Source organism: Selenomonas sp. FOBRC9, assembly GCF_000287655.1.
In the GTDB taxonomy this organism is placed as follows: domain Bacteria; phylum Bacillota; class Negativicutes; order Selenomonadales; family Selenomonadaceae; genus Centipeda; species Centipeda artemidis.
In genome coordinates, this window is record NZ_ALJR01000028.1 from 1 (window position 1) to 57,671 (window position 57,671).

Consider the following 57,671-nt stretch of genomic DNA (forward strand, 5'->3'; position numbering starts at 1 on the left):
TGGGGATATTCCCGTATACTACGCTCATCCTTATACGCCAAGTGAACGCGGAACTAATGAACGCCAAAACGGCATGGTACGACGCTTTATCCCAAAGGGGACCGATATTGCTTGCCTCACGCCGGACACAATTCAACAGGTAGAGGACTGGATGAATAACCTCCCCAGGAAAATCCTCGGATACGATACACCCAAAGAGCGTTTCGATTCATATGTTGCTCAATTCGCTGCCTCGTAACTTTTTCCCTACTTGTCCCACTTGCTATTGCAATTTAGGATTATCTTTTGTAATAATAAAGGGGGAAAATAAATCTATACAGTACTACTGACAAGGGAGGAGATGATGTGACGACAGAGTACAAGGCTGCCGCAATAGATACTGTTGCCGCTGTGGCAAGCGCCGGGGTAGGCATAGGAGTCGGTGCAATGTTCACTGTAGTAGCAGCCCCGGAAATTCTTGCCGTTGGAGCAGGCATCGTATTGGGAAGTATTATTGGAAAGAATATTGATAAACTTGCGGATCTTGCAAAAGACAATTATTGTGGAAAACCAAATGAAGGTAACTAAATAATATGAAGAAAGATATTAGCCTTCTTGTAGGAGTTGGCGGCGTATTGGCCGGTCGCGCATTATCAAGACAGGGAAATACGGAGTTAGAGATCGTTGTATGGTCTTTATCGGCATTGGTCGCAATCTTTTTCGGCATCTACATCTATAGAAAACATCATAATTGGATATTTCTTTTGGGATGTATACTGCTGGTTGTAGGTCTGCTGTTTCTCTATGTCCTACAGGACAGCATAGGAACCTCTCAAATTAAACTTTTGGGATTTGTTAGTGGGTTGCTCTTTTTTTCCTTCCTCGGATTGGCTTGTCTGATTACCGGTAGTCACCAAATATCGCCGCACATCATCTCTTATAAACAATGGAAATACTGGATGTTGGCTTTAGCCGGGTTTTGGCTCGTAGGCTGCGGAGGCGCAGCGGCACTGATATTTCTATGAGAAAATACTCAATTGACTTTATGGACAAGGTTTATATGGAAAGCCTTCCAATGGTTCTCTGGAATGATCTTTCGTTATAATATTTTGCAGCAAACCAAATGAAGAGTGGTAAGCAATATGAAGAAAAATATCAGTATTCTTGTGGCTGTCATTGGCGTATTTGCCGGTCGAGCTTTATCAAGATGGGGCGATGAGGGTATAGAGCTTGTATTTGTATCTTTTGCTGCCTTGGGTGTACTTTTTTTCGGCGGGTATGTCTATAAGAAAACCCATAATCGATTATTCCCTTTAGGATGCATACTGTTGATTGCTTGCCTGCCCCTTCTTGGGGTTCTGAAAGATAGTATAAACTCCTCAAATCTTATGTTCTGGGGAATATCTAGTGGAATATTGTTCCTTGGTTGTTTGGCTCTTGGATGCATGATCACCGGCGGATACCAAATGGCACCACAAAATTTATCCCGTAACCAATGGAAACACTATCTAGTAGGTCTGGCTGCGGTTTGGATTGTATGTTGCGGCGGTCTAGCTGTGCTGGCATTTTTATGAGGATTATAGATAGAGAATGAGATAAAATTCATCCGAGATACTTATGTAGAAAGAAGATTAAGGGGCGAGCACTTCTTTTGGCAACAAATAGAACCCTTTTGGTTATCGGCGGTATATTTATCGCCCGAGCCTTAGCAAGATGGGGAGGGGCAGATATAGGAACCATAGTGTTGTCTTTATCTGCCTTAGGCATTCTTTATTTTGGTATCTGCATCTACAAGAAAACGCGTAATTGGCTCTTCCTTCTGGGGTGCATTTTACTCGTTACTTGCTTCCCTTTCCTTGGGGTACTGGAGAGTAACGCAACGTCTTCTCACGTTATATTTTGGGAGATCTCCGGTATATTACTCTTTGTTTTCTGTTTAGCCTTCGGCTGTATGATCACCGGCGGTCATCAAATAGCGCCACACATTATATCCCGCAGGCAATGGAAATACTGGCTGATAGGATTATCCGGATCTTGGTTAGTATACTGTGGCGGTCTATCAGCTCTGACATTTCTATGAGAATATAGGTGTAAGGGAGAGAATTGTAATAACCGCCACAACAAATTTATGTGAAAAGCTGTATAGAGGATTTCGAGCACAATTTTCGTTACCAAATGAAGAGTGGCAAACAATATGAAGAAAGATATTAGCATTCTTGTAGGAGTTGGCGGTGTATTAGCCGGTCGCGCATTATCAAGGCAAGGAAATACGGAGTTAGAGATCGTTGTATCGTCTTTATCGGCATTGGTCGCAATCTTTTTCGGCATCTACATCTATAAAAAAATCATAATTGGATATTTCTTTTAGGGTGTATACTGCTGGTTGTAGGTCTGCTGTTTCTCTATGTCCTACAGGACAGCATAGGAACCTCTCAAATTAAACTTTGGGGATTTGTTAGTGGCGTGCTCTTTTTTGCCTTCTTCGGATTGGCTTGTCTGATTACCGGTAGTCACCAAATATCGCCGCACATTATATCCCGTAGGCAATGGAAATATTGGATGCTGACTTTAGCCGGGTTCTGGCTCTTATCGTGCGGTGGTCTGGCTGCGCTGACATTTCTATGAGAAAATACTTATGATAAAGGCTGAGATAAAATTTTATCAAAGGGACATACAGAAATAATTTTAAGGAAATTCTGTGGGGATTCTTTCGGTAAAACAAACGGCGGGAGATCAACAATATGAAGAAAGAAAATAGGATACTTTTGCTTGTCGGCGGGCTGATTGCCGGTCGAGCCTTAGCGAGATGGGGCAATACGGATCTGCAGGTCATAGTATTGTCTTTGTCTTCCTTGGTTGTACTGGCTTTTGCTGCCTATATCTATAAGAAGACACATAATCTATTATTCCCCCTGGGATGTGTACTGTTGCTTTCCGGGGTGCCACTTCTCAATGTGCTGCAGGATAGTGTAAACTCCTCGAACCTTATGTTTTTGGGAGTGTTTAGCGGGTTGTCCTTCCTTGGTTGTTTGGCTCTTGGATGCATGATCACCGGCGTTCACCAGATGGCACCACAAAATTTATCCCGTAAACAATGGAAATACTGGATGATGACTTTAGCCGGGTTCTGGCTCTTATCGTGCGGTGGTCTAGCTGCACTGACATTTTTATAAGGCATTATAATGGGGGAGAACAGCAATTAGCTTTATGGACAAGGCCTATATAGAAAGCCTTCCAATGGTTCTCTGGAATGATCTTTTTATAATATTTTGCAGCAAACCAAATGAAGAGTGGTAAGCAATATGAAGAAAAATATCAGTATTCTTGTGGCTGTCATTGGTGTACTTGCCGGTCGAGCCTTGGCGAGGCAGGGAAATATGGATATGGAAGTCATTGTATTAATTTTAGCGGCATTGCCCGTACTTTCTTTTGGCGTCTACGTCTATAAAAAACGCATACATGGTTCTTTCTTATAGGAGGCATCTTGCTGTTTGGCTGCCTACCCTTCATCAATAAATTGGGGGACATTGGAAAAGTTTCTCATGTCATGTTTTTTGGGGCTTTTAGTGTTGTATTTTTTGTTTTTTGTATGGCTATTGGTTGTCTGTTCACCGGCTGCCGTCAGATCTCACCACACGCTATATCTCGGAAAAAATGGAAATATTGTCTCATAGGATTAGTCATAACCTGGGGGCTATGCTGCGGAGGTGTAGCAGCTATGTTGTTCCTACTGGAACCGCCGCATAGATATAGTGTAGAGTAAACTTTATTGATAGGGTTACTCAGATCGATCTTAAGGAGGTTTTGGAACAACTCTTTCGATAATCTAAACGGAGGAGAATAGGGAATTGTGAAAAGAAATATCAGTATTTTTCTCGCTGTCATCGGCGTATTTATTGGTCGATCCGTATCGAGACGGGGAGATGCAGAGCTGCAGCTCATAGTAATTTCTTTAGCATTATTATGTGTACTTTTTTTCGGTCTTTATGTTTATAAGAAGTACCATAATTACCTTCTGCCATTAGGTTGCTTACTATTAATTTTATGGTTTCCTGCCTTTGAGGTAGTGCATAACACTGTAAAAACGCCGAACGCGGAGTTTTGGGCTGTTTTTAGCACACTGCTCTTTGTGTTTTTTGGGGCTTTCGGATGTATGTTCACCGGCGCACATCAGATCGCACCGCAAAATATATCTCATAAAGAATGGAAATATTGGATGCTGACTTTAGCCGGGTTCTGGCTCGTATGCTGTGGTGGTCTAGCCGCGCTGACATTTCTATGCCAAAATACTTATAAATAAAGGTCGAGATAAATTTCGTCAAAGGGGGCATACAGAAGTTTTCCTGTTTTGCTTTTGCCTGCATGATCACCGGCGGCATCAAATCGCGCCTTAAAAAACATCTCGCTTGAGTGAACGAAAAAATGAAGTAAAGGGCATCCGTCAGAAAATCACATCTGCCGGATGTCCTGTCTTTATCATATAAGAAAATAACTGTAATGGAACCGTGAAAACATTATTTCGTTACGGCGTTGTCATTTTTTACTATGATGGTTTTTTGTTCTTCAGATGCCGTCGCTTCAAGATAGATATCGACGCACGCCTTTGGCGAGACACGCACCTCTGTGCCTGCGAGGTCGATGATCGCCGTATGGTCGAACGACTCAAAGCCCTTGACAGTGAACGTTTGACCCAGCGCGAGACCAATGTGTTCGACGTATTCGAGGAGCGCCGTATTGTCCGGGATGCGCCGCATGGTATAGGTGACGCCCGGGGTGCTCTCTGAGAGCGGTACAAGCCCTGCAAGTTCCTCGGCTCGGTTGGCGAAGATCGCACCGCCGTGCGGACATGCTGCGGGGCGGTGGAGGAAGTCGTTGAGCTTTTCAAAGAGCTCGTCGCTCGTGACGCTCTGGAGGGCACTTGCCTGTGCGTGGACGTCCTTCCAGTTGAAGTTCAGCGTTTCGGTGAGAAAGTATTCCCACAAGCGGTGTTTTGAGATGATACGCTTGGCCGCGGCTTCCCCCGCGTCCGTGAGCGCAATGATATTCTTGCCGGGCGCGAGAATGCCCTCCGTCTGCATCTTTTTGATGAGCTCGGTGACGAGCGAGGGTGAGACAGAGAGCCATTGACTCAGCTCCTTGTTCGTTGCCTTCCCTTGACGGCGGTTCATCTTAAAAATCGCAATGATGAACTCTTCCCACTGCGGCTGTATTTCCATACCCATGTTGATTCCCCTAAATATAATATCTGCTGCACAGCATCCGGTAAGTCTCCGCGCCGCGCTCGGTCAGGAGGTAATAGTCGCCCGCACGTTCCAGCTCCCCTTTTGAAAGCAGTGCGTTTGTGACCGCTCGGACACGCGCCGCTCCCCATTTGAGGTGATTTCCGATCTGGGCGGCGTGGTTCTCGGGGCTGTGCAGATCCTCCGCCGTATGCTTGCCAATATGGAGGATGAACAGTTCTTGGCGGAGCAATTTCCTATTCCGTGCGCGGCGGATGTATGTCGTGACAAATCCCTTCGGATTGACGAGCAGAGCGAGCATATAGACGAGCGTATTGACAACCGCACACAGACCCGCAATAGAGGCGTTCGTATGTACGGCGATTTCATAGCCTATGATACTGTTTATCATACTAAAAATCACAGAAATAATCAAAGTCTGTGTTAAATTTTTTGTGAAAAGGAGCGCCGTCGCCGCAGGCGCGATGAAAAATGAGATGACGAGGATCGAGCCGACCGCGTCGAATGCGGCAACCGTTGTGAGCGACGTAAGGGACATGAAAGCGTAAAAGAGAATGCCCGTCGGGACGCCGATGAGTTTTGCATATTCCGTGTCAAAGGTGGAGACTTTCATTTCTTTGTAGAATACGGCAATAAAGGCGATGATGCCGACGAGCAGCCCGCCCATTTTGAACGCAGCTTTTGGAACCTCCATGCCGCCGATCTGTGCGGTGTTCAGCCCCGAGTAAATGACTTCGCCCATGAGCACCATGTCGGTGTCGAGGTGGGCATTGCCCGCAAACTTGCTGATGAGAATGACGGCAATGGCGAAGAGGAGCGGGAAGACGACGCCGATGGCATCGTCGTATTTGATGAGATGCGTCTTGCCGAGCATCTCCACGAGCGAGACCGTCACAACGCCCATAATGGCGGCGCCGAATAAGAGCCACGGGGAACCGAGGTCATAGGTTGCAAAGAACGCGAGCACGATGCCGAGGAGAACCGTGTGACTGATTGCGTCCGACATCATCGACAGGCGGCGCAGGATGAGGAACACGCCGAGCGCGGAACATGCGGCGGCGGTGAGGAGCAGTACGAGCAATGCGTCATCCATGATGTTCCCTCCGCCGGAGCAGACTGCCAAGAATGCCTTTGGGACCGAGTAGTATGGAGAAAAATGCGATGAGACAGGCGGCGAGAATAATGCATGGCCCCGTGGACATTCCCTGCTGTGCCGTACTGATATAGGTTCCGATAAAGGCGGAGGCTGCGCCGATACCGCTGCTGATGAGGAGGACATGTAAGAAGTTGTTGGACCATTGATTTGCGGCGACACAAGGAATGATGAGGAAAGAGCTGATGAGAATCGCACCGACCGCCTTGATGCCGATGCCGATGACCGAGATTGTCATGACGAGCAGGAGGACGTTCAGCAGGCGGCAGGGAAGTCCTGCGACACGCGCATATTCCGCATCAAAGACAAAGAGCTTTAATTCCTTATAGAATGCGAGGAGGATGAGGAGGCAGAGGAGCGATACGCCGGTAATGAGCATGACATCGACCTCGAGCATGTATGCCGCCTGTCCAAAGATATAGGTGCCGAGCCCTGCCTGTGATGCGCCCGCATAGTCCGGATTGCCCTGAATAAAGCTCTTGAGCGCCATGCCGAGACCAAAAAAACCGGAGAGAAAGATCGCAAGGTTCGCATCAAGACCGAGACGCTTGTCCTCATGCGCGAGCTGGATCAGCGCATAGCTCGCCGCACCCGCTGCGATCGCTCCGCAGAGGAGGACGACGGGACTGCGTGTGGCAAAGACCATATAGGCGAGAATGATGCCGGGAAATGTTGAGTGTCCGATGGCATCGCCGATGAGACTTTGACCCTTGTAGACACTGAACGCGCCAACGGAACCGGCGGTAACAGCGAGAACAACGCTGCCGAGTGCGATGATTTGAAAGGTGTAATTGAATAGAATGTCCATCGTTTACTCCTTCATCCGATAGGCGCGGGCGAGGGCGTCATCCTTATCGAGATGCGCCATATAGTCACATGCCTTGACTGTGCGGTTGAGGACGATGAGGAAGTCAAAATAGCTGTCGAGCGTGCCGAGGTCGTGATGTACCGCGACGACGGTTTTGTGCGCGCGCTGCAGATCCAAAAATTTGTCCATGATGATGCGTTCCGTCGTCTCGTCGACGCCCGCAAGCGGCTCGTCCATGATGTAGAGATCTGCATCCTGCGCGAGGGCGCGCGCGATAAAGACGCGCTGTTTTTGACCGCCGGAGAGCTCCGAGATCTGGCGGTCGGAATAATCAGCCATCTTCATCTTTTCAAGGGCATCGAAGGCAAGCTCTTTGTCCAGTTTTCCGGGGCGCCGTATCAGACCGATATGCGCGTAACGTCCCATCAGCACGACGTCAAAGACCGTTGTCGGGAAGTCCCAGTGTACCGAGCCTCGTTGGGGAACATAGGCGATACGCTTGCGTACCTCATCAAGTGGGTGCCCCCATAGACGCACCTCGCCTGAAACCGGAGCGAGGAGCCCTAGAATGCCGTTGAGCAGCGTGGACTTGCCTGCGCCGTTGGGCCCCACGATTGCACAGCGTACCTCTCCCGGAATATCAAGATCGATGTCCCAAAGTACGGGCGTCTCACGATACGCCATCGTAAGATCTTCCACATGGACGACACTTTTATTTTTATCCATCGCGTTCCTCCTTGAACAAAAAGAGGCGGGATCTTTCCCGCCTCCGGCAAAAATTCTTACTTCAGATGGCTGACGATCAGATCGACATTGCTCTTATACATATCGATGTAAGTGTCGCCCTTCTGTCCGGCGGGTGCGAGTGAATCGGAGAAAAGTTCGTTGCCTTCGCCGCCCACGATCTCAACGTCAAAACCCTTCGTTTTGCAGACCTCCTGCAGTTTCTTCATGCGCTCCGGATTCGTCGTGCTCTCTGCGAACACCGCCTTGACCTTGTGCTCGACGATGAAGTTCGCCGTCTTTTCAACGTCCGCGTTCGCAACCTCGGAATCGGTGCTGACGCCCTGCGGGGCAACGACGTTCATGTGGTAACGATGCGAGAAATAATTGAACGCGTCATGCGGCGTGACGAGATTGCGCTGTCCCTCCGGGATGGTCGCGATTTTTTCCTTGATCTCATTGTCGAGCGCATCGAGCTGACCAAGATACTTCTTGAGATTTGCCTCGATGTCCGCCTTATGATCGGGGAGGAGCTTTTCAAGCTGTGCGGCGGCTTCTTCCGTCGCCTTTTTATAGAGTGCGACGTCGAACCAGAAATGGGGGTCGACAATGCGCTTGCCGTCCTCCTCCATGTAGTTGATTTCGCTGTCCGTGAAATTCTTTGTCACGGCGGCGCCCTTCTTTTCGAGCACTTCCGCCATCTTGCCCTCGAAGTGCAGACCGTGATAGAGGAGAAGATCCGCTTTCTTGATCTTCTCGAGGTCGGCAGGCTGGGCCACATAGAGATGCGGATCCTCACCCGCAGGGATGATGAGCTCGATGTTCACATAGTCGCCTGCGAGCTGCTTCGTCATATCCTCAAGGAACGAGGTCGTGACCGTGACCGTTTTCTTCGCATCCGCCGGCTTATCTCCGGCGCTTTTATCCGCAGAAGTTCCGCCGCATCCGCTCACAAGGGACGCGAGGAGAAAACAACATGCGAGAAGTACATAAACAAAACTTTTTTTGTGCTGCATGGGCTGCACCGTCCTTTCTTTTTTCAGATTATAGCGATATTTTTTTGATTTGTAAATAAGAAATTCATACTTATGAAAAATATTTTTTACAATAGAAAAATATGGGAGAGGAGCAAGCCGACATACATAAAATTGGGGCAGGACGTAAAAAGAATCATGTCCTGCCCCAATTTGAGTATGCAGTGTCATTTAGATGATGAAACGGGAGACAGTGTCTCTGCGATCCGTGCCATATCCTTCGGCAGGGGAGATGCGACGGTGAGCAACTCCCCCGTGCGCGGCAGGCGCAGGGAGAGCCGTGCGGCGTGGAGAGCGTGACGCGCGATCTCGTCCGTGTTGCCGCCGTAGAGGTCGTCGCCGAGCAGGGGGTGTCCGAGATGCGCGAGATGCACGCGAATCTGATGCGTGCGCCCGGTCTCAAGGGTCAGCCGCAGGAGACTGTATCTCCCCGTCGTTCGCTCCGTCGTGTAATGTGTCCGCGCGGGCTTCCCGGCGGGGGCGACGCGGCGCAGGATGATGCTCGGCAGGGCACGCGCAATGGGCGCGTCGATGATGCCTGACGCAGGCGTTAATCGCCCCTCGATGAGCGCGAGGTATGCGCGCCGCACGGCGTCCCGATGCTTCGTAAAGTAATACTGCACTTCGGGACGTTTTGCGATGAGGAGCAGTCCCGTCGTGTTGCGGTCGAGCCGGTGACACGGGTGAAAATCAAGCGTGTCGCCGCGCGACGCATAGAGTCCGTGCACGGCGTTCGCGATCGTGCCGCGTGTTTCCTGCGTCGTCGGATGAACGAGCATTCCGGCGGGCTTATCGAGGATGAGCAGATCATCGTCCTCATACGCGATCGTAAGCGGGAGCTCTTCGGGGGTGACTGTAGAGATGATAGGAAGCGCATAGGAAAGCACATCCCCGTCCCGGACGGCGGTGCGCGCCGCGATGGCGGGGACGCCGTTGTGCGAGAATGTGCCGCTGTGCTTGATGCGCTTCCAGAGACCGCCGGAGACGCCGCATTTTTTCGTGAGATATGCTTTTGCAGGCATCTCTTCACCGGGCGGCAGGGAGATGTGAATCTCTGTCATTCGCCTGAGATTTGCCGCGATCGGCGCAGTGCGAAGATGATGCGGAAGGAGACGGAGAGGATGATGGCGATGACCGTTGCGAGCGACATGCCGCGCAGGATGACGGTGCCGATTGTCAGGCTTGCCGTTGAGACGCCGACGCCCATGACGATGGAGGTGAGGAGGAGGTTCATCGGATTGTTGTAGTCCACCTTTGCCTCGACGAGGATGCGGATGCCCGAGGCGGCAATGACGCCGAAGAGCAGCATCGAGACGCCGCCCATGACGGGCGTCGGGATGCTCTGGATGAGCGCGGCGAGTTTGCCGAGACACGAGAGCAGGATGGCAAAGACAGCGGCGCCGCCGATGACCCATGTGGAGTAGACTTTCGTGATGGCGAGGACGCCGATGTTCTCCCCGTACGTTGTGTTCGGCGTCGAGCCGAAGAACCCGGAGAACACGGTCGAGATGCCGTTGCCGAGGAGCGAACGGTCAAGCCCGGGGTCTTTTGTGAGATTGCGCCCGACGATATTGCCCGTGACGATGAGGTGACCGATGTGCTCCACGACGACGACGATGGAGGCGGGCAGGATGATGAGGATGGCGCGCAGATCAAATTCCGGTGTGTAGAGCGTCGGGATGGCGAACCACGGCGCGCTTTCCACATTCGAAAGATCGACGATCCCCGCGGCGAAGGCGATGACATAGCCAAGCACGACGCCGATCAGGATGGGGATGATGGAGAGAAAGCCGCGGAACGCGATGGATGCAAAGATGGTAATCGCAAGCGTTGCGATGGAGACAAAGATGACCGTGGGATTGGTCTTGTCTCCCGTGAGTCCCGCCATGCCCGCCGCCGTCGGCATCAGCTCGAGTCCGATGACCGCGACGATCGCGCCCATCGATGCGGGCGGGAAGATGACGTCGATCCAGCTCGTCCCCGCAGTATGAACGAGGAGACTCACGAGACAGAACACGGCGCCGACGACGATGAATCCGCCGAGCGCAGCCTCGTAGCTGTACTCCGAGAGCACGAGAAAGACCGGCGAGAGGAATGCAAAGCTTGAACCGAGGTATGCGGGGATTTTCCCTTTGCAGAGAATCAGATAGAAGAGCGTGCCGATGCCGTTGAAGAGCAGCACCGTCGCGGGGTTGACGTGAAAGAGAATCGGGACGAGCACCGTCGAGCCGAACATCGCGAAGAGATGCTGCAGGGACAGCGGAATCGTTTGGAGGAGCGGCGGGCGCTCCGTCGTATCGATGGCTTTTTGTGACATGAGGAATCCTCCGTTTCCGATGAAGAATAGGACGAGTATCATATATGTTTCCAACCAAATAATTTAGCACAGAACCCGTCGCTTGTCGAATTTATTTTATAATATTATGGAAGGGGGGGATCCCCCCGATTTTCAGGCAAGCGGGCATGTATCCAAGCTCCTTTTCCTTGACGCGCGGGGGCGGCGCTTGTATAATAAATGCTGCAAACATTGAGAACTGAGGAGGAATTTCCTTGACAAAAGTTTTGGTCAGCGGCGCATGCGGCCGCATGGGACGCGCAGTACTGAGAGCGGTTATTGATGACACCGATCTTGAGCTCGTCGGTGCGGTTGACATCAGCGGCGGCGCGGATACAGGAGAACTGGCGGGCACGGGGAAAAACGGCGTGCTCGTGGAGACCAATCTGGCGGCGGCGCTGAAGCGTCTGAAACCTGAAGTCATGATCGACTTTACACGTCCGGACGTCGTCTATGGGAACGTCCTCACAGCGCTCTCGCATAAGGTCTCGCCTGTGGTCGGAACAACGGGGCTGTCAGATGCCCAAAAGGCGGAGATTAAGGCGGCGGCAGAGGCGAATGATACGCCTGCGTTTATCGCACCGAATTTTGCGATCGGCGCCGTTCTGATGATGCTGATGAGCCGTATGGCGGCAAAATATATGCCCGATGTGGAGATCATAGAGCTCCACCATGACAACAAACTCGACGCGCCGTCGGGGACGGCGGTGCAGACGGCTGCCATGATCGCCGAGGTGCGCGCCCCCCATGTGCAGGGGCATCCGGATGAGGAAGAGAAGATTGCGGGAGCTCGCGGTGCGGCGTACGAGGGGATGCGGATTCACAGTGTTCGCCTGCCGGGCTATGTGGCGCATCAAGAGGTCATCTTTGGCGGTCTCGGGCAGACACTTTCGATCCGCCACGATTCTCTGAATCGCGAATCGTTCATGCCGGGGGTTGTGCTCGCGGCAAAGAAGGTGCGCGGACTCAAGTCGCTTACCGTTGGACTTGATAAATTGCTGTAAGGGGATATGGTCATGAAGAAATATCGCGTGGCAATTCTCGGCGCAACAGGCGCCGTCGGTCAGGAGTTTCTGAATCTCATCGAAGAGCGCAAATTTCCATTTTCGGAGCTGCGTCTCCTCGCATCCAGCCGCTCGGCGGGCAAGAAAATCGCGTTCATGGGCGAGGAGTATACAGTACAGGAGGCAGCGGCAGAGTCCTTTGCAGGGATTGACATCGCCCTCTTTGCAGGCGGGGCGGCGAGCGCAGAGTTCGCACCGCATGCGGTAAAGGCGGGCGCAGTCGTCATCGACAACTCGAGCACATTCCGGATGGATCCGGAGGTGCCGCTTGTCGTGCCCGAGGTCAACCCGCAGGCAATCGCACGCCACAAGGGCATCATCGCAAATCCGAACTGCTCGACCATCATTATGGTAATGGGGCTGAAGCCTCTTTACGACCTCGCCAAGATCCGCCGCATCGTCGTTTCCACCTATCAGGCAGTCTCGGGCGCGGGCAAAGAGGGGATGGCGGAGCTCGAGGAACAGGTCGCCGCGCTCGCTGAGGGGAAGGAAGCCGTTGCAAATATCCTGCCCGTCGGCAAGCTGCCAAAGCACTATCCAATCGCATTTAATCTCATCCCGCAGATCGATGTTTTTAAGGATAATCTCTATACCAAAGAAGAGATGAAGATGATCGACGAGACGAAGAAGATCATGGAGGATGATACGCTGCGCATCACGGCAACAACGGTGCGTGTCCCGGTCTATCGCAGTCATGCCGAATCCGTCAATGTTGAATTCAAAGAGCCCATCTCAATCGATGCGGCGCGCAGTGCGCTTGCGGCATTCCCGGGCGTTGTCCTGCATGATGATCCGAGCGCGCAGGAGTACCCCATGCCGCTTTACACCTCCGGCAGGAACGATGTTGAGGTCGGGCGGCTGCGCGTCGACGAGTCTGCGGACAACGCGCTGAATTTCTGGATCTGCGGTGATCAGATCCGCAAGGGGGCGGCGCTGAATGCGCTCCAAATCGCAGAGTATATGATTGCACATGATCAAATCTAAATAACGATATTTTCGCAGCCGTCGCGTTGGAACAAAAATGCGGCGGTTTTTTTATGCAAAGGCGCGGGACGTTAAATTGCGCTCCGCGCCTTTTATCATGCGCTTTTTGATGATTTTTTATAAATTGTATACGCGAAAAAAGAATATCTGTTTTCTTGAAAAACTCCTTTATTTTTGCTATAACTGTAAGGAAAGTGGTGAATTGTGGTGGAAAGTGCCATAATGTGGTAAAAGAATTCTGAAAGGTGGTGCGGCTCGGATGTTCATGGGGGAATACGCCCACAGCATTGATGCGAAGGGCCGCGTCATTCTGCCTGCCGACTTTCGGCAGGAACTCGGGGTTTCATTCATCATCACAAAGGGACTCGACGGCAGTCTCTTCCTGTTTCCGCAGGCGGCGTGGGACGAGTTCGCGGCAAAGCTGCGCACGTTGTCGATCGCCGATCCGAACGCACGTGCATTCGCGCGCTTCTTTATTGCCGGCGCACGCACGCTTGAATGCGATAAGCAGGGGCGGTTCCTCGTTCCCGCGAATCTGCGCACCTATGCGAACATCGGACTGAAGCAGGACGTGATCCTCACGGGTGCCGATGCGCGCATCGAGGTGTGGGACAAGGAGAAGTGGCTCAGCTACGCGGGCGAGGTGGATCCGAACATCACGGAGATCTCAAAGCAGCTCTCGAGCTACGGCATTTCGATTTAGGGGAACGGCATCGTGGAGTTTCATCATGTGAGCGTTCTCCCCGCCGAGACGGTCGCGGCGCTCGCCGTCGTGCCGGAAGGCACCTATGTGGACTGCACGCTCGGCGGTGCGGGACATGCGGGGCGCATCGCGGCACAGCTCTCGCCCGCAGGGCGCCTCATCGGTATCGATCAGGACGAAACGGCGATCGCGGCGGCGCAGGTGCGGCTCGCATCCGCTGCGTGCCGGGTGTCGCTCGTGCACGATAATTTTCGCAATCTGACGGCGATCCTCACGGCGGAGGGCGTTTCGGCAGTCGACGGCATTCTCTTCGATCTCGGCGTCTCCTCGCCGCAGATCGATACGGCGGCGCGCGGCTTCTCCTACATGCAGGATGCGCCGCTCGACATGCGCATGGATCGGCGGGCGGTGCGCTCGGCACACACGGTTGTCAACGAGTACAGCGCGGCGCGTCTCACGGAGATCTTTTACACCTACGGTGAGGAGCGCTGGGCAAAGCGCATCGCCGCGTTCATTGAGGCAGCGCGCAAAGAACGTCCCATCGAGACGACAGGCGAACTTGTCGAGATCATCGACCGTGCCGTGCCGAAGAAGGTGCGCGCAAAGGGCGGGCATCCCGCCAAGCGCGTCTTTCAGGCGATCCGCATCGAGGTCAACGAGGAACTGACGATTCTATCGGATGCGGTGACGGCTGCTGTGCACGCGCTGAAACCGGGCGGGCGGCTCGCGGTGATCACGTTCCACTCGCTCGAGGATCGCATTGTCAAGCGCACGATGCAGCAGCTCGCACGCGGTTGTATCTGCCCTCCGCATACGCCTGTCTGTATCTGCGGACATACGCCGGAACTGCGGCTCATCGGCAAGGCGCAGACGGCAAGCCTCGCGGAGTGCGCGGTGAATGCGCGGGCGAAGAGTGCAAAGCTGCGCGTCGCGGAAAAGTTATAGCAATTATTTTTGAATTAAAGTTTGACCGGAAAGAAGGTGACGCAGATGCCGGCACACAAATACGATCCCTATGTATACGACATACCGGCAGAGCCGGTGCCCGAACCTCGGATTGAGGTGCCGCGCGAACCGCTTCTGCGCCGTAAACTGAATACGAATCTGCGGAATTGTCTGCGCGCCATCTTCTTTCTCATTGCACTCGGGGCGATGGTCGTGACACTGCTCGGCGGCATCGGGGCGAAGAACGGTTACACGCTCCTTGAGACGCAGCAAAAGGCGGAGCAGCTCGAGCAGGAGAACGAGCGGCTGAAAATCGAGATTGCACAGCTCAAATCCCCCGCACGCATCGAGGCGATCGCAGTGCAGGAGCTGAACATGCAGATTCCGCAAAAAATGTATTTTTCGCATGAAGGGGAATGATTGATGATGAAGCGACTCAGTGAACTCGCTGCGCTCGTTCCGGGCGCGCGGATCACGGGCGACCCTGCAGTTGAGATTTTGTCGGTGGAGCGTGACTCGCGCAGAATAGAACCGGGCGCGCTCTTTGTATGCATCAGCGGCGCGCATGTGGATGCGCATACCTTCATACCAAATACGGCGCGGGCGGGAGCTCGCGCTGTTTTGACGCAGCGGGAAAACGTCGATGTTCCCGCGGGCATCTCTGTGCTCCATGTGCCGGATCTGAACGCGGCGCTTGATATGATCGTGCCGTATTTCTACGACTATCCGGCGCGGTCGATGCGCGTTGTCGGCATCACGGGAACGAACGGGAAGACGACGACGAGCTGTCTCGTGCGTGCGATTCTGCGCGCTGCGGGGCGGCGCGTGGGGCTCGTTGGGACGATCCAGGTGATGATGGAGGACGAGGTGTTCCCCACTGCGAACACGACGCCCGACGTGGTCGTCATGCAGCAGATGCTCGCGGAGATGCGGGCGCGCGGCATGGATACGGTCGTGATGGAGGTTTCCTCCCATGCGCTCGATCAGGGGCGTGTGGCGGGCATCGAGTTCGATACCGCCGTCTTTACGAACCTGACGCAGGATCATCTCGACTATCATAAAACGATGGAAAACTATGCGCGCGCAAAGGCGCGGCTTTTTGAGCTTGTTTCCGCACCCGGTGTAAAGGCGGGCAAGACCGCCGTCATCAACGCGGACGATGCGGCGGGGGCAGTCATGCGCGCGCATACGACCTGTCCCGTGCTCTCCTACGGCGTGACGCAGCAGGCGGCGCTGACGGCGCGGGATGTTCGGCTCGCGCAGGACGGTATGACGATGCGGCTCGTGCACGGAGATGAGGAATGTGCGCTCACGCTCCATATCACGGGCGAATTCAACGTCTACAACGTGCTCGCGGCAGCGGGGGCGGCACGTGCGGAGGGCATCGGATACGATGTGATACGCGCGGCGCTCGAGGGATTTACGGGCGTACCGGGGCGGTTCGAGCTCGTGCGCGCGGGGCAGGATTTCTCCGTCATCGTGGACTATGCGCACACACCGGACGGGATGGAGAACGTCCTGCGGACGGCGCGCGCCGTGACGCGGGGGCGCATCATCGTCGTCTTTGGCTGCGGCGGCGACCGCGACCGGACAAAGCGCCCCATCATGGGACGGATCGGCGCGGAGATGGCGGATCTCGTCTACATCACGTCCGATAATCCGCGCACGGAAGATCCTGCGGCGATCCTTGACGAGGTGGAGTCGGGCGCGCTGCCCGTGCTCGGCGGGAAACCGTATGAAAAACTCGTCGATCGGCGCACCGCCATCTTTGACGCGGTACGCGCGGCGCGCCCGGGCGACAGCGTCGTGATCCTCGGCAAGGGACACGAGACCTATCAGATTCTCAAAGAGGGGACGATTCATTTTGACGACCGCGAGACTGCGGCGGAAGCGATAAGGAGTGTACGCTAGTGGCTTTCATGACATGGGATGAGATCCGCGCGGCGACGGGCGGTCGGCTTCTGCTTGGGAAAATGAGAGGAAACGACGCGTTTGCCGGCATCACGACGGACACACGCAAGGTGCAGGCGGGCGATCTCTTTGTCGCGCTGCGCGGGGAGAAGTTCGACGGCGCGGATTTTGCCGCCGGCGCACTCCGCGCGGGGGCTGTTGCCGTGATGCTCCCGGAGCCCGTTTCGGACGCGCATCGCAAGGAACTCGACCGCATGTCGGGGGCGGTGATCGGCGTGCCCGATACGCTCGCCGCATATCAGCAGATCGCCCATGCGTGGCGCATGAAGTTCGATATCCCCGTTGTTGCCGTCACGGGGTCGAACGGCAAGACGACGACGAAGGAGCTGACGGCGGCGGCGCTCTCCGGGCGCGGTGCGGTGTGCCGTACGGCGGCGAATTATAACAACGAAATCGGGCTGCCGCTGACGCTCCTCGGCATGACGGGGGAGGATACCGCCGCCGTCGTCGAGATGGGAATGCGCGGGCGCGGTCAGATCGCGGCGCTCGCTGCCATTGCCGCGCCGACGGTCGGCATCGTGACGAACGTCGGCGAGACGCATATGGAGCTCCTCGGGTCGATCGAGAATATCGCACGGGCAAAATCGGAGCTCGTGGAGGCGATCGCACCCGGCGGCACGGTGATCCTGAATGCGGACGATGCGCGCGTTGCGGCGATGCGCGCACAGGCAGCGGACGGTGTGCGCATTCTGACGTACGGCATCCGTGCGAAAGCGGATATCCGCGCACAGGCGCTCCGTTCCGCGTGTAATGAGACACGGTTCATGGTGACGTACGGCGGTGAGCGGCATGACTATGCCGTGCCGCTCCTTGGACGGCACAATGTCTACAATGCACTCGCGGCGCTTGCAGCGGGCTTTTCTCTCGGTCTTTCCCCGCAGGAGATGCAGGCGGGACTTTCCCGTCTCGCGCCGCCGAAGATGCGCTATGAGGTGCATCACGTCGGCGCGTGGACGTTCATTAACGACGCCTACAATGCAAGCCCTGCCTCGATGCGCGCTGCGCTGGAGACAACGGCGCGGCTCTATCCGGGGCGCAGGATCGCCGTGCTCGGCGATATGCTCGAACTCGGCGCTGCATCCGCAGAGGGGCATCGGAGCGTTGGGCGCACGGCGGCGGCAGAGGGCTTTGCCGTCGTTATTACCTATGGGGACGAGGCACGGCGCATTTACGAAGCCGCCGCGGCGGCAGGCTGCCTTTGCCGTCATGCCGCGACGCATGAGGAGGCGGCGAATCTGCTGCGGGGGATGCTCGCGGACGGCGATACCGTGCTCTTTAAGGGATCGCGCGGGATGCGGATGGAGCATATCATGGAGCTCGCCGCGGGGGAAGGAGCGAAACACTGATGGCGCAGATTTTTGACTTCCTCCCGCCGGCGATGGCGCTCCTGCTGGCCGCGCTCACAGCGTTCTTTTTTGTGATTCTCAGCGGCTTCTTCTTTCTGCCGTTTCTGCACCGGCTGAAATACGGGCAGAGCATCCGCGAGGAAGGCCCCGCGAGTCATCAAAAAAAGAGCGGGACGCCGACCATGGGCGGCGTGATGATCGTCCTCGGCGTGACGCTTGCGGCGCTTCTCTTTGCGCCGCTGACGGCGACGACGCTGCTCGCGTTGTTCATCTTCCTCGGGCATTTCGCGCTTGGCTTTGCGGATGATTATATTAAGGTCGTCAAAAAGCGCAACCTTGGTCTGCGCGCTTATCAAAAACTCGCCGGGCAGATTCTCATTGCGGGCGTGACCATCGCGATCGCGCGCACCGTGCTCGGGCACGATACGAGCCTGTGGATTCCGGTGGTCGGGACGTTTGTGGACATCGGAGCGCTCTATTACGTCCTTATTGTGTTTGTGCTCGTCGGTACGTCCAATGCCGTTAATCTGACGGACGGGCTCGACGGACTCGCGGCGGGGACGGTCGCCGTCGCGGCCTTGTTTTACGCGGCGCTGACCTATGGCACAGACGGCGGACTTACGGTGGTTTCAACTGCAATAATTGGTGCATGTATCGGCTTTTTGTGGTATAATCATCATCCGGCGCGCATCTTTATGGGAGATACAGGATCGCTCGCGCTCGGCGGGGCACTCGCGGCAGTCGCGATTCTCTCGCGGACGGAACTGCTGCTGCCCGTTGTGGGATTCGTTTTCTTCTGCGAGGCACTGTCGGTGATCCTGCAGGTCGTATCATTTCAAACACGCGGCAAGCGTATTTTCCGTATGAGCCCGATTCATCATCATTTTGAGCTTGGCGGGTGGAGCGAAACGCGCGTCGTCTATACGTTTTGGGCGGTCGGCGCGGCGGCGGCGCTCCTCGCGTGGGGACTTGCGGCGCCGCTCTTATAAAAACTAACGGAGTTAAGGGGGACACAGGGATTGTCCTATCGGGGAAAAACTGCGCTCATCATCGGCGCGGGCATCAGCGGCTATGCCGCGGCAAAATATCTTGCGCGCGAAGGGGCGCACGTGACGCTCTCGGATGCGAAATCCGAGCCGGAGCTTGAAAAGGACGCGGAAACGCGTACACATATCGCATCGCTGAGGGCGCAGGGAATCTCCTGCGTCTTTGGCGCACAAGGGGAAGAACAGCTCGCCGGCGTCGATTTGCTCGTCCTCTCGCCCGCCGTTCCGGATCGCATTCCGCTCGTCCGGTCGGCGCGCACGCGCGGCATCCGCGTGACAACCGAGGTGGAACTCGCGGGGGAGGTTGCCCGCGCTCCTATCTGCGCCATTACGGGAACGAACGGAAAGACAACCACGACAACGCTCCTCGGCGAGCTCCTGCGCGCGCATTTCCCCGCCGTGGGCGTCGGCGGCAACATCGGCGTACCGCTCATCGACGAGGCTCTGAGGATCCCGGCGGAGGGAGCAATCGCCGCGGAGATCTCGAGCTACCAGATGGAGGCAACGCAGTATTTCCATGTTCATATCGCGGCGGAGCTGAACGTGACGCCCGATCACATCGTGCGGCACGGCTCGATGGAGGTCTATCAAGCGATGAAGGAAAAGCTCTTCGCGTGGCAGACACCCGATGATTTCCTCGTGCTGAACGACGATGATCCGCATACGCGCGGCATGGCGGCGCGCGCGAAGGGGCGCGTCTGTCTCTTCAGCCGCCGGCACGCACTCGCGGAGGGCGCGTACGTCGACGGCGGGATGATCGTGATCGTTTGGGACGGCGTGCGGCATGAACTCGTTCCCGTTTCGGAACTCGGCATTCGCGGCGGTCACAATGTGGAAAACGCACTCGCTGCGGCGGCGTCGGCATTTCTCGCCGGGGTGACACCGGAGGAGATGCGCCCCGTGCTGCGGAGCTTCCGGGGCGTGGAGCACCGCATCGAGCCGGTGCGCGAGATCGGCGGAGTGCCATACTACAACGACTCCAAGGCGACGAATACGGATGCCGCAATCAAAGCGCTCGAGGCGTTTGACGGTCACATTGTCCTCATTGCGGGCGGCGATGATAAGATGACCGATCTCACGGACTTCATGCGGCTTGTTCAGGAGCGCACGGATGAGCTGATCCTTGTCGGGGCGGCGGCGGAGCGGTTCGCGGCGGCGGCGGTGGACGCGGGGATTGCACCCGCGCACATACACCGCGTCGGCTACGATATGGAAGCGGCGGTGCATCTGGCGCATACACTTGCACGTTCGCCGCAGACTGTGCTGCTTTCGCCCGCGTGCGCGAGCTTTGACATGTACGGCGGCTATGAAGAGCGCGGACGGGACTTTAAGAGGATCGTGAACGGACTATGAACATCATCGTATCGGGCGGCGGCACGGGCGGGCATATCTATCCCGCACTTACGATCATCCGTGCGATCGAAAAAAGAGTTCCGGGCGTACGCATCCTCTACGTCGGGACGCCGCACGGGCTTGAGGCGGACATCGTGCCGCGCGAGGGCATCGACTTCGCAGCGATCGATCTTGCGGGATTTGAGCGGCGGCTCTCGTTTGAGAATGTCCTGCGCGCGGGGCGTGCGCTGCGTGCGCTCGTGCGTGCGCGCGGCATTGTCCGGGCGTTTCGTCCCGACGTCGCGATTGGCACAGGCGGGTATGTCGCGGGACCGATTCTGCTTGCGGCGAGCCTTGCGGGCGTACCGACGCTCGTGCAGGAGCAAAATGTGTGCGCGGGCGTGACGAATCGTCTGCTTGCGCATTTTGCGGCGGCGATCGCTGTGGGCATGGAGGATGCCCGGCGTGTGTTCCCGCAGGAAAAGACTGTCGTGACGGGCAATCCCATTCGCCCGGAGGTGCTGACGGCGACCCGTGCGGAGGGGGCGGTGTCCTTCGGCTTTGATCCCGGGAAAAAGACGGTGCTCATCTCGGGCGGCAGCCGCGGCGCGCGCTCCATCAACCGAGCGATGGTCGAGGTACTCGCGCACGCGGCGGCGCAGCGGGAGGTGCAGTACCTCCATGTGACGGGCGCGGACGAGCACGCGGATACGCTCGCACGTCTGAGGGAATTGGGCGTGCGGCTCGAAGATGCGCCGCACATCCGCGTCCTGCCGTATCTCTACAACATGCCGCAGGCGATGGCGGCGGCGGACGTCGCCGTGTTCCGCGCGGGGGCGACGGGGCTTGCGGAGCTGGCGGCGCGCGGCGTACCCGCGATTCTCATCCCGTATCCGTATGCGGCGGAGAATCATCAGGAAAAGAATGCCCGCGCGCTTGAAGCGGCGGGCGCGGCAGAGGTCATTTTGAACCGCGACATCAGCGCCGCGGCACTGGAAGAAGCTCTTTCGGCACTGCTCGCGGACGATGCGCGCCGTGCGGGGATGGCGGCGGCAATGCACCGGCTCGGGAAGCCGGACGCGGCGGATGAGATCGCAGCGCTCGCACTGCGGATTTGTAAAAAAGAAGGGTGAAAGAATTGCTCAAGGATTTGCACGGTATTCGGCGGATACATTTTGTCGGCATCGGCGGGGCGGGCATGAGTCCGCTCGCGAAAATTCTCCTGCTCCTTGGCTACGAGGTGTCCGGCTCGGATCAGGGCACGTCGCCCATCATCGAGGAACTCGTGCGCCTCGGCGCGCACATCCGGACGGACGGACAGCGTGCGGAGAACGTGCGCGGGGCGGACGCCATCGTTGTCTCGACCGCGATCCCCTACGACAATCCGGAGGTGATCGCGGCGTGGGATCTGCGCATCCCAAAGCTCCACCGCTCGGACATCAATGCGGCACTCGTCAACGAGTACGACGGTATCGCCGTCGCGGGATCGCACGGCAAGACCACGACAACCTCAATGATCGGCGTGACGCTCGACCGCGCGGGCGTATCGCCGACCGTCATCGTCGGCGGCGAAGTCCCCGACCTCGGGACGAACGCAAAGCTCGGCACGAGCCGCTATCTCGTCTCCGAGGCGGACGAGAGCGACGGTTCCTTCCTCAAGCTCCGCCCGCATATCGCCGTCGTGACCAATGTGGAGGACGACCACATGGATCACTACGGCACGATGGAGAAAATCATCGAGGCATTCCGTACGTTCATCTCTCAGATCGACGCGGACGGTACGGCGGTGCTCTGCTACGAGAACGAGATTCTGCGCCGTCTCGGGGCGGAGACCGACCGCACGGTCGTCTCCTATGCCATCGATGCGGCGGCGGATTACCGCGCTGCGGATATCGAGACGTGCGGTTCCGTGATTTCCTTCACCGTCTTTGAGCGCGGCACGGCGCTCGGACGCATCTCCCTCCACATTCCCGGGCGGCACAATGTCCTCAACGCGCTCGCCTGCGTCGCCGTCGCGCGTCTTGCGGGGCTCGATTTTGACCGCATCGCGGATGCTCTCGCGCATTTTCATGGAGCGAAGCGGCGATTCCAGACAAAGGGAAAGGAACGCGGCATTTGGGTGGTCGACGACTATGCGCATCACCCGACCGAGATCGCGGCGACGCTTGCGGCGGCGCGGCAGACGGAGCCGGGACGGCTTGTCTGCGTGTTCCAGCCGCACCGTTACTCGCGCACACAGCTCCTGCGCGCGGAATTCGGCGGCTGCTTTGCCGCGGCGGATCTCCTGCTGCTGACGGATGTGTACGCGGCGGGCGAAGCGCCGATTCCGGGCATCAGCGGTGAAACGCTGATGGAGGAGGTCGCGCGCCAAACAGGGCAGGACGCGGTCTATCTGCCGGAGCGCGCCGATCTCGTGCAGTATCTCGCGGAGCATGTGCGTCCCGGCGATCTCGTCATCACGATGGGCGCGGGCAATATCCTCGAGGTGGGGGAAGAGCTCGTCGCGCGTCTGAAAGAAGGGACGGCGGGCAGTTCCGAGGGACTGATCGCCGTCGTCATGGGCGGACCCTCGACCGAGGCGGAGGTCTCGCGCCGTTCGGGCGCGGCGATTTTGCACGCCCTGCACGAAAAGAATTATCCTGCGGTCGGGATCGAACTGAATCCCGCGACCTTTGCTGAGGAGATCAAAAAACTGCGTCCCGCACTCGTCTTTAACGCGCTGCATGGGAAATACGGCGAGGACGGCGTTCTGCAAGGCACGCTCGATATGCTCGGCATTCCCTATACCGGTTCGGGCGTGCGTGCGGCGGCGCTCACGATGGATAAGACCTCGGCGAAACGCATCTTTGCCGCCGAGGGGATTGCGACACCGCGGTTCCGCAGTTTCTATGCCGGAACGGATACAGGGAAAATCGCGGAGGAGATTCTCGCGGCGTTTTCTCTGCCCGTCGTGGTCAAAGCGCCCGAACAGGGCTCGAGCATCGGCGTCTATATCGTCACAGAGGAGGACGATCTGCGCAGCTCCTTGGACGAGGCATTTTCCTACGGCGGCGAGGTGCTGGTCGAGGAGTTCATCGCGGGGCGCGAGCTGACCGTCGTCGTGTGGGGGGAGACCGGACATGCGGAAGCCTTGCCTGTCATTGAAATCACAACGACCTCAGGACGGTATGACTATGAAAGTAAATACACGCCGGGTGCGTCTGCGCATCTCGTGCCTGCGCCGATCTCCCCGGAATGTACGGCAGAGGTGCAGGAACTTGCGGTGCGTGCATTCAATGCGTGCGGATGCACAGGTGTGGCACGTCTCGACGTCATGCTGAGCGAGACAGAAAACCCCTATGCTATCGAGGTGAACTCCGTGCCGGGCATGACCGAGACCTCGCTCGTGCCGGACGCGGCGCGTGCCGTCGGGCTCTCCTTCCCCGATCTCTGTGAGAAAATACTAGAGATGGCAGGGTATCAACGATGAAGTCACGCCGTATCATCAGGGCGGCGCTCTATCTCCTTGCTATCGGGGGGATTCTCGCGGCACTCATCTATTCGCCGCTCTTTACGTTCCGGCAGCTTGTTGTGCATGGAAACGTCAACCTCGATGAGCAAGAGCTCTGCCGGATTGCTCGCATACAGTATGGTCAGCGCCTTTTCGAGTTGAAAACGGACGCCATCACGATCAACCTCCTGCACGATCTGCGCATCGAGTCGGCGGTGGTGCGGCGGCAGCTCCCGAACAAGATCGAGATGGACATCGTGGAGCGGGTACCCGTGGCGACCGTCGCGTGCGACTATGGATATCTCGATTTTGACCGGCAGGGAAAGGTCATCGCGAGTTATCGGACGCTCAAAGGGGCGGACATTCCCATTATCACGGGCATCAAGCTGCGCGACCTCTTTATCGGGGACGACAATACCGATGCGCAGGTAGCGCAGGTACTTGGATTCCTTGGTAAGATTGCTCCGACGGAGGTGGGGCAGATCTCCGAGGTCAATATCACTGTGCCGGACGCCGTCGTTGCCTACACGAAGAGCGCGCTGCCGATCCGGCTCGGACGGCTTGATGGAATCAGGGACAAAGCGGGGCTCACCCAGGATTTTTTACAGGATCAAAAGACGACGCGCCATACGATCGAGTATGTCGATTTCAGCTATGACGCGCCGTCCATTAAACTTGCGGACAAGACCACAGAGGGGAAATAAATGAAACAATTCCGGCAGGGCGGGTGGATGATTGCGCTCGTCTGCGTATTGATCGGATTTATGATTGCCGTGCAGTTCCGCACGGTGCAGGATACGAAGGGGAGTATATCGCAGCAGCGTATCGAGGAGCTTTCCGACCGCCTGCTCCAGACGGAGCATGAGCGCGACGAGCTTGGCGAAGAGCTGCGCAAGGTACAGACGGCAGTCGCCGATGCGCAGAGCAGCGTGGATCAGGAGATGCTGCGCTACCGTGCCGCGCTCCTCCCGCTCACGGGGGAGGGCGTTATCGTGCGCATGGATGACAGCACGAAGAAGGTGAAGTCCGGCGAGAATCCGAACCTCTACATCATTCACGACGACGATCTCCTGCGCGTCATCAACGAGCTGCGCTCGGCGGGGGCGGAGGCAATCTCTGTCAACGGACAGAGGCTCGTCGGCACGTCGGAGATCCGGTGTGCGGGACCGACGCTCTCGGTCAATAACGTGCGCTCTTCCGCACCCTTTGAGATCCGTGCCATCGGGGACAAGAAATCCCTCGAGAACTCGCTCAAGATGCGCGGCGGCGTCGTCGAGACCCTTAGTGTGTGGGGGATTCAGCTCGACATCACGGTGAGCGACGACGTTTACATTCCTCCCTATCGCGGGAGTGTTCATCAGACCTATGCACATGAGACAGAAGAGAGGACGGAGGAATAAAATGATCTACATCGTTTTGGTCAGCGTCCTGATCGGGCTCTTCATCGGCTATATGAGCCCCATTGTGATCCCGCTCGCCTATACAAAGCTGTTCTCCGTCGCGCTTGTCGCTGCGCTTGACGCTGCGTTCGGCGGACTGCGCTCGGCGATCTCGGAACGGTTCGACAAGCACGTCTTCGTCACGGGCTTTTTCTCCAACACACTGCTCGCCGCGGCGCTTGTCTTTATCGGCGACCGTCTCGGCATCGACCTCTACTACGTTGCTCTGCTCGCGTTTGGTTTTCGTATTTTCAAAAACCTTGCGGTCATCCGCCGCTACCTGCTCAGGGACTATCGGGACGGCGCAAAGTAACACATTCCTAGACATATCTTCAAAAATTCTTGTATCACAGAAGGGAATATGTATTTCATGCCATCAGTCATGGAACGACTGGTGGCTTTTTATATGCAAATTTGCCGTAGAATTTATGTAAGGATTATTTTGATAAAATTTTAGAAAATACACTATTCATTTTCTAACTAGTATGCTATAATATTTTTGAGGTGAACAAAAATGAGCGAAATTGAACGAATATATGCCATAATGAACATATTATATCAAAAAAGCATAGTTAAGAATGAAGAGTTAGAGGAAAAATTTAATGCTTCCTCTGTTACGATTCGCCGTGATTTAGGAAAATTACAGAAAGAGGGGTTGATTGTTCGGTTTCGCGGCGGAGCGATGCTGGCAAAATCTAAACTAGGACATGAGCCCTCCCTAGATGAACGTGAATGTGAAAATTTACAGCAAAAAAGAATGATTGGCATAACAGCTGCCAATCTCGTAGAAAAAGGAGATATTGTCGCGTTGGACATTGGCAGCACGACGATGGAAATTGCGAAAGCATTGCGTTCCCATGAAAACATTACGGTTTTCACGTCGAGTTTGCCGATAGCGAACATATTCTATAACACAAATGTAAAAGTGTATTTGGTGGGAGGTTTGTTAAAACAAAAGGAATTGTGCCTAGGAGGTCCTATTGCGAGAAGTGTCATTCGGCAATATCATTTTGATAAATTCTTTCTAGGGGCTGCGGGAATTGATCAGAATGGAAGCATTACAGATTTTGACATAGATGAAGTCGAAACGAAAAAAGTGTTTATTGAGCGGTCGGAAAAAGTAATTTTGGCGGCAGATTCCGGTAAAATGGGCAAAACGTCGTTTATCGAAGTTGCCTCTTATCCTGCAGTCTGCACACTGATTACAGATGGTGAAGCGAATTTTCCGATGCGGAAAAAATTGCAGGAAAGGGGGATGGAGGTTATCATTGCAGATGCATTCAGAAAATCGCCCCATAAATAAATTTATTTAGGAGGGTGCATAATGCAAAAGAAAGTTGTCATACTGGGAAGCAGCGGCGGAAATTTGTATAATCTGGGCGGCAAAGATCCGAATGCGCTGCTGGGAGAGCTAATCCGACAAATACAAAAAGCGGATATGACAGTCAGAGCAATACAGTTTATTGCCGCCGAGGCATCCATGGATCATGTTCATCCTACGACAAAAGCCAGCCTTTGGACATGGGATGGAGGAAGCGCCGGAAAAGTATTCAGCGGCACCTTGGAAGAGGTGAATGCGGAGGCGGTAAAAGAGGATGAGAGAATCGCCGCGTGCATCGAAAACGACGGCATTGACGGGGTGATCCTAGTCAGCGCCGATCCCGAAGGAGCAAACCGACAGGCGCTGCATGCTGCTGCTGCAAAGAAACTAGCTGCGACCGGTACGGGAGGCACATCGATGGCAAAAGCCCAGGCAATGGGGCTGAATGTTGTGGCTGTTTCCGGAACGACGGGGACGACAAACCGGACGCGTGCTATTGCCAACGTATTCGCTTTGTCGAAACATTGGGGCTTGAAATATCAGCCTGCGATCGGAGGTTCGGTCTCCTTACCAGAAGCCTCACAGGGGAGCGTTTGGTCGAGAATCAGCGTGCGGGGCGTTTTGATGGCCTCGCTGCCGGGATTCATCGCCATGGCGCTTACTTTGATTCTGAGCAAGATTCCCGGACTGGAGTCTTTTGAGAACGTATTCAATCTTATGATTGAAGCGCTGCCTGTTATTGTTGCGGCCGTTGCGGCAAAACAGGTCTCAGGATTGGAAGAAGTGGCTGTCGTTGCCGGTGTGATCACGGGCGTGTTGTCTGTGAAAGGAGGCTTGATCGGCGGGATCATCGGAGGAATCTTGGCAGGCGTCCTGGTGCAGTATCTGCTCATAAAATGTCTGAAGCTGGGATTTCCTACAACAACTGCCAATATTGTGTCCGGAGGAATTTCGGGGCTCCTGGCGGGGCTTGCGATCTATCTCTTTATTGGTCCATTGGCGATTATGCTGGGGGATGCCGTCCGCTATGTGATCAATACGGCTTTGGAGATCAATTCGGTACTTTGCGGCGGTATTGCCGGGCTTCTCATTTGGCCGGCAATCATGGGCGGCATGTACCATGGAGCGATTTTGCCGATTATTTTGCTTGAGATGGAAAAGACCGGAAACAGTTTTTTGGGTGCGATCGATATGGTGGGACTGGTGATGGTGTCAGCAGGCATCATGCTGGCAAATGTGGTCTATCCCCGTGTGAAGGACGACCGCACATTGGCTGCACCCGGGCTTTTTATCAACATGGTGTTTGGGACGTTTGTTGAAGCCGCCTATCCGTTCATGTTTTCCAGTAAGTTCGTTTTGGGCGGGGCATTGGCGTCGGCCTGTATCGGCGGGCTTTTTGTCGGTTTTTTCAATGTTCGCGGAACAGCATATGTGCCGAGCATCGTTGCACCGACGCTTTCCTCGGATTGGCTCGGGTTTTTGATCAGCATGGCGGTTTCGATGTTCAGCGCGTTTTTGTTCACTGTTTTGGCGAATAAAATTGCACGTTCCAGAAATCGTACGTCTGATCAGTGATTTTAATGGAGGACCATAGTGATGATAACAGCGGATATGCAAAGAAAAATGAAAATTGCACGCAAGAAAGTTTGGGATGCGATTGAGCAGCATGGCGGAACCACACTGCTGTCTACGGGGATTACCGGTGACGACGCGCGTATGGCGAAGGCCGCGGTAGATGCGGGAGCCAGGCTTTTAGAGCCGAATCATCCGGCGGTGGCGCTTGCTCGCGGACTTCGTGGGGTCAATAATATGCATGCGGCAGAAGCGATTCGGCACGAGGTTCCCTTGGCAGAAATGGCTTCTGTGGTTTCCGGCGTTCGTGCGGTTGTGGGAGAAGATATTTACATTACGGTAGGCGTACCCGGTGGGTTTACTGAGGTAAAGCCTGTCATCCTTTGCGATGCCGACTTTCAAATGCTTTCTTTGGCGGGAACAGACGGGCTGCATATACATAAAACGTCTTTGGAAGATCTGTCCGAAGTGATTGAACGTGCACATCGTTATGGACTGCTCGTTGATGCGTATATTGGGCGTTCATCGGATCTGCACCCCTTTGGACTGCCTGCCGATACGCCGGAAGATGTCGCCAAAACGGCAAAAGAGATGGAATCTGCAGGTGCCGATATGATCGGTTTAATGACAGGTATGAGTTATGAAGGAACGAAAGCGGGAGAAATTCCATCCGTTATGAAGGAACGCATCCAGGCGCTTGTCGAATCTGTGAAAGTTCCCACATTGGCTGAGGGGGGCATCAATAGTGTTAACCAGAAAGCATTTCGCAATACGGGGATCAACATCATCGTGGTCGGTACTGCATTTGACGACTGTGCTGCGCAGGCGATTCACAGCAGCGTCAAATGCTTCCTGCCCGAAGAGAAGTAAAGGGGAACGTTTTGGCGAAATATCAAAAAGAGCTTAAATTGAAGCCGCTGGCAGCGAACATACAAAAATAAGCTCTTTAGGAGAGGAAAACCGACATTTTCCTCTCCTTTTTGTATTATAGCATGAATGTCCAGCAGAATAAAATAATCATTAACTATAGAAGTTTTTACACTGATAAAAACGAGGGCACGGAAGTAGATCATACTGGTGGCGCAGTAAGCATAGATTGGAATAGCAGTGTACGAGACACAGCGCATTTGAAAAACTATGATGGTATGGATATATACCGTAAAAATTTTTCTGTCCTATGGAAATATGACTTGATTCATGGTAAAATAGGCAAGGAAAATCATTACTTATTGATAGATGAAAACGATATGACTACGATATGGAGGCTGAAGCTGTGTTCGAAATGGACGATAACTTTGAGGAACTCGCAAAGATCATCGTTGTCGGTGTCGGCGGCGGCGGCGGCAATGCCGTCAATAACATGATCGACTCCGGGCTGCAGGGCGTGGAGTTTGTCGCGATCAATACGGACGCACAGGCACTGCTCCAGTCCAAGGCGTCGACGCGTATTCAGATCGGGGAAAAGCGCACGCGCGGACTCGGCGCAGGTGCACGTCCTGAGATCGGAGAGGCAGCTGCAACGGAGAGCCGCGAGGCGATCATCGAGTCGCTGCGCGGTGCGGATATGGTATTTATCACGGCAGGTATGGGCGGCGGTACGGGAACGGGCGCCGCGCCTGTCGTGGCGGAGTGCGCGCGTGAACTCGGCGCGCTCACGGTTGCTGTTGTCACGCGCCCCTTCTCTTACGAGGGAATGACGCGCGCACGCAATGCGGATTCCGGCATTGAGAATTTGCAGGCTCACGTCGATACCATCATCACGATTCCGAATGATCGGCTCATGAAGATCATCGACAAGAACACGCCCGTCACCGAGGCATTCAGCAAGGTTGACAATGTCCTTTGGCAGGGCGTCAAGGGCATTACCGATCTTATCACAAATCAGGGCATCGTGAACCTCGACTTTGCCGACGTCAATACGACCATGGCAAACGGCGGCAGCGCCATCATGGGCATCGGTGAGGCGCGCGGTGAGGGAGCGTCCGTTGCGGCGGCAAAGGCCGCGATCGAGTCCCCGCTGCTCGAAACGAGTATCGAGGGTGCAACCTCCGTCATTCTGAACTTTACCGGATCGCGCAACCTCAGCATGTTTGAAGTCAACGAGGCATCCGAGTGGCTCAACAGCATGATTGTCAACTCTGCGAACGGGCGTCGTGCGAATATCATCTGGGGTATTGGTGTGGATGATGCACTTGAGGATACCGTGCGCGTCACCGTCGTTGCCACGGGCTTCGGCATGACTGAACAGGGACTTTCAGACACCGGAACGGGCTTTACCGACGATTGGGCGATTCCCCTGCCGGGAGCAAATACCGCGAAGCAGGCTGCCCCCGCATCGACACCTGCTGCAGCCCCGCCGCAGGCGCAAGCGCGCCCCGCATCCGCCGTTGTCCCACCGCATCCGAATACGAACCGCGGCAGCGGACGCATGAATGTCGTCGAGCCGAATACGGGATCTGCCGGAACCGATATCATTGATATTCCGGCGTGGATGCGTCAGCGCTGATATCCCTTCGATAACGATAAAGTACCGCGTCTTAGAGAAAAGATATAGATTTAGAAAAGCTGAGAACGAGCATTTGAGAGCGTTCTCAGCTTTTTTGCAAAAACATGAAAATATCCCGCTGACTGAATAAATTAGGGGTGAAATGAGATGCGGAAGCAGGAGCGATGCACGAAGATTTTAGAAATACTCTTACATCATCGGGATGGGATGACAGGAGCAGATCTTGCGCACAGGCTGGATGTCTCTTCCCGTACCGTCCGTGCCGATATCAAATATTTGCAGGAATGTCTTGCAAAGAGCTGCTGTACACTTCTTGCAATACCCAACCGCGGCTATAAGCTGCAAGGTGCGGAGTACGGGGAAGATCTCCTGCGGCTCGTAGACGGCAATAATGCTGCCGTCGGCGTTTTACATCCGAAAGAGCGGCAGAACTATATCGTCAGCCGCTTTTTAGAATGCTGTCTAACGAACGCCTCGATCACACAGATGAGCCTTGCTGATGAGATGTACATTGGACTGTCTACCGTCAAGAATTACCTGACCGCGGTGCGCGAGCGATTTGCTGCATACGATCTCAAAATCGTTCAGTATAAGGCGGAAGGGCTGCGTCTCGAAGGTACGGAGGGAGATCTGCGTGCCTTTATTGTCAATTATCTGCATGAAGTGACCGATGAGAAATTGTGCGGTCTGCTCTTTGACCGTATCGGCAACGAGGCGATGGAGCAGATTCTCACGCAGACGGCGAGCGTGCGGCATCTTCAGCTCACTGACACTGCGCGCAGGGATCTTTCCGTACAAACGGCGCTTGCGATACAGCGATCAACCGGGGGCCATGCGGCCGACTGCCTTTCCAGCATGGCGCAGAAACTGGAAGAAACCTTCGAATATGGCGCGGCGAAAGAGATTGCCAATGAGATTTTCCGCTATACGGGGATCGATCGTGCTCGTTTTAGGACCGGGACCCATCGGGCTCCTCGTCGCGCAGGTCGTCATGGCGCAGGGGGGACGAGTCGTCATGACGGGGCTTACACAGGATTTGCCGCGCCTCACAATCGCCAAAGAGAAATTTGGTGTCGAACACATTGTGGACGTGCAGAAGGATGATGTTAAGGAGCTCGTCGACCGGTTGACGGACGGCTACGGTGCGGACGTCTGCTATGACTGCACGGGCGCTGTGCCGTCTATGCATCTCGGCATGGATCTTCTCAAAAAGGGCGGACAGTACGTACAGGTCGGGCTCTTTGCCCAAAACGAAGTGACCGTAGATTTCTCCAAGATCATTCAGAAGGAACTGACCGTCGTCGGCAGCCGCAGTCAGAATACGCATGACTGGGAGCCGACACTGAAGCTCATGAGCGAGCGGAAGATCGACGCGGATAAGATGATTACGCACGAGGTCGGCATCGACGAGTGGGACAAGGCCTATCATCTGCTTAAGAGCGGTGAAGCGACGAAGATCGTCATGCACCCGATCGGGTAATGCTGCAAAAAAATTCTATAAAAAATCCCCCGAAGATAACGGCTCATATGAATCCGTCATTTTAGGGGGATTTTATCTGTCTGCAGCTGAGCGCTTTATACTTATTGTGCGTCCGATCAAAAAATACTCAAACATCCGTCGGTCTTATAACGCGGGGCATCCATCTAAAAGGACCGAGCGGGCGTCCTGCGTCAGCTAGTTTCTCTGCGATTTTCCGCCAATCTGCTTTTTGAAGGGATAACCCATCTTTTTCTGAGGTTCCCCTTTTACGATTGCTCGTTCCCAAGCTGCCCGGATGTGCCAAAGGATATACCGCTGATTTTACACTACCGATTTCTATCTCAACCGCACCGGTTTCTATTACTTTGTTATAGCCGCCGCGCTTATGACTCTTTCCGCCGGCTTTTAATACGGCAATAAAGATCTCCTGACCAAGACAAAGAATTATTTTTGGTTCGATGATTTCAACCAAGCGCTTAAAGAAGGGGAGGCTCGGGGCTATCCATTTAGGATTAAAATTGCCTGAATTACCTTCCATATTTTTCCGGTACCATGGAACAAAATTCGTGAAGAAGAGTTGCCTATATGTATTGCGGTTGTTGCGCAGATCGGGGAAACCGAGTTCGGCGAACAGCTCGCAGAGGTTGTTGTCCGTTGTAGAATACCCGGCGATGTCTTTCAAATAGTCGAATCGATCTTTTTGATAGTCCAATAGGGGATTGTCCCCCTCAAGTCCAGAAAAATCCTGCCCAACAAGAAGTATATCGGCATCCAAATGACTGCGGCCGCCCTGCCAATAGCTCCACAGATTGATTTCTTTCAGATTGATTTGCCTCAGATCGTCGCTATAATGCTTCGAAAATGTTTCTAAATTTATTTCCGACAGCGCTTTGGCATCGAAATGATCCACATCATAGACCAATTGGTTATATTGTCTGATTTTCTCTTGATATGCCTCGTCACGCTCCGGGTAAAATTTGTTTACCATGAGTTCGATAAAATCTGCCGTCTTACTCTTTCCATAACAATCGAACGGATCAACGCAGAGATCTTTATCCTCATGGGACACCCACGGAATACTGCCGTCGTATTGTGTCTCGAGCGATACCCACGGATCTGCAACCGCCTTTCCGCGATGATTAAAATAAATACAGCTGCGCTCGTCAAATCCGCGGTGACGTACCCCATCCATTTGCGACAGGGCGCCTTCCTCCGCCAGATCCATATGATGCAGCGCCATGCCTTCAATATCCTCCGGGGCAACGGGGCTGCTCATGTTCATGGCTTTATCCGTCATGAAAGCATAGCAGGCGACATGCCAAAGGCAGGGATGGAGCGAGCAGTCTCTGTTGACAATGTAAACGAGATCCGCTTTTTCCAGCAGCTTTCTCTGTGATGCCCACATACGGCATGCAGTCAGCCAATCCTCCTGCCGGAAGAAGTCGAACGGTTTCAGTATGATGGGATTTTTGCCCTCGGCGCGCCATTGATCGTGCAGACGCATCATCTCGGATTTATCACGGGTGAGACCGCAGATCGCAATAACTTTTGTATCCTTATGCATAGTATGATGCTCCTTCGTGTCCTTGTGTACGATATTGTGTTCCTCTCTATCCTTCTCAGGGGAATTTTCAGTAAGGATGCCCAATGAAAGATCAAGGATTTTTGCCAACCTGAGCAGTTTGTCTTGTTCGGGAAAATACACGTTTCGTTCCCATCCAATGGTCTGGGGAGATACGGACAGCAGCTCTGACAACCGGCTCTGTATGAAATTTTTTATGTGTGTGTGCCTGCTTTAATATTAGCCTAAAACCGATAAATATATTCCCTTTAGTTTATGAGATATCTTAATATAATTATATCATATGAAATTTAGCACGTACAGCAAGCAAAACTTGAATTGTTAAATTTATAACTCAAACATAGCTTGAGCACGGAGAAAATAAAAAGAACTCTTGGCAGTAAGAGTTCTTCGAACGGGGTAATATCTTATATTTTCACTACCGGTGGAGATTACCCCTCCAAATCCGGGCGCAGTCCCGCGGCGCCGCGCAGGTAGATGTGGTGCATCTCTTTTTGTGAACAATTCGTATCGACGAGGAGGAGGGCGCGGATGCAGCGGGGGAGGCTGGCCTCGACAGCGCATTGGCGCGCGTCGAATAGGGGAACGAGGTCAAATCCCGGGAGGCGGCGCGCGCCGGTCGACGGGAATGCCGCGGTGAGATCCTCGGTGACGCTGAAGATGGCGGCGCCGATGTCCTCGGGGGCGATGCCGTTGGCGTCGACGAGGGCGCGGACGAGTTCCTGTGCCGCCTGCCAAATCTCTTCTTTGTCGTTGCGCTCCACAGTTGTGGCGCCGCGTATGCCGCGCATAGACTACACTCCCTTATGAACGTCCCAGATGAGACGCATACTCAGCATGAAGGCGATGAGATACCCAAGCAGTCCGATAACGGGAATGCCTGCGACCTGCGGCTGCATATTCGTCGTGCAGAGGGTGCTCGAGGCGATGAGACTTGCCGCGCACAGGAGCGCGAGGATGAGCTTGTTGATCATCTTGTCAAGCCGCTGCACGGGCTCTTCGGAGCCGGTGAGGTCGATGTTGAGCTTCGCCTGTCCGCTCATGGTCATCTTGAGGAGGTCGGCGAGCTGTTCGGGGATCTGCACGGACTTGCGCAGGAGCATGACGCCTTCCTGCTTTGCCTTATTCAGACCTTCTTTCCACGACATGCCGCTCACGATCCCGAGGGATAAGCTGCGGGCAAATATTTCGAGGAAGCTGACCTCCGGGGCACAGCGGCGCATGACGATCTCGACGGTCATGACGCCGCGCGCGAACATGGCAAGCCCGCTCGGACAGCCGATGTGATGCACGCGCAGGATGCCGAGAATCTGATTCGTAAGGACGCCCATGTGAACGTCGGTGAAGTCAAGGCTGCCGTACTGCTCCATCATGACGTCGATGTCCTGATAGAGCTGCGCGTGGTTGATGCGTCCCTTGACGATGCCGAGGGAGAGTACGGCGGATTTCATCTCGAATGTATCGTGCGTGGCGAGCGCGAGGATCGCACGGCGCAGAGCGGTGCGGTCGCGGTTGCTGAGGCGTCCCATCATACCGAGATCGAGCCACACGATCGTGCCGCCCCGCACGCGGATGTTGCCGGGATGCGGGTCGCCGTGGAAGAATCCGTCCTCGATGATCTGTTTGGCGTAGTTCTCGCCGAGCCGCCGTCCGATCTGTGTGACATCGATGCCTGCGGCGTGAAGCGCCTCCGTTTGGTCGAGCGGGATGCCGTCGATGTACTCCATGACGAGGATGTGCTGGGTGGAGAGGTCGCGCATGACGCGCGGACAGGCGATGAAGGGATTTTCACGGTTGAGATGGGCGAACTCCTCAATGTGACTTGCCTCGATGAGGAAATCCATCTCCTGTTTTGCGATGTTCCACATCTCGTCCATGAGCGTGCGAAAATCCACGACCTCGTCGCGGCTGACGAGCCGGATGATGGTTGCGGCGCGCTTCATGAGCATGAGATCCATGCGCATGATGTCGTGGATGCCGGGGCGCTGCACCTTGATGACAACCTCTTCGCCCGAGGCGAGTCGTGCGCGGTGCGCCTGCGCGATGCTCGCGGATCCGAGCGGTGTACTGTCGATTTCGCGAAACACCTTGTTCCAGTCTTTATTGTATTCCTGCTCGACGACGGAGAGGATGACGGAGAAGGGGAGGGGGTTCGCACCCGTTTGGAGCTTCATCAGCTCGTCACAGTATTCGGTCGGCAAAAAGTCCGGGCGCATACTCATGATCTGCCCGAACTTTACAAAGGTGGGACCAAGATCCTCGAAGATAGCGCGCAGCTTCGAGGGCGTCAGTCCGTGCACAATATCGTGGCGGCGCAGGACGGTGACCATCTCGCGCAGACGCAGGGCGGCATTTTTATTTTCAGCGCCCGGCAAAAATCCCGTGAACATGATCGCCACCTCCTGTGCGGCATTTTTGAAACTTAGTTTGCGCCCGCGGCTTTGTATTTCTCTGCGAGCTGCTGTTTGACGGTCTCGTTGGAGAGGTATTCGTCGTAGGTCGAGATGCGGTCGACGACGCCGACGGGGGTGATCTCGATGATGCGGTTTGCGACGGTCTGCGTGAACTCGTGGTCGCGCGATGCGAAGAGGATCGTGCCGCCGAACGACATCAGCCCATTGTTGAGGGCGGTGATGGACTCGAGGTCGAGGTGATCCGTCGGCTCGTCAAAGAGGAGGACGTTCGCACCCGAGAGCATCATGCGCGAGAGCATACAGCGGACGCGCTCGCCGCCGGAGAGCACCTCGGCGCGTTTTTGACTCTCCTCGCCGGAAAAGAGCATCCGCCCGAGGAAGCCGCGGACGAAGGTCTCGTCCGGGTCTTTGGAATACTGGCGCAGCCAGTCCACGAGGTTCAGCTTCACGCCGTCAAAATACGCGTTGTTATCGGCGGGGAGGTAGGTCTGCGTCGTTGTGACGCCCCATTTGAACGTGCCCTCGTCTGCAGTCTCTTCGCCCATGAGGATCTTGAACAGCATGGTCTTTGCCGCGCCGTTCGGTCCGACAAAGGCGACCTTGTCGCCCTTTTTGAGGGTAAAGCTGATGTTCTTGAAGAGCTGACGCCCGTCGAGCTCCTTGGAGAGCCCCTCAACGGTCAGCAGCTGATCGCCCGCCTCGCGGTCGGGTGTAAATGCGATGTAGGGGTAGCGGCGTGCCGACGGCTTGATGTCCTCCAGCGTGATGCGTTCGAGGAGCTTCTTGCGCGAGGTTGCCTGCCGGGATTTTGCGGCGTTCGCGGCAAAGCGCTGGATGAAGGTTTGGAGCTCTTTGATCTTCTCCTCTTTCTTCTTGTTTGCGTCTTTCGCCATCTGGAGCGCGAGCTGACTCGACTGATACCAGAAATCGTAGTTGCCCGCATACAGTTCGATTTTCCCAAAATCCACGTCGCAGATATAGGTGCAGACTTGGTTGAGGAAGTGGCGGTCATGCGAAACGACGATGACCGTGTTCGGGAAGTCCGCGAGGAAGTTTTCGAGCCAGTTGATGGACGAGACGTCGAGATGGTTCGTCGGCTCGTCGAGCAGGAGGATGTCGGGCGCGCCGAAGAGCGCCTGTGCGAGCAGGACGCGCACCTTTTCCGCCGCCGCGAGTTCGTTCATCTTGAGGTGATGCTTCGCGTCGGGGATGCCGAGTCCGTTGAGGAGCTGTGCCGCATCGGTCTCCGCGTTCCAGCCGTCGAGCTCGGCGAACTCCGCCTCTAGCTCGGAGGCGCGCATTCCGTCCTCGTCGGAGAAATCCGCCTTTTCGTAAAGCGCGTCCTTCTCGTCCATGATCTCCACGAGACGCGCGTGCCCCATGATGACGGTGCGCAGCACCTCCACCTCGTCGAACGCGTAGTGATCCTGTTGGAGCACGGCGAGACGGTCGCCCGCGGTGATGTCCACGATGCCGCCCGTCGGCTCGATCTCGCCCGAGAGGAGCTTGAGGAATGTCGATTTGCCCGCGCCGTTCGCACCGATGATGCCGTAGCAGTTGCCGGGCGTGAATTTCAGGTTGACATCCTTATAGAGGACTCGTTTGCCGAATTGTAAGCTCAGATTGTTGACTGTGATCATGTAGCCGTGCTCCTTATCTATTTTTGCAGGATCGCGCGGAACATTGAGAGGATGCTCTGTCCGTAAGAGTCGCCGGGGACTGCCCAGCGTCCGTTGAGATCCTGCCAATGATCGAGTGTGCTTGTGCCGTAGACGTTCCGTACGAGTGTGTAGCGCGGGTCTATGACAGGGTGGACGGGTTTGCGGGTCGATGCGTAGGCGAGCAGATGTTGGATGTGTGCGCGCACGCCCATCTGCGAGGTAGGGAAATAAGCTCCCTTCACCGCCGTGCTCGTCGTCCCGAGCCCGCAGTAATTATTCTGATCCGGGGTCACCGTGCCGCCGTAGCGGAAAAATCCCGTCTCCTTGAGTGCCTGAGCAAAGGCGACGTCCGGGCGGATGCCCTCGCGCGCACCTTCCTCATAGTAGTAGGAGACAAGCTCGCGCGGCGAGACGGAGATGGCGGGATGCGGGTTCACGCTTAGGAGATAGTCGACGCATTGTTCCTCCGTCGCGAGCGGCGTGCCAATGATCGCGGTGTCGTACGCTGAGAGGGTACGCGGCACGCTGAATACCGGTTCCCCCTCTGCAGGTGCGGGCGGCGCCGTCTCCTGCAGGAGCGCGTTGATACGCGGGCGAAAATCTGCCTTTTTCGGTGCGTCCGCCGTGCGCTCCGTATGTACCTTTGTCGCGGTCGCAGGATCGTGGGCACGGCGCGCGTCCGCCGTGACGGACGCGGTGAGGAGTGAGATACTGAGAGCTGCGGCAGTGACGCCGCACAGAACAATTTCCTTTCGCAAAGAAGTGAACCCCCTATATCGATGAGAATTTAACCAAGAAAAAGAAGAGCAGCAGCGCGGCGAGGACGATCGTTCCCCGGCGCGTTTTGAGCCATGTGCCGCGCGCGATGCCGAGCAGGACGCAGACGAGCAGAGAATCCATCAGGGATACTCTGATGTCGTAGCTCGCGAGGAAGAAGATCGCGAGCACGAGGGCATCGCCCCATGTGAGCGGCTCCGGCGACGCCTGCAGGAGGCGCAGACCGCGCGTAAAGAGCATCAGTCCAAAGCAAAAGAGCGCGGCGGCAGGCATCGCGGGGAAATCCGCAATCGCCTGCACGAGCGGCGCGCACGGCAGCAGCAGGAAGAGCAATAGGGCAAAGGCACACGCCGTGAGCGGGATGCCCCCGATGCGCCCTTCCTCCCGCGCGGGAAGCACCGCCGAGAGCGGCGCGATCGTCAGCGGGAACGCCCCGAGGAGCGCCGCGCCGAAATTCGCGCCGATCAGCCGCGTCAGAACACGGTAGGAGCCGCGTTCCGACAACGACTCCACCGCGGCGAGCGATGCACCGCTCTCCACCATGAGCGCAAAAAGGAGCGTCACACCAACCGTGACAGCGGCTTCGATGCGCATGGGGAACGTGAACGCCCCGAGCGTTTGATCGAGTCCCTCCGGCAGGAGGAACGGCGCGGCGGGAATTTCCCAAAAGCCTTCGAGCAGCGTGAGCGCGCCGACGACCGCCATGCCGATGAGCACGGCGCCGCGCACGTGCATCGTATGCAGCACGAGCGTGAGCACGATGCCGACGATCGTGTAGTACATCAGCGGATCGGAGAGTGCGCCGCCCATCGTAAGCGCCCACGGCGAGGGGAGCAGGATGCGCGCGTAGAGGCACGCCGTCACGAGCATGGAGAATCCGAGCCCGAGGACGAGCCCCGTCCGGACAATCGGCGGCAGGAGATCGATCGGATGCGTCTCGCGCTCTGCATGAAAGAGCAGTGCGTAGAGCAGGGAAACAACGGCGACGATGCCGAGCGCTTCCTGCCACGCGAGCCCGCGCGCGATGATCTCCTCGTAGATGAGCCATGCCGCAATCGCGGGAGAGGGGAGCGCAATCAGCGTCCGCCCGCCGCGCGATATGAGCAGCGTGCCGAGCGCGGCGGAGACAATGCTCACCGCATATGCCGCCGGCAGCGGCACGCCCGCGCGCGCGAGCAAGGAAGCAACGAGGACGAGCGTGAGCGCGGCGACGAGGGCAAGCGGAAGCATCGCGCAGCACGCGCGCAACATCTCATTTTTGTCGCCGCTCATTACCGTTCTCCTAGCTTACCTGCCGTTGTCTAAAAAACATTTCTATTTTACCATAAAGAAAGAATTTGCACAAATAAGAATGGACAGACGCGGGGAAGTGCTGAGAAATGAGCGCGGAGCAACGAACAAGACCGATATGCTTGCGCTTGGTGCGGAAGCATATCGGTCTTGTTTTTTTGGGAAAAATTTTACTTCATGTAAATCCGCGAGACGTGTTTCGAGACGAGGCAAAGCACCTCATAGCTGATCGTACCCGCGCGTGCGGCGACTTCGTCGGCGGTGAGCGTCTCCGAACCGAAGAGCGTCACCACATCGCCGATCGCCGCTTCCGGGATGTCCGTCACGTCGATCATACACTGATCCATGCAGATGCGCCCCGCGATGGGGGCACGTCTCCCGTGCAGCTCTACCGAACCGCCCGCATATGCGCGCAGGAAACCGTCTGCGTAGCCGACCGAGATCGTCGCGATGCGCGTCTCCCGCGGGGCGATGAATGCTCGCCCGTAACCGACGGAGTCACCCGGCGCGACGGTCTTGATATAGACGATGCGCGCACAGAACTTCATCGCAGGGCGCAGCGTGATGGGGCGGGTGACTTCGCTCGACGGCCAGATGCCGTATTGGATGATGCCCGCACGCACCATATCAAAATGTACGTCCGGCAGATCGAGAATCGCCGCCGATTCTGCGATGTGACGGATGGGGATGTGGATGCCTGCGCGCTCAATGGCGTCGCATGCCTCTGCAAAGAGACGAACTTGCTGCATCGCAAAGGACTTGTCCGCAGTGTCGGCGAGGGCGAAATGGGAGAACACTCCTTCGAGCTCCACGTTCGGGAGGGAGATGATCGCCCGCGCCATTGACGCCGCATCCTCGGGACGGACGCCGATGCGCCCAAGCCCCGTGTCGACCGCGAGATGCACCTTGACCGTTTTATTCTGACAGACGGCTTCCGCAGAGAGCGCCTCTGCGAGATCAAGACGGCAGACGGTCTGTGTGATGTCCGCGTCGACGATGTCAAAGGAGTTTTCCGCCTTCGTCAGTCCTAGGATGAGGAGCGGCGTTGTAAAGCCCGCCTCGCGCAGCTTCAGCGCCTCAGAAATTGTAGCGAGCGCCAGATATTCTGCGCCAGCGGCAATCGCCTTGCGTGCCACGGCGATCGCACCGTGCCCGTAAGCGTCTGCCTTGACGACTGCACAGAGTTTTGCATCCTTTTGAATATGTTTACGTATTTCGCTGTAGTTATGTGCGATTGCACCGAGATTGATCTCGACCCATGCCGCGCGACTGGGCATAGATGCACTCCCTTTCAAAAATCATTGTATGATTGCGGTTTCTTTGTGGTTCCTGCCTATTCTACCGTACGTTGCGCCATTATGCAATGTATTCATCTCGTGATGAAAGATTTTTGAACGAAAAAAGTGCGCGGGTGATTCTAAAAGGCAGCGTGATACGGTGAACAATTAAAAAAACCGGGATGCCGACGCGTATGCGAGGGTATCCCGGCCATGAGGAATATCAACGGGGGTTATCTTTTCTCCCAGCAGCGATGCTTTTCAGCGTAGGTGTAGTAGAACCCAAGTCCGAGCAGCAGCAGGACGAAGAAGATGACGTTTGTCGTAACGGACAGCGCGTAGATCAGGTAGATGCAGACGAGGATGCCGAGCGGTGCGAGCACATAGAGCATCGGGAACCGGAACGTACGCGGCAGTTCGGGCGCATTGCGGCGCAGCGCAATGAGTCCGACAAAGACGAGCAGGAACGCCGTCAGAACGCCCGTATTCGCCAGCTCGACGATGTAGAGCATCGGAACGCAGCCCGCAATGATCGCAATCGAGAGAGAGCCGACGAGCGTGATGACGTACGGTGTGCCGTAGTCCTCGTGAATCTTGCAGAGTGCCATGGGCAGGAAACCGTCGCGCGACATTGCGAAGAAGACGCGTGCCTGTCCGAAGATGTAGACGATGAGTGTCGTGATCATGCCCGCGAGGATGCCAACGGTGACGAAGTTCGCAAGCCCCGTATAGCCGATGAGCCGCAGACAGTACGCGACGGGATCTGCACGATCGAGATCTGTGTAGTTGATGGTTGCCGTGAGGACGAGCGCGACGGCGGCATAGAGGCAGATGCAGACGAAGATAGAGAGCACAATGCCAATCGGCAGACTCTTCTCCGGTGTCTTGCATTCTTCCGCCGAGGTTGCTACGGTGTCAAATCCCATAAAGGAGAAGAATACGACGGCAGCTCCTGCCATGATCCCTCCGGGGCCAAACGGCAGGAAGGGATCCAGATTATCCGCAACAGCATGGGGGGCGGTGACGGCGACAAAAGCAACGATCGCGCAGAGTGTAATGAGGATCAGCGCCATGTTGAGCTTTGCACTTTCCTTTGTGCCGTGCGCCAGGATCAGCCCCAGTACAAGCGTGATGACCACGGCGGGGAGATTGATGAGGCCGCCCTCCGGCATAGTCGTCGTGAGGGCTTTTGGTATCTCCATCCCGAGAGACGCCATCATGCCTGAGAAATAGGCGGAGAATCCAACGGCAACGGCACTCGCCGTGACGATGTAGCCGATGATGAGCGACCATCCGCAGAGGAACGCCATGCCCTCGCCGAGTGCGGCGAAGGTATAGGCATATGCGCTGCCCGCAACGGGGATCAGTGAGGCCAGCTCAGCGTACGCGAGACCGACCAGCATACAGAGAAGCCCTGCGGCAATGAACGATAGGACAATGCCGGGACCGGCATATTTCGCGGCACCAATACCTGTCAGGACGAAAACGCCTGCGCCAATGATGCCGCCGATGCCAAGGAAGGTGAGATCAAGAGTGCTGAGCGTGCGGATCAGCTTACTGTCCTCACGCTGCGCACTGAAGTCCTCCAGTGTTTTCTTTTTCCAGAAATGCATAAAACTCTCCCACTTTTTTTACAAAAGGAGCTGTTTCACGGAGCACGGAGATGCAAGGTGAAACAGCTCTTCAGGATTCAATCGTTCAAGGGATTAGAGGAACTTGTCAATTTCCTCGAACGGAATGTTCAGCGCCTCGGAGACGGCTTTGTTCGTCAGATGGCCGTCCACGGTGTTGAGACCGGATTTGAGTCCCGGCACTTCCTTAAGCGCAGCCTTGTAGCCCTTCGATGCGATAGCGACCGCATAGGGAATGGTTGCGTTCGTGATGCCGAGCGTGGAGGTGCGGGAAACGGCACCCGGGATGTTTGCGACGGAGTAGTGAATGACGCCGTGCTTCTCGAACGTCGGATCCTCATGCGTCGTCACATGATCGCAGGTCTCGATGGAGCCGCCCTGATCGATGGCGACGTCAACGATGACGGAACCCTTCTTCATGGTCTTGACCATATCCTCGGTGACGAGGGTCGGGGTACGGCCGCCCGGAACGAGTACGGAGCCGATGAGCAGATCTGCCTCGCGCACCCACTTTGCGATGTTGTAGCTCGAGGAGTACTCCGTGATCACGCGGCCGCCGAAGATCTCGTCGAGATAACGCAGACGCTCGATGGAGAGGTCGATGATGGTGACGCGTGCGCCGAGACCGACGGCGATCTTCGCCGCGTTCGTGCCGACGTTGCCGCCGCCGATGATGACGACCTGTCCCGCCGCAACGCCTGCGATGCCGCCGAGGAGAACGCCGCTGCCGCCGTAACGGCTCTCAAGGAACTGTGCACCGATCTGTACGGACATACGCCCTGCGATCTCGCTCATCGGAGCGAGGAGGGGGAGTCCGACGCCGTTTCTGCCGAGGACGGTTTCATAAGCAATGCCGACAACCTTCTTCTTGAGGAGTGCTTCGGTCAGCGCCGGCTCTGCCGCGAGGTGAAGGTAGGTGAAGAGGATCTGTCCCTCGTGGAAGAGATCGTATTCGGATTCGAGCGGCTCTTTGACCTTGACGATCATTTCTGATTTATCGAAGAGCGCCTTCTTATCCGAGATGATTTCTGCTCCAACTGCCTTGTAATCGGCATCGGTGAACCCGCTGCCGACCCCGGCGCCCTCTTCGATCAGTACCGTGTGACCGGCACGGCGCATTGCCTCGACACCCGCAGGGGTCATACCGACGCGGAACTCATTGTTCTTGATTTCCTTCGAAACGCCAACAATCATGCTTTTTCCTCCTACACATACATAACAGAAGGTTTACACGGCAGGTAAACGTTGGAAATTACCCTAGTTAGCATTTTATTATAATTCAGATAGTTTTGTCAAGTAAAAAAGAATCGCATTTACTTTTGTATACATAAGATTCTTTTGGCGGTATTGGGTCAAACTTGGACACAACAACCGGCACAAGCTGCTGCGCCGGTTGTTCGTATTCGGTGATTAATTTTGTCGTGCCGTTCCCTTTAATGCGACGAACATTGCGATAAGGGCAAAGACGGCGCAGGCGAAGAGGAAATAGAGGGCGTTCAGGCTTCCGGTCATGGTACCGTCCGGGAGCGACGCGGGGACGGTTTGCTGTCCTGCCGCGACGATGCTCGAGACGACGGCGGTTCCGACTGCACCTGCGAGCTGCTGGAGCGTGTTGCAGACGGCATTTCCGTCACTTTGGCGTGCGGACGTAAGCAAGCGCACACCGTTCGTCATAATGTTGCCTGCTGCAAATCCTTGTCCAATTGTATAGACAACATAGATCATCGTGAGGGAGAGCGTTGTCGAGGCAGGGAGGGCGAGTGCGAAGGACAGTGCGGCGAGGGCAATCAGCGTGCAGCCGAAGAGGATGGGGCGGCGTGCTCCGTACGTGTCGAGCATACGACCGCCGAACGGGGCGAGAATCGCGCCGACAATACACCCCGGCAGGAGGATACAGCCTGCGGTGAAGGGGGATTCTCCATGTACGAGCTGAGAAAAGTTCGGCAGGAGAAAACCGAGTCCGAGTGTGATGAACTGAACGAGGAGGAGCGCGAGAACGCTGAGCACAAAGCGGGTGTCGCCAAATATGGTGAGCCGGATGAGCGGCGATTTGCTCCCGCTTGACCGCCGGGCGAATGCGGCGAGGAGCAGGATAAATGCAGCGAGGAGGGCAAGAATTTTTGGATCGCTCCAGCCGTCGTCTCCTGCGAAACTCGTTGCGAGAATGAGTGCGATAAATCCCAATGAGAGGAAAACGTAAGACAACGCATCAAAGGAGGGACGATTGAGCGCAGACGATTGGCGAATCGCATACATGCCCGCGATAAATGAAAGCATGAGGACGGGGAGCAGCGAGAGAAAGATTTCGCGCCATCCAAAGGTCTCGACAACCCACCCGCCGAAGGACGGCCCCACGGCAGGAGCAAGCGCACAGATGAGCGAGGCGACGCCCATCATCATTCCCGTACGGTCGAGCGGTGCCTGCTCGAGCACAATATTGAACATGAGAGGGAGGGCAATGCCCGTTCCCACACCTTGCAGCAGGCGTCCGACGAGGAGCATGGCGAAACTGTTCGCGGATGCTCCCAGCAGCGTGCCGATGAGAAAGAGGAGACTCGCCGTGAAGAACAGCCGCCGCATTGCGTATCGTGCCTTGAGAAAAGCCGAGAGCGGGATGATCACGGCAAGCATGAGCAGATAGCCCGTCGTGATCCACTGAACGACGGAGATACCGATGTCAAATTCCTGCATCAGCGTCGGGAAGGTGACGTTCATTGCCGTCTCAATGACGACGCCTGTAAAGGACATCAGACCCGCCGCGAGGAGGGAGAGCAGGAGTTTTGCGTCAATACGGCGTTCGAATTGAAATTCCGATGACATAGGTGATCCTTTCTGAAAATATATGCTGTGTGAGATGAAATAAAGAAACAGAGCAAAGACATATGCTCTGTTTCTTTATTTATTCAATCGAAGTTTTAGATATTCAGCGGACGATATTCGGGTGTCCAGCGGATCGCGTCGATTGCCTTGCCGATGTCTGTTTGTTCGGCGAGTCCTTCTTCGACGGCACATGCGGCGACCTTCTCTGCGACAGTGCGCGAGAATTCGGTGAGACGCGAGACGGGCGGCAGCACGGCGGCGCCGGGGGCGTCAGGGTCAACGAGTCCGCCAAGTGCGTGTGCGGCGGCGGAGATCATGCGGTCGCTGAGCCGTTTTGCCCGCACAGCAAGCACGCCGAGACCGACGCCCGGGTAGATGAGCGCGTTGTTCGCCTGTCCGATGCGGTAGGTGACGCCGCCAAAGTCAATGGGATCGTACGGGATGCCCGTTGCAATCAGTGCCTTTCCGTCCGTCCATCGGAGAAGATCCTGCGCAGTCGCTTCGGCGAGTTTGGTCGGGTTGCTGAGCGGGAAGATGATGGGGCGCGCGGTATGTGACGCCATTTCCTTCACAACCGCTTCGCTGAATGTGCCGGGGGCAGTGGAAGTGCCGACGAGAATCGTCGGATGTACCGCCCGCACGGCACCGAGGAGATCGGCGCTCGGCGCTCCCTGCGGGAACTCGCTGCGGCTGCGGGCAAAGGGGCGCTGCTCCTCGGTGAGATCGTTCATATCGTCAAAGAGCAGCCCCTGCCGATCCACAAGGTAGAATCTCCTGCGCGCCTCCTCCGGGGAAAGCCCCTGCGCGATCATTTCGCTCATGATAAGATTTGCGATGCCGACGCCCGCCGTACCCGCGCCAAAGCACATGTAGGTCTGATCCGTCAGTTTTTCCTTGCTGATGCGCAGGGCACCGAGGATGCCCGCAAGCGAGATGATGCCCGTTCCCTGCACGTCATCGTTGAACGTGGCAATGCGCGGGCGGTATTCGCGCAGGAGGGCGGTCGCGTGATCGCGCCCAAAGTCTTCAAAATGCAGGTAGAGATCGGGAAAGAGGCTCTCCGCGGCGTCCACAAAGGAGGCAACGACGCGGTGATAGGCATCGCCCGTGAGTCGATTCTTTCGCACGCCGAGATAGAGCGGATCATCCAGAAGAGTCTTGCGATTCGTGCCGACGTCGAGCACAACGGGGAGTACACAGGCGGGATCGATGCCCGCAGCCGCAGTGTAGACCATGAGCTTGCCGACGGAGATATCGACGCCGTTTGTTCCCCAGTCGCCGATGCCCAGAATCTCCTCGGCATCCGTGACGACGATCAGACGGATTTTGCGATCGCCCGCAGCACGGCGGAGGATATCCTTGAACTGTGCTTCATCATTCTCGGTGAGGTAGACGGCGTACTCCGGATCAATAAATTCGTGGCTGTACCCTTCGATGCTCTCGGCGATGACGGGATCGTAGACGATGGGCATCATCTCTTCGACGTGCTCCGCAAACACCTTGAAGAAGAGCGTGCGGTTGATGGAGAAGATGCGCATGAGGTACTCGCGTTTTTGCAGGGGCGACGCTTTCTTTTGATAGAGTTCATACGCCTGCGCCGCCTGCTCCTCGAGCGTCTGCACGGCGGGCGGCAGGAGTCCGCGCAGACCGAGGCGGTCGCGTTCCTCCTCGGTGAAGGCGCTTCCTTTGTTGAGGAACGGATTGTTCAGAATGTCATACGGTGTCATGATAGATCCTCCCATGTCCCATATATCTAAAAGCTAAATCTAGCATAACACAAAACGAGACGTTTTGGTGCAGGAAAATTGGTGAGTACGTAAAAATACCCTGCGTGGAAATGCCGCACAGGGATGTTGTGTGAGATTAGACCTCTGCTTCGCGCGCCGCGATGATGGCGTCGATTTCGCGCTGTTGTGCGCGCTCCATGCGTTTTTGGATGAAGATATTCGGGATGGAGACGCCGACGACGATGGCGAGGATGATGGTGATGCCGTCGACGCCGAAGCGCAGTGCCTCGAGCAGCTCCTCCACGGAGATGGTCTGTATGTGGAGGATGGCGAAGAGGAGTCGGTAGAGGAGGACGCACGGGACGAGCGGAATGACGGGCGGGATGATGAGGACGGTATTCGGCGTGTGGACGATGTGGATGATCTTCAGCGCGGCGATGCCGACGACGGCGGCGGCGACAAATGAGCCGATCGCCTGCGGCAGTCCGAACTCAAGCATGATGACGTTGCGGATCAGCATAGTCACGATGCCTTCGACGGCGACGACGGCAAGCAGTTTTTTCGGCGTGTTGAACATGATGGAGAAGCCGCCGGCCGCAAGCGCCGCCGCAATCGCTTGGTTGAGATAGGTATCCGTCGGCTGAATGTGGACGTCGGAGATGTTGTGGATCCCGGCGATGAGGATGGCAAACGCGATGCCGAAGGTGAGCCCGCCGATGATCAGCATGGTGTCCATGGCGCGCGTCATGCCGGACGTGATAAACCGATTGAGCATGTCGCTCGCGGCATTGACCGACGGGAACCCCGGCATCAGAAAGATGGTGCAGGCGACGAGCGCATACCACATCGTCTCCAGTCCGAGCGCCGTCGGGATGACCCATGCGCAGAGCGTGGCCGTAAAGCCCGTGATCATGGCGCAGGCATACGGGTTGAACGCATACCTCGTGCTGAGACGATGCGCGATGAAGCCGACGAATGCCGCGATCGTTGCGACGAGCGCCTCGAGCCAGCTGCCCCCGAACAGCTTGCACGAGCCGCCGGAGCCGACGGCCGCGCCGAGTGCGATGAGCCACGCGGGGTAGCAGAGCGGGCGTTCCCGGATGCGCGCGATGGCGCGCTCGATGGGACGTATGGAGGTGTTGCCGCGCAGGATGCGCCAGGTGAGTTTGCTGACGGCGGCGATGACGGCGAGGTTGACGCCGTGCTTCATACACTTGCGGAACTGCGTGAAGGAGCGCTCGCCGTCGCTGACGCTCAGCATGAGGGTCGTATAGGTGACGTGGGACTGTATCTGGTCGGAGGGAATGCGCAGATGCGCGGCGGCGCGCGTCATATCGCGGATGATGCGCGCGCAGTCCGCGCCGCTCTCCATGAGTGTCTGCCCGATGTCAAGCAGAATTTTCATCTTGCGGTTGAGGGTCTTGTTGTCGTCGCTTTTCGCATTTTGAATGCGCGTTGTTTCCATAGAAGCTACCGTGTGCCTTTCTCATCTATTTACAACTTTTACACATTATAGCATAGAGCCTTGGAAGGGGGAACCGGATGAGGCACGATTTTGAAAGTTTTTCTCCATGGAAAGTACCGGAGACTATGGAAGCGGGACGGCGGCAAAACTTGTTTCGCCCCATTCGAATACGGCGCGTCCCGCTGTTTGATCGGTCAGCGCGCGGGCATGAGTGTCGCATTCTTCCGGGGGGAGGAGGAGCGTCAATGTCACGGTGTCCGTATAGACAGCATCGCCCATGTGGAGTGCGGCATCTCGGATATAGCGTTCGACAGAGCTGAGCAGGTCATAGCCGATGTGCAGGCGCAATGTGCGCAGGGGCGTCATACGTACTTTTGCAGCGGCATCGAGTCCGAGCCCCGCTGCGTGTGCATAGGCTCGGATAAGACCGCCGGCGCCGAGCTTGATGCCGCCGAAATAACGGACAACGGCAACGGCGGCGTTTGTGATGCCGCGCGCCTTGATCGCCGCGAGGATGGGACTGCCCGCCGTGCCGCCCGGCTCGCCGTCGTCGCTCGAGCGCTGCCTGTCGGCGGATGCACCGCAGACAAAGGCGTACGGCGTGTGGCGCGCGTCGAAATGCTTCTTTCGGATTTCCTCGAGCCAAACGCGAACAGAGCTCTCCTCCTCGGCGTGACGAACATAGGAGAGGAAGCGAGAGCGCTCAATTTCATACGCAACAGGGGAGACGCCTGCGATCGGCGTCTCCCCTGTCTTAACAGTTATATAGGATGCAATGGTCATTTGTTTTTACGGTTGAAGTAGTCGACGATGGAGGCGTCGAGCAGAATGTAGGTCGGCCCCGTGCTCGCCGTGAGCTCGCCTGCTTGGAAGATGGGGCAGACGAAGCCGCGCCCGCCGAGGAAGTAGTTCACGGGAACCTCTTGGACGGATTTCTCCGGTCGGATGGGGGTGTTGCGGCCCTGCTCGTTGTAGAGGTGTCCGCTGACCGCTTCGCCGTCGAGATCAGACGGTGTGACATGCACGAAGAACGCGAGCGGGAGCCTCTGCCCCGTCTTTTTATAATAGACGAAGCCGTAGTCACGGCGCACGGGCGTGTTCTCGCGCAGGGCATAGCGCAGGTCGGAAAACGTCACGGAGAGGAAATTGTCGTCGTCGAGATGGACGCGATAGCCGAGCTCACCGCGGTAGAATGCGCCGCTCTCAAACTGCGCGCGGTAGCTTTCCGCGAACGCCCGGATATCGGCGTTGATGCGATCTGCGGCAGCCGTGTCGTCAAGACTGAGCACGGGATAGGCGACGGAGAGGTTTACCGCAGTCTCGCGGTGGTCGGTGACGGCAGCAGAAGAAATTCCCGCAGTGCCGAAAACGAGGGCGAGTGCAAGCAATAAGGCTCTAAATTTCATAATGTAACGGCCTCCTTAACTATGGATAATCAAATCATAATAAAAATTTACGTTTTTGTCAAATAAATGATAGTAATCGCCGCGGTCTTGTAGTATGATGAAAGCGGTTTTTTTAAGGACTGTGTTCAAATGCGAAGAAAGGTTGTGTTATCAAGGCAATGAGCGAATCGACCATGCAGCGGAAGCTGAAGCATCGGCATCTTCAGCTCATCTCCATCGGCGGTGTCATTGGGAGCGGATATTTTCTCGGTACGGGCTATGTGATCGAGCAGGCGGGACCTGCATCCGTGATCTCGTATCTGCTCGGTGGACTCATCGTCCTCGCGGTTATGCTCTGTCTCGCGGAACTTGCGGTAGAGAAACCGCTGTCCGGTTCGTTTGTTGTCTATGCGCGGGAAAATATTTCGGCGGCGTGGGCGTGCGGTGTCGGGTGGTCGTACTGGGTGACGTGGGTCTCCTATGTGCCCTCCGAGATGATTGCGGCGGGCATCATCATGAACTCATTCCTGCCCGAGGTCGGGACAATTTGGTGGGCAGTATTCTTCGGACTCATCGTGACGGTCATCAATCTGTTCCGTGTGGATAAATTTGGAGAGAGCGAGTTTTGGCTCTCGCTCTGCAAGATTCTTGCGCTCGTGGCGTTCAGTATCGTTGCGCTCCTCATTTGTCTCGGACTCATCGGGGAGGAGGGCTTTATCGGCACGCGCATCCTTCTCGGGAGCGGGGGCTTTGCTCCGCATGGATATTGGAGCATCGCGCTCACGATGGTCATTATCCTTGTCAACTTCCAGGGGGCGGAGATCATCGGGCTTGCGGCGGGGGAGACAGCGGATCCCGCGCGCAGCATTCCGTTCGCAGTGCGCAATGTGACGTGGCGCATCATCGCGCTCTACATCGTTCCCATTACGCTGCTCATCTCCATTCTGCCGTGGGATCGGGCAACGCTCACGGAGAGTGTGTTTGCAGCGGCGCTCGAGGCACATGGATTTTCGCAGCTTGCGGCGTTCTTCTCTCTCGTGGTGCTCACAGCGGCAGTTTCTTGCTCGAACTCGGGGCTGTACGGTGCGGCACGCACGGTTCACGCCCTCGCGACGATGGGGATGGCACCGCGGATACTCGGCGGGCTGAACGGGAAGGGAATTCCTTCGCGTGCGATCTATGCATCCATCGCCTTTTGCTGGGTGGTCATCGGCATCTATGCGGCAAACCCCCATGCTGCACTTTACACTTATCTGCTCGCACTCTCCGGATTCTCGGGGGCGGCGACGTGGATCTCGATCTGCTGGAGCCAATATCGGCGGCGGCGCACACTCGAGGCACGGGGCGAGGTCTCTCTGCTGCGCTACCGTATGCCGCTGTTCCCCTATGTGACGCTCTTCGGCATTTGGGCGCAGGTGCTCTGTCTCGTGTTCATGGTCTTTACGCCCGAGCTGCGTGCCGCACTCTATCTCGGCATACCGATGCTCATCGTGCCGATGCTCGTCTATCGCGTTTTGCACCGCACGCGCTGACGTGATATAATAAGGAAAACAGAGAGAGGGAGGAAGTAAATATGTTCGGTTTTTTGGGGAAGAAAAAAGAGGAGTCGGAAGTATCGCTCGCGGATCGGATCAAGGCAAAGCCGCTGACGTCCGGGAATGCGCCCAAAGATGCGCCTGTCAAAGCACACGTACCCTTTGAGGGACTCGGGGCGTCGGTCGGCGGCGCAGACATCAGAACGGCGTATCTTTCGCGCGCGGAGTTGACGGCGGAGCGGCTGCGGGAACTGTATGACTTGCCGGGCGGACCTGCCGTTGTTTTGGGATTCGTTTCGGCGGATCTTTCGATGGAGGACGTCTCACGCGCCGTATCCGCCGCGTCACCGCCGAATGTGAAGATCCTTCTCATGACGACCTGCGGGGAGCTTGCCTATGAGCAGGGATCGCGTTCCTATTACTTAGATGCGAAGGAAGGGCGTGCAAAGATCCTGCTGCAGGCGTTCTCTCAGCGGATGATCGTGCAGTCGCACATGCTGACGCTCTCTCTGCATAACGACGACATGCGGCGGGGCGTGTCCGAGCTCACACCGGCAGAGCGTACCCGGCGCATACGTGAAGATCTGCGTCACGAGAGTATTCCGTTTCCGGTACGTTTTGACGATACGTTCGCCTTCGTTTATGTCGACGGGGTGAGTTCATGCGAATCCTTTGTGCTCAAGGGGATCTATGACGCAGGAATTTTGCCTTGTCCCTACATTGGCGGCAGTGCGGGCGGTGCGCTGGATTTCTCGCATACCTACATCTACGACGGGAAAAAGGTTCTTGAGAACCATGCGGCTGTTCTTGTTGTCAAGCTTGCCGAAAGTTACCGCTATGCAATATTTAAGACGCAGGCGGTAGAGGATACGGGGAAGAAGTGGACGGTCATCGGGTCAGATTCGACATTCCGCACTGTGGATACTGTTGCAGATGCTGACGGGCATCCTGTATCGTTTGCCGAAGTGCTGATGAAAGAGCTGCATGTTTCCGACATCTCCGGGCTTATAGATGCTATGGCAGGTTATAATTTTGCAACGCGCATCGGACGCGAACTTTGTATCCGGGCACTGCACAGCATCGATGAGAAGACCAAGAGCCTGCGCCTTTACTGCGATATCACGGCAGGTGAAGAAATTCGTTTGGTGCGTCGAACCAAGCTCATCGAAACACTCAAAGCGGATTATCGCGCGTTTGCAAAGGGAAAACCGACGCCGATCGGTGCGGTGCTCAACGACTGTGTGTCGCGGCGGCTCGTTTTTTCGGCCGAACTGGCGGGTGCAGATCTCTTCGCGGGCATTCCTGTGGCAGGGTATTCCGCACTTGGCGAAATCTCGGGAGTACACCTCAACGAGACATTGACGGCAATTTTCTTTTATCGGATGTCCGGTGAAAAATTTGAAGATAATTATCTGGATCATTTTCCGACGATCTATGCAGACTGTCAAAAGTCGTTCCTCACGCGTGAAATCACCCACATGCAGATTATCGGCGATTTGAAGGACGGCATCATTGGTGAGTTCGCTTCCTATCGAAGCCAAATGGCGGGGCTGGCGGAGACGATGATGCGTGTCTCCGAGAGCGCCGGAAATGTTTCGGAACTTGTGGGGACGCTGAGCAGCAGTCTCGGCGGGCAGGGGGATATGACCAAAGAACTCCTTGGCCGCAACGCTGAGATTACACCAAAGCTGCAGACCCTCACAGAGAGCACAAAAAAGATCGAACAGGTTATGCAGATGATTACGGAGATCTCGGCACAGATCAATCTCCTCGCACTCAACGCGGCGATCGAAGCTGCTCGTGCGGGCGAGGCGGGACGCGGGTTTGCCGTTGTGGCGGGAGAGGTGCGAAAACTCTCCGAGAATACGCGCGAACGCCTGGAGGCTTCCGATGAGGCGATTACGCAGCTCCTGCGCGATGTGCAGGAGATTGACAAAATGCTTGCGACGAATCAGGAGTTTGAGGAGAAAGTTGAGAACTTTGAACACGGTTTTGACGGACAGATCGAGACCCTGCGTCGGAATCTCGACAGTGCGCTGAGCGCAGTTCAAAGTTCCGGCGCGTCCATCGAAAAAGCGGCAGAGCTCGGAGAGAGCCTAGGACGGCGCTTTGATGAATTGGAAGCGGTTCTTCGTTCGATTCGCTGAGAAATGTACCGTATAAAAACGCGACCAATTGGTCGCGTTTTTTATGGCATCAAAGTGATTTCCCCACGATTGAGATAATCGTGTAGATCGAGGCGCTGTAGAGGATGACGAAGATAAATTTACGGAAGAAAGATGCGGGGATATAGCGCATGGAGAAATGTCCGGCGACGATACCCGTGACGAGCGCAGGCAGGAGATAGAGAAACTGATTGAACGCATCCGTAAGCGGGTAGCCGCCGACGAGATAGCTGACGAGCGAGGTCGCGTTGCCGAGGAAAAAATAGATGAAGCAGGTCGCGCGAAAAACGTTTGCGGGCATTTCGGTATATGCGAGATAGATGAGGAAAGGGAGACCGCCCATTCCCGTCGTGATGGCGGTGAACCCCGAGAGCATTCCCGTGATGATCGTGTTGCGGCGGCACTGGGTGATGCGCCGGTGAGAGACGTGCATGAGGAGGAGGGTCAGCAGAACGACGACATTAATGAATACCTTGAGCGCGTCGTTCGAGATGTAGGTAAAGAAGAAAAATCCGAAGGGCTGACCGAGCAGCATACCGAGATAGAGCGTGCCGATGAGCGGATAGTTTGCCCGGCGCCGCATGAGAAAACCCTGTACCGAATTGCTGCTGCAAGCGATGAGCAGCATGATGGGGACGGTGAGCTTTGGCTCGTAAAAGAACATGAGCAGGGGCGCGGCAATGATGACGAGACCAAATCCGGTAATGGACTGAATGAATGCCGCGCAGAAAACAGCAAGTGCGGGGCCTGCGTGCGCAGCGACGCCTGAAAGATACGCGTCCAAGCGAAAATCCCCCTTTTTGTTACAGTCGATAATTCTGTCTATTATAGCATAAAAATGCATGGGATGCACTGCAGCCATAACATGTATGCATGAAAAGAAATATAAGAAAAAAGTCCTAATTATTTTTGCTGTGTGATAGGAATAGCGATTGACGCTTTCCATGGCTTTAAGGTATAATGTATTACATCTATATATGATGATGAGAGAGCTATGAGCCGCGTTCACGGGGACGCAGTTTTGCCGTTTGATATTGGGAGGAGCACGAGGAACGTGGAGAGATATTGCCCGCAGGAAATTGAGGCAAAGTGGCAGGAGATATGGGACAAGGAGCATAGCTATCGGACGCAGCAGGATCCCGCAAAACCGAAATACTATGTACTGGAGATGTTTCCGTATCCTTCGGGCAACCTCCATATGGGTCATGTCCGCAACTATTCGATCGGGGATGTTGTGGCGCGGTTCCGCACGATGGCGGGATACAATGTACTGCATCCGATGGGCTTCGACTCTTTCGGGATGCCCGCCGAGAATGCGGCGATCAAGAACAGTGTGCATCCTGCTGCGTGGACGTATGCGAACATCGAGAATATGAAGCGCCAGCAGCGCGCGATGGGGCTCTCCTACGATTGGGATCGCGAGGTCGTGACTTGCCGCGAGGATTACTACCGCTGGACGCAGTGGATTTTCGAACTCTTTTATAAAAAGGGACTTGCCTATAAGAAGGAAGCGTCGGTCAACTGGTGCGATACCTGCGGCACGGTGCTCGCGAACGAACAGGTAGAGGACGGGAAATGCTGGCGCTGCAAGTCCGAGGTGCAGAAGAAAAATCTCGCGCAGTGGTTCTTCAAGATCACGGACTATGCGGACGAGCTGCTTGCCGACCTTGACAAGCTGCCGGGATGGCCGGAGCGCGTCAAGACAATGCAGGAGAACTGGATCGGGCGCAGCGAGGGACTGGAATTCCAACTGCCTGCCCCCGCCCTTGATACGGAGATTCCCGTTTATACGACACGCCCCGATACGGCGTTCGGCATTACGTTCCTTGCGCTCGCGCCGGAGCATCCGCTCGTGGAGAAGATCTGTGAGGGCAATCCAAAGGCGGACGAGATTCGTGCATTCTGCACGCGCGTGCGCAGACAGTCGGACATCGAGCGCGCCTCGAGCGAGTCGGAGAAGGAGGGCATCTTCACCGGCGTTTACTGCACGAATCCGTTCAACGGGGCGCAGGTGGAGATCTGGATCACGAACTACGTCCTCTTCGAATACGGCACGGGCGCGGTTATGGGCGTGCCGTCGGGTGATCAGCGCGATTGGATGTTCGCGACAAAGTACGGCATCCGAAAGATTCTTACCTTGCAGCCAAAGGATCGCGCGCTGAACATTGACGAGATGACCGAGGCATACGTCGAAAAGGACGGCGTGCTCGTGAACTCCGGCAGGTTCACGGGGATGGAGATGCACGCGGCAATGTCGGCGATCATGGACGAGGCGGAGGAACGCGGCTTCGGGAAACGCCGCGTCAACTATCGCCTGCGCGATTGGCTGATCTCGCGTCAGCGATACTGGGGGGCACCGATTCCGATTGTGAACTGTCCGCAGTGCGGAGAGGTACTCGTCCCCGAGAACGAACTTCCCGTGCGGCTGCCCGAAGACGTCTCGTTCGCACAGGGAGCGGTGTCGCCGCTCTCGAGCAGCGAGAGCTTCCTGCACTGCAAGTGCCCCAAATGCGGCGGCGACGCGACGCGCGAGACGGATACGATGGATACGTTCATCTGCTCGTCGTGGTATTACTTCCGCTACGCTGACCCGCACAATGCGGAACGTCCGTTTGACCGCGATGCCGTGAACTACTGGGCGCCGGTCGATCAGTACATCGGCGGCATCGAGCACGCGATTCTGCATCTCCTCTATGCACGCTTCTTTACAAAGGTGCTGCGCGACGCGGAGATGCTCGACTTCGACGAGCCGTTCACGAACCTCCTGACGCAGGGCATGGTGATCAAGGATGGCGCGAAGATGTCCAAGTCGCTCGGCAACGTCGTCTCGCCTGAAGAGATCATTGATCGCTACGGCGCAGATACGGCGCGCCTTTTTATCCTCTTCGCCGCGCCCGTCGAGCGTGACCTCGACTGGAGCGATCAGGGCGTCGAGGGGGCGTTCCGCTTCCTCAGCCGCGTATGGCGCATCCTGGGGCAGTTTGAGGAGACGATCCGATCGGCATCCGATGCCTATGATACCGACGCCCTTAGTACCGAGGAGACGGAGCTGCGCCGTGTACTCCACAGTACCGTGAAGAAGGTCACGGAGGATGTACGCGACCGATTCATGTTCAACACGGCGATCTCCTCCGTTATGGAGCTGGTCAATGCATTTTATGCCTTCCAAGACCGTGCACTGCATCCGGGACTGGCACGGGAGGCAGCCTCTGCACTTGTGCGCATGCTCGCACCCTTTGCGCCGCATATTACGGCGGAACTTTGGTCGCGGCTCTTTACAGGGAACGTTCACGCGCAGTCGTGGCCGCAGTATGACGAAGGAGCGTTGGTACAGGATGAGATCGAAGTTGTTCTCCAAATCAACGGGAAAGTGCGCGACCGCGTGAAGATCGCCGCCGATCTTGACAGGGAATCGATGGAGCGGATCGTCGTGGAGTTGCCGCGGGCAAAGGAACTGACCGCGGGAAAGAC

General features: G+C 56.1%; 52 protein-coding genes and 1 pseudogene (1 of these 53 running past the window's edge). 31 read left to right on the forward strand and 22 right to left on the reverse strand.

Going from position 1 to position 57,671, the window contains the following annotated elements; all coding sequences use genetic code 11:
• The 8 genes from HMPREF1147_RS12285 to HMPREF1147_RS07175 all read left to right on the forward strand — a co-directional run.
• On the forward strand, positions 1-238 hold a 238-nt coding region (locus tag HMPREF1147_RS12285), incomplete at its 5' end, for a transposase (protein WP_369791746.1).
• A gap of 107 nt (positions 239-345) precedes the next feature.
• Positions 346-567: a hypothetical protein gene (locus tag HMPREF1147_RS07160; RefSeq protein WP_037351285.1), complete on the forward strand. Its 222-nt coding sequence runs from the start codon at positions 346-348 to the stop codon at positions 565-567.
• A 5-nt stretch (positions 568-572) separates the two neighbouring features.
• Positions 573-1,004: a hypothetical protein gene (locus tag HMPREF1147_RS07165; RefSeq protein ID WP_037351286.1), complete on the forward strand. Its 432-nt coding sequence runs from the start codon at positions 573-575 to the stop codon at positions 1,002-1,004.
• Positions 1,005-1,121: 117 nt separating this feature from the next.
• Positions 1,122-1,553 (forward strand): hypothetical protein, encoded by a 432-nt coding sequence (locus HMPREF1147_RS11930; protein ID WP_083839955.1) that lies wholly within the window; start codon positions 1,122-1,124, stop codon positions 1,551-1,553.
• 620 nt (positions 1,554-2,173) lie between these two features.
• Positions 2,174-2,347: a hypothetical protein gene (locus tag HMPREF1147_RS12290; RefSeq protein ID WP_232208065.1), complete on the forward strand. Its 174-nt coding sequence runs from the start codon at positions 2,174-2,176 to the stop codon at positions 2,345-2,347.
• A 373-nt stretch (positions 2,348-2,720) separates the two neighbouring features.
• Positions 2,721-3,152 (forward strand): hypothetical protein, encoded by a 432-nt coding sequence (locus HMPREF1147_RS07170; RefSeq protein WP_037351287.1) that lies wholly within the window; start codon positions 2,721-2,723, stop codon positions 3,150-3,152.
• A gap of 129 nt (positions 3,153-3,281) precedes the next feature.
• A complete protein-coding gene (locus tag HMPREF1147_RS12055) occupies positions 3,282-3,455 on the forward strand; it encodes a hypothetical protein (protein WP_009658326.1) in 174 nt (57 codons plus the stop codon).
• Between the two features lie 374 nt (positions 3,456-3,829).
• Positions 3,830-4,279 carry a hypothetical protein gene (locus tag HMPREF1147_RS07175; RefSeq protein WP_037351288.1) on the forward strand — a complete coding sequence of 150 codons (450 nt, stop codon included), beginning with the start codon at positions 3,830-3,832 and terminating at the stop codon, positions 4,277-4,279.
• A gap of 214 nt (positions 4,280-4,493) precedes the next feature.
• Here the strand turns inward: HMPREF1147_RS07175 and HMPREF1147_RS07180 are convergent, their stop codons facing one another.
• From HMPREF1147_RS07180 to uraA, 7 genes are all read right to left on the reverse strand, one after another.
• The gene (locus tag HMPREF1147_RS07180; RefSeq protein ID WP_009658319.1) at positions 4,494-5,201 is read right to left on the reverse strand and encodes a metal-dependent transcriptional regulator; all 708 of its coding nucleotides are present in this window, start codon (positions 5,199-5,201) and stop codon (positions 4,494-4,496) included.
• Positions 5,202-5,211: 10 nt separating this feature from the next.
• A complete protein-coding gene (locus HMPREF1147_RS07185) occupies positions 5,212-6,312 on the reverse strand; it encodes a metal ABC transporter permease (RefSeq protein WP_009658365.1) in 1,101 nt (366 codons plus the stop codon).
• Complete coding sequence (locus tag HMPREF1147_RS07190; RefSeq protein ID WP_009658307.1) at positions 6,305-7,180, reverse strand: metal ABC transporter permease; 876 nt, start codon at positions 7,178-7,180, stop codon at positions 6,305-6,307. The genes HMPREF1147_RS07185 and HMPREF1147_RS07190 overlap by 8 nt, the downstream gene beginning before the upstream one ends.
• Before the next feature lie 3 nt (positions 7,181-7,183).
• Positions 7,184-7,906, reverse strand: a complete 723-nt coding sequence (locus HMPREF1147_RS07195; RefSeq protein WP_009658370.1) for a metal ABC transporter ATP-binding protein — start codon at positions 7,904-7,906, stop codon at positions 7,184-7,186.
• Positions 7,907-7,962: 56 nt separating this feature from the next.
• The gene (locus HMPREF1147_RS07200) at positions 7,963-8,919 is read right to left on the reverse strand and encodes a metal ABC transporter solute-binding protein, Zn/Mn family (protein ID WP_037350380.1); all 957 of its coding nucleotides are present in this window, start codon (positions 8,917-8,919) and stop codon (positions 7,963-7,965) included.
• A 185-nt stretch (positions 8,920-9,104) separates the two neighbouring features.
• The gene (locus tag HMPREF1147_RS07205; RefSeq protein WP_009658317.1) at positions 9,105-9,998 is read right to left on the reverse strand and encodes an RluA family pseudouridine synthase; all 894 of its coding nucleotides are present in this window, start codon (positions 9,996-9,998) and stop codon (positions 9,105-9,107) included.
• Positions 9,995-11,254, reverse strand: coding sequence for a uracil permease (uraA, locus tag HMPREF1147_RS07210; protein ID WP_009658392.1), 1,260 nt, complete (start codon positions 11,252-11,254; stop codon positions 9,995-9,997). Before uraA ends, HMPREF1147_RS07205 begins: the two co-directional genes overlap by 4 nt.
• A gap of 233 nt (positions 11,255-11,487) precedes the next feature.
• On the opposite strand from uraA, the gene dapB reads away from it, so the two are divergent.
• The 20 genes and pseudogenes from dapB (at position 11,488) to HMPREF1147_RS07315 (ending at position 32,471) form a co-directional block, all read left to right on the forward strand.
• Positions 11,488-12,276 carry a 4-hydroxy-tetrahydrodipicolinate reductase gene (gene dapB / locus HMPREF1147_RS07215; protein WP_009658318.1) on the forward strand — a complete coding sequence of 263 codons (789 nt, stop codon included), beginning with the start codon at positions 11,488-11,490 and terminating at the stop codon, positions 12,274-12,276.
• A 12-nt stretch (positions 12,277-12,288) separates the two neighbouring features.
• Positions 12,289-13,320 (forward strand): aspartate-semialdehyde dehydrogenase, encoded by a 1,032-nt coding sequence (locus HMPREF1147_RS07220; RefSeq protein WP_037351289.1) that lies wholly within the window; start codon positions 12,289-12,291, stop codon positions 13,318-13,320.
• Between the two features lie 259 nt (positions 13,321-13,579).
• Positions 13,580-14,023: a division/cell wall cluster transcriptional repressor MraZ gene (mraZ, locus tag HMPREF1147_RS07230; protein WP_009350750.1), complete on the forward strand. Its 444-nt coding sequence runs from the start codon at positions 13,580-13,582 to the stop codon at positions 14,021-14,023.
• A 12-nt stretch (positions 14,024-14,035) separates the two neighbouring features.
• Positions 14,036-14,968, forward strand: a complete 933-nt coding sequence (gene rsmH, locus HMPREF1147_RS07235) for a 16S rRNA (cytosine(1402)-N(4))-methyltransferase RsmH (protein WP_009658331.1) — start codon at positions 14,036-14,038, stop codon at positions 14,966-14,968.
• A 45-nt stretch (positions 14,969-15,013) separates the two neighbouring features.
• Positions 15,014-15,388 carry a cell division protein FtsL gene (locus HMPREF1147_RS07240; protein WP_009658349.1) on the forward strand — a complete coding sequence of 125 codons (375 nt, stop codon included), beginning with the start codon at positions 15,014-15,016 and terminating at the stop codon, positions 15,386-15,388.
• Positions 15,389-15,391: 3 nt separating this feature from the next.
• Positions 15,392-16,879: a UDP-N-acetylmuramoyl-L-alanyl-D-glutamate--2,6-diaminopimelate ligase gene (locus HMPREF1147_RS07245; protein ID WP_009658302.1), complete on the forward strand. Its 1,488-nt coding sequence runs from the start codon at positions 15,392-15,394 to the stop codon at positions 16,877-16,879.
• The gene (gene murF / locus HMPREF1147_RS07250) at positions 16,879-18,285 is read left to right on the forward strand and encodes a UDP-N-acetylmuramoyl-tripeptide--D-alanyl-D-alanine ligase (RefSeq protein WP_009658344.1); all 1,407 of its coding nucleotides are present in this window, start codon (positions 16,879-16,881) and stop codon (positions 18,283-18,285) included. The genes HMPREF1147_RS07245 and murF overlap by 1 nt, the downstream gene beginning before the upstream one ends.
• The gene (gene mraY, locus HMPREF1147_RS07255; protein ID WP_009658336.1) at positions 18,285-19,274 is read left to right on the forward strand and encodes a phospho-N-acetylmuramoyl-pentapeptide-transferase; all 990 of its coding nucleotides are present in this window, start codon (positions 18,285-18,287) and stop codon (positions 19,272-19,274) included. Before murF ends, mraY begins: the two co-directional genes overlap by 1 nt.
• Positions 19,275-19,304: 30 nt before the next feature.
• Complete coding sequence (gene murD, locus HMPREF1147_RS07260) at positions 19,305-20,684, forward strand: UDP-N-acetylmuramoyl-L-alanine--D-glutamate ligase (RefSeq protein WP_009658388.1); 1,380 nt, start codon at positions 19,305-19,307, stop codon at positions 20,682-20,684.
• The gene (gene murG, locus HMPREF1147_RS07265; RefSeq protein ID WP_009658297.1) at positions 20,681-21,796 is read left to right on the forward strand and encodes an undecaprenyldiphospho-muramoylpentapeptide beta-N-acetylglucosaminyltransferase; all 1,116 of its coding nucleotides are present in this window, start codon (positions 20,681-20,683) and stop codon (positions 21,794-21,796) included. The genes murD and murG overlap by 4 nt, the downstream gene beginning before the upstream one ends.
• A gap of 5 nt (positions 21,797-21,801) precedes the next feature.
• Positions 21,802-24,132 (forward strand): UDP-N-acetylmuramate--L-alanine ligase, encoded by a 2,331-nt coding sequence (gene murC, locus HMPREF1147_RS07270; protein WP_009658333.1) that lies wholly within the window; start codon positions 21,802-21,804, stop codon positions 24,130-24,132.
• Positions 24,129-24,857 (forward strand): cell division protein FtsQ/DivIB, encoded by a 729-nt coding sequence (locus HMPREF1147_RS07275; RefSeq protein WP_009658395.1) that lies wholly within the window; start codon positions 24,129-24,131, stop codon positions 24,855-24,857. The genes murC and HMPREF1147_RS07275 overlap by 4 nt, the downstream gene beginning before the upstream one ends.
• Positions 24,858-25,553 carry a DUF881 domain-containing protein gene (locus tag HMPREF1147_RS07280; protein WP_009658367.1) on the forward strand — a complete coding sequence of 232 codons (696 nt, stop codon included), beginning with the start codon at positions 24,858-24,860 and terminating at the stop codon, positions 25,551-25,553.
• Position 25,554: 1 nt separating this feature from the next.
• On the forward strand, positions 25,555-25,905 hold the full coding sequence (locus HMPREF1147_RS07285) for a small basic family protein (protein ID WP_009350761.1): 351 nt from the start codon (positions 25,555-25,557) through the stop codon (positions 25,903-25,905).
• Positions 25,906-26,106: 201 nt separating this feature from the next.
• Complete coding sequence (locus HMPREF1147_RS07290) at positions 26,107-26,895, forward strand: DeoR/GlpR family DNA-binding transcription regulator (protein WP_009658292.1); 789 nt, start codon at positions 26,107-26,109, stop codon at positions 26,893-26,895.
• A 21-nt stretch (positions 26,896-26,916) separates the two neighbouring features.
• The gene (locus tag HMPREF1147_RS07295) at positions 26,917-28,488 is read left to right on the forward strand and encodes a PTS sugar transporter (protein WP_009658369.1); all 1,572 of its coding nucleotides are present in this window, start codon (positions 26,917-26,919) and stop codon (positions 28,486-28,488) included.
• Between the two features lie 21 nt (positions 28,489-28,509).
• A complete protein-coding gene (locus tag HMPREF1147_RS07300) occupies positions 28,510-29,355 on the forward strand; it encodes a HisA/HisF-related TIM barrel protein (RefSeq protein ID WP_009438851.1) in 846 nt (281 codons plus the stop codon).
• A 388-nt stretch (positions 29,356-29,743) separates the two neighbouring features.
• Positions 29,744-30,991: a cell division protein FtsZ gene (ftsZ, locus tag HMPREF1147_RS07305; RefSeq protein WP_009350762.1), complete on the forward strand. Its 1,248-nt coding sequence runs from the start codon at positions 29,744-29,746 to the stop codon at positions 30,989-30,991.
• A 147-nt stretch (positions 30,992-31,138) separates the two neighbouring features.
• A pseudogene (locus HMPREF1147_RS12295) lies at positions 31,139-31,633 on the forward strand (transcription antiterminator); the annotation flags it as partial.
• Between the two features lie 268 nt (positions 31,634-31,901).
• A complete protein-coding gene (locus HMPREF1147_RS07315; RefSeq protein ID WP_232208066.1) occupies positions 31,902-32,471 on the forward strand; it encodes a zinc-binding dehydrogenase in 570 nt (189 codons plus the stop codon).
• Between the two features lie 127 nt (positions 32,472-32,598).
• Here the strand turns inward: HMPREF1147_RS07315 and HMPREF1147_RS07320 are convergent, their stop codons facing one another.
• The 14 genes from HMPREF1147_RS07320 to HMPREF1147_RS07385 form a co-directional block, all read right to left on the reverse strand.
• A complete protein-coding gene (locus tag HMPREF1147_RS07320; RefSeq protein WP_156791310.1) occupies positions 32,599-34,227 on the reverse strand; it encodes a uracil-DNA glycosylase family protein in 1,629 nt (542 codons plus the stop codon).
• Positions 34,228-34,484: 257 nt separating this feature from the next.
• Positions 34,485-34,844, reverse strand: coding sequence for a chorismate mutase (aroH, locus tag HMPREF1147_RS07325; RefSeq protein WP_009349326.1), 360 nt, complete (start codon positions 34,842-34,844; stop codon positions 34,485-34,487).
• Positions 34,845-34,847: 3 nt separating this feature from the next.
• Positions 34,848-36,443, reverse strand: coding sequence for an AarF/ABC1/UbiB kinase family protein (locus tag HMPREF1147_RS07330; protein ID WP_009349325.1), 1,596 nt, complete (start codon positions 36,441-36,443; stop codon positions 34,848-34,850).
• A 32-nt stretch (positions 36,444-36,475) separates the two neighbouring features.
• On the reverse strand, positions 36,476-38,107 hold the full coding sequence (locus tag HMPREF1147_RS07335; protein WP_009658360.1) for an ABC-F family ATP-binding cassette domain-containing protein: 1,632 nt from the start codon (positions 38,105-38,107) through the stop codon (positions 36,476-36,478).
• A 17-nt stretch (positions 38,108-38,124) separates the two neighbouring features.
• Positions 38,125-38,886 (reverse strand): glucosaminidase domain-containing protein, encoded by a 762-nt coding sequence (locus HMPREF1147_RS07340; protein ID WP_009658330.1) that lies wholly within the window; start codon positions 38,884-38,886, stop codon positions 38,125-38,127.
• A gap of 13 nt (positions 38,887-38,899) precedes the next feature.
• On the reverse strand, positions 38,900-40,177 hold the full coding sequence (locus HMPREF1147_RS07345) for a permease (protein WP_009658350.1): 1,278 nt from the start codon (positions 40,175-40,177) through the stop codon (positions 38,900-38,902).
• 188 nt (positions 40,178-40,365) lie between these two features.
• On the reverse strand, positions 40,366-41,472 hold the full coding sequence (gene alr, locus HMPREF1147_RS07350; protein WP_009658314.1) for an alanine racemase: 1,107 nt from the start codon (positions 41,470-41,472) through the stop codon (positions 40,366-40,368).
• Between the two features lie 233 nt (positions 41,473-41,705).
• Positions 41,706-43,085: an amino acid permease gene (locus HMPREF1147_RS07355; protein WP_009658341.1), complete on the reverse strand. Its 1,380-nt coding sequence runs from the start codon at positions 43,083-43,085 to the stop codon at positions 41,706-41,708.
• 93 nt (positions 43,086-43,178) lie between these two features.
• A complete protein-coding gene (gene ald / locus HMPREF1147_RS07360; RefSeq protein WP_009349319.1) occupies positions 43,179-44,297 on the reverse strand; it encodes an alanine dehydrogenase in 1,119 nt (372 codons plus the stop codon).
• 216 nt (positions 44,298-44,513) lie between these two features.
• Positions 44,514-45,923, reverse strand: coding sequence for a DHA2 family efflux MFS transporter permease subunit (locus HMPREF1147_RS07365; RefSeq protein WP_009658295.1), 1,410 nt, complete (start codon positions 45,921-45,923; stop codon positions 44,514-44,516).
• A 95-nt stretch (positions 45,924-46,018) separates the two neighbouring features.
• Entirely contained in the window at positions 46,019-47,650 is a 1,632-nt protein-coding gene (locus HMPREF1147_RS07370; protein ID WP_009438709.1) for a malolactic enzyme, read from the reverse strand.
• Positions 47,651-47,786: 136 nt separating this feature from the next.
• Positions 47,787-49,115, reverse strand: coding sequence for a threonine/serine exporter ThrE family protein (locus HMPREF1147_RS07375; protein WP_009658291.1), 1,329 nt, complete (start codon positions 49,113-49,115; stop codon positions 47,787-47,789).
• 123 nt (positions 49,116-49,238) lie between these two features.
• Positions 49,239-49,898, reverse strand: a complete 660-nt coding sequence (locus tag HMPREF1147_RS07380; RefSeq protein WP_009438680.1) for a YigZ family protein — start codon at positions 49,896-49,898, stop codon at positions 49,239-49,241.
• Positions 49,895-50,521 carry a hypothetical protein gene (locus HMPREF1147_RS07385; protein WP_009349311.1) on the reverse strand — a complete coding sequence of 209 codons (627 nt, stop codon included), beginning with the start codon at positions 50,519-50,521 and terminating at the stop codon, positions 49,895-49,897. Before HMPREF1147_RS07385 ends, HMPREF1147_RS07380 begins: the two co-directional genes overlap by 4 nt.
• Before the next feature lie 158 nt (positions 50,522-50,679).
• Between HMPREF1147_RS07385 and HMPREF1147_RS07390 the strand changes: the two genes are divergently transcribed.
• Both HMPREF1147_RS07390 and HMPREF1147_RS07395 read left to right on the forward strand, forming a co-directional pair.
• The gene (locus tag HMPREF1147_RS07390) at positions 50,680-52,032 is read left to right on the forward strand and encodes an amino acid permease (protein ID WP_037351292.1); all 1,353 of its coding nucleotides are present in this window, start codon (positions 50,680-50,682) and stop codon (positions 52,030-52,032) included.
• 41 nt (positions 52,033-52,073) lie between these two features.
• Positions 52,074-54,182, forward strand: a complete 2,109-nt coding sequence (locus HMPREF1147_RS07395) for a methyl-accepting chemotaxis protein (RefSeq protein ID WP_009658354.1) — start codon at positions 52,074-52,076, stop codon at positions 54,180-54,182.
• Between the two features lie 49 nt (positions 54,183-54,231).
• Here HMPREF1147_RS07395 and HMPREF1147_RS07400 read toward each other — a convergent pair whose 3' ends face one another.
• Positions 54,232-54,984 carry a sulfite exporter TauE/SafE family protein gene (locus tag HMPREF1147_RS07400; protein ID WP_009658309.1) on the reverse strand — a complete coding sequence of 251 codons (753 nt, stop codon included), beginning with the start codon at positions 54,982-54,984 and terminating at the stop codon, positions 54,232-54,234.
• A gap of 270 nt (positions 54,985-55,254) precedes the next feature.
• Between HMPREF1147_RS07400 and leuS the strand changes: the two genes are divergently transcribed.
• Positions 55,255-57,671, forward strand: the 5' portion of a protein-coding gene (leuS, locus tag HMPREF1147_RS07405; protein WP_009658329.1) for a leucine--tRNA ligase. 55 nt of this gene lie beyond the right edge of the window; 2,417 of the gene's 2,472 nt are visible here — the first part of the coding sequence; the start codon lies at positions 55,255-55,257; its stop codon lies off the right edge, out of view.

Excerpts from the sequence above, each read along its gene's own strand:
- HMPREF1147_RS07240 (WP_009658349.1), top strand. The coding sequence starts at position 15,014 with ATGCCGGCACACAAATACGATCCCTATGTATACGACATACCGGCAGAG.
- HMPREF1147_RS07195 (WP_009658370.1), bottom strand. The coding sequence starts at position 7,906 with ATGGATAAAAATAAAAGTGTCGTCCATGTGGAAGATCTTACGATGGCG.
- alr (WP_009658314.1), bottom strand. The coding sequence starts at position 41,472 with ATGCCCAGTCGCGCGGCATGGGTCGAGATCAATCTCGGTGCAATCGCA.
- HMPREF1147_RS07315 (WP_232208066.1), top strand. The coding sequence starts at position 31,902 with ATGAGATTTTCCGCTATACGGGGATCGATCGTGCTCGTTTTAGGACCG.
- HMPREF1147_RS07190 (WP_009658307.1), bottom strand. The coding sequence starts at position 7,180 with ATGGACATTCTATTCAATTACACCTTTCAAATCATCGCACTCGGCAGC.
- ald (WP_009349319.1), bottom strand. The coding sequence starts at position 44,297 with ATGATTGTTGGCGTTTCGAAGGAAATCAAGAACAATGAGTTCCGCGTC.
- HMPREF1147_RS07395 (WP_009658354.1), top strand. The coding sequence starts at position 52,074 with ATGTTCGGTTTTTTGGGGAAGAAAAAAGAGGAGTCGGAAGTATCGCTC.
- HMPREF1147_RS07165 (WP_037351286.1), top strand. The coding sequence starts at position 573 with ATGAAGAAAGATATTAGCCTTCTTGTAGGAGTTGGCGGCGTATTGGCC.
- HMPREF1147_RS07335 (WP_009658360.1), bottom strand. The coding sequence starts at position 38,107 with ATGATCACAGTCAACAATCTGAGCTTACAATTCGGCAAACGAGTCCTC.
- HMPREF1147_RS07380 (WP_009438680.1), bottom strand. The coding sequence starts at position 49,898 with ATGACCATTGCATCCTATATAACTGTTAAGACAGGGGAGACGCCGATC.
- HMPREF1147_RS07385 (WP_009349311.1), bottom strand. The coding sequence starts at position 50,521 with ATGAAATTTAGAGCCTTATTGCTTGCACTCGCCCTCGTTTTCGGCACT.
- HMPREF1147_RS07180 (WP_009658319.1), bottom strand. The coding sequence starts at position 5,201 with ATGGGTATGGAAATACAGCCGCAGTGGGAAGAGTTCATCATTGCGATT.
- murG (WP_009658297.1), top strand. The coding sequence starts at position 20,681 with ATGAACATCATCGTATCGGGCGGCGGCACGGGCGGGCATATCTATCCC.
- HMPREF1147_RS07205 (WP_009658317.1), bottom strand. The coding sequence starts at position 9,998 with ATGACAGAGATTCACATCTCCCTGCCGCCCGGTGAAGAGATGCCTGCA.
- HMPREF1147_RS07375 (WP_009658291.1), bottom strand. The coding sequence starts at position 49,115 with ATGGAAACAACGCGCATTCAAAATGCGAAAAGCGACGACAACAAGACC.
- HMPREF1147_RS07170 (WP_037351287.1), top strand. The coding sequence starts at position 2,721 with ATGAAGAAAGAAAATAGGATACTTTTGCTTGTCGGCGGGCTGATTGCC.
- HMPREF1147_RS07220 (WP_037351289.1), top strand. The coding sequence starts at position 12,289 with ATGAAGAAATATCGCGTGGCAATTCTCGGCGCAACAGGCGCCGTCGGT.
- HMPREF1147_RS07245 (WP_009658302.1), top strand. The coding sequence starts at position 15,392 with ATGATGAAGCGACTCAGTGAACTCGCTGCGCTCGTTCCGGGCGCGCGG.
- HMPREF1147_RS11930 (WP_083839955.1), top strand. The coding sequence starts at position 1,122 with ATGAAGAAAAATATCAGTATTCTTGTGGCTGTCATTGGCGTATTTGCC.
- HMPREF1147_RS07285 (WP_009350761.1), top strand. The coding sequence starts at position 25,555 with ATGATCTACATCGTTTTGGTCAGCGTCCTGATCGGGCTCTTCATCGGC.
- HMPREF1147_RS07345 (WP_009658350.1), bottom strand. The coding sequence starts at position 40,177 with ATGAGCGGCGACAAAAATGAGATGTTGCGCGCGTGCTGCGCGATGCTT.
- HMPREF1147_RS07330 (WP_009349325.1), bottom strand. The coding sequence starts at position 36,443 with ATGTTCACGGGATTTTTGCCGGGCGCTGAAAATAAAAATGCCGCCCTG.
- HMPREF1147_RS12290 (WP_232208065.1), top strand. The coding sequence starts at position 2,174 with ATGAAGAAAGATATTAGCATTCTTGTAGGAGTTGGCGGTGTATTAGCC.
- ftsZ (WP_009350762.1), top strand. The coding sequence starts at position 29,744 with ATGGAGGCTGAAGCTGTGTTCGAAATGGACGATAACTTTGAGGAACTC.
- HMPREF1147_RS07390 (WP_037351292.1), top strand. The coding sequence starts at position 50,680 with ATGAGCGAATCGACCATGCAGCGGAAGCTGAAGCATCGGCATCTTCAG.
- uraA (WP_009658392.1), bottom strand. The coding sequence starts at position 11,254 with ATGTCACAAAAAGCCATCGATACGACGGAGCGCCCGCCGCTCCTCCAA.
- HMPREF1147_RS07200 (WP_037350380.1), bottom strand. The coding sequence starts at position 8,919 with ATGCAGCACAAAAAAAGTTTTGTTTATGTACTTCTCGCATGTTGTTTT.
- HMPREF1147_RS07290 (WP_009658292.1), top strand. The coding sequence starts at position 26,107 with ATGAGCGAAATTGAACGAATATATGCCATAATGAACATATTATATCAA.
- mraZ (WP_009350750.1), top strand. The coding sequence starts at position 13,580 with ATGTTCATGGGGGAATACGCCCACAGCATTGATGCGAAGGGCCGCGTC.
- mraY (WP_009658336.1), top strand. The coding sequence starts at position 18,285 with ATGGCGCAGATTTTTGACTTCCTCCCGCCGGCGATGGCGCTCCTGCTG.
- aroH (WP_009349326.1), bottom strand. The coding sequence starts at position 34,844 with ATGCGCGGCATACGCGGCGCCACAACTGTGGAGCGCAACGACAAAGAA.
- HMPREF1147_RS07370 (WP_009438709.1), bottom strand. The coding sequence starts at position 47,650 with ATGACACCGTATGACATTCTGAACAATCCGTTCCTCAACAAAGGAAGC.
- HMPREF1147_RS07300 (WP_009438851.1), top strand. The coding sequence starts at position 28,510 with ATGATAACAGCGGATATGCAAAGAAAAATGAAAATTGCACGCAAGAAA.
- HMPREF1147_RS07355 (WP_009658341.1), bottom strand. The coding sequence starts at position 43,085 with ATGCATTTCTGGAAAAAGAAAACACTGGAGGACTTCAGTGCGCAGCGT.
- HMPREF1147_RS07275 (WP_009658395.1), top strand. The coding sequence starts at position 24,129 with ATGAAGTCACGCCGTATCATCAGGGCGGCGCTCTATCTCCTTGCTATC.
- HMPREF1147_RS07185 (WP_009658365.1), bottom strand. The coding sequence starts at position 6,312 with ATGGATGACGCATTGCTCGTACTGCTCCTCACCGCCGCCGCATGTTCC.
- HMPREF1147_RS07295 (WP_009658369.1), top strand. The coding sequence starts at position 26,917 with ATGCAAAAGAAAGTTGTCATACTGGGAAGCAGCGGCGGAAATTTGTAT.
- HMPREF1147_RS07365 (WP_009658295.1), bottom strand. The coding sequence starts at position 45,923 with ATGTCATCGGAATTTCAATTCGAACGCCGTATTGACGCAAAACTCCTG.
- HMPREF1147_RS12055 (WP_009658326.1), top strand. The coding sequence starts at position 3,282 with ATGAAGAAAAATATCAGTATTCTTGTGGCTGTCATTGGTGTACTTGCC.
- HMPREF1147_RS07280 (WP_009658367.1), top strand. The coding sequence starts at position 24,858 with ATGAAACAATTCCGGCAGGGCGGGTGGATGATTGCGCTCGTCTGCGTA.